Source organism: Streptomyces sp. NPDC052396 (assembly GCF_044593195.1).
Lineage (GTDB): Bacteria > Actinomycetota > Actinomycetes > Streptomycetales > Streptomycetaceae > Streptomyces.
On the sequence record NZ_JBIUAW010000002.1, the window covers coordinates 222,531 to 265,752 of the forward strand.

At 70.3% G+C, this 43,222-nt stretch carries 41 protein-coding genes and 4 pseudogenes (1 of these 45 running past the window's edge); 22 read left to right on the forward strand and 23 right to left on the reverse strand.

Annotation, left to right across the window (positions count from 1 at the left end; genetic code table 11):
- The 3 genes from ACIHFE_RS06065 to ACIHFE_RS06075 form a co-directional block, all read right to left on the reverse strand.
- Positions 1-83 carry the beginning of an RNA polymerase sigma factor SigF gene (locus tag ACIHFE_RS06065; protein ID WP_400105016.1) on the reverse strand. Its footprint begins 802 nt before the window's first position, so the window shows 83 of its 885 coding nt (coding positions 1-83); it begins with the start codon at positions 81-83; its stop codon lies off the left edge, out of view.
- A 55-nt stretch (positions 84-138) separates the two neighbouring features.
- The gene (locus tag ACIHFE_RS06070) at positions 139-555 is read right to left on the reverse strand and encodes an anti-sigma regulatory factor (RefSeq protein WP_109283595.1); all 417 of its coding nucleotides are present in this window, start codon (positions 553-555) and stop codon (positions 139-141) included.
- Between the two features lie 717 nt (positions 556-1,272).
- Entirely contained in the window at positions 1,273-1,533 is a 261-nt protein-coding gene (locus ACIHFE_RS06075; RefSeq protein WP_400104607.1) for a UBP-type zinc finger domain-containing protein, read from the reverse strand.
- A 36-nt stretch (positions 1,534-1,569) separates the two neighbouring features.
- Here ACIHFE_RS06075 and ACIHFE_RS06080 point away from each other — a divergent pair, with 36 nt between their 5' ends.
- Positions 1,570-3,165 carry a Na+/H+ antiporter gene (locus ACIHFE_RS06080; protein ID WP_400104608.1) on the forward strand — a complete coding sequence of 532 codons (1,596 nt, stop codon included), beginning with the start codon at positions 1,570-1,572 and terminating at the stop codon, positions 3,163-3,165.
- An 8-nt stretch (positions 3,166-3,173) separates the two neighbouring features.
- Here the strand turns inward: ACIHFE_RS06080 and ACIHFE_RS06085 are convergent, their stop codons facing one another.
- Both ACIHFE_RS06085 and ACIHFE_RS06090 read right to left on the reverse strand, forming a co-directional pair.
- Positions 3,174-4,085 (reverse strand): 1-aminocyclopropane-1-carboxylate deaminase/D-cysteine desulfhydrase, encoded by a 912-nt coding sequence (locus ACIHFE_RS06085; protein WP_400104609.1) that lies wholly within the window; start codon positions 4,083-4,085, stop codon positions 3,174-3,176.
- Between the two features lie 44 nt (positions 4,086-4,129).
- A complete protein-coding gene (locus ACIHFE_RS06090; protein WP_400104610.1) occupies positions 4,130-4,744 on the reverse strand; it encodes an N-acetylmuramoyl-L-alanine amidase in 615 nt (204 codons plus the stop codon).
- Between the two features lie 147 nt (positions 4,745-4,891).
- Between ACIHFE_RS06090 and ACIHFE_RS06095 the strand changes: the two genes are divergently transcribed.
- The 3 genes from ACIHFE_RS06095 (at position 4,892) to ACIHFE_RS06105 (ending at position 6,810) form a co-directional block, all read left to right on the forward strand.
- Positions 4,892-5,803 (forward strand): glutaminase, encoded by a 912-nt coding sequence (locus ACIHFE_RS06095; protein ID WP_400104611.1) that lies wholly within the window; start codon positions 4,892-4,894, stop codon positions 5,801-5,803.
- A 92-nt stretch (positions 5,804-5,895) separates the two neighbouring features.
- Positions 5,896-6,117, forward strand: coding sequence for a hypothetical protein (locus tag ACIHFE_RS06100; RefSeq protein WP_400104612.1), 222 nt, complete (start codon positions 5,896-5,898; stop codon positions 6,115-6,117).
- A complete protein-coding gene (locus tag ACIHFE_RS06105) occupies positions 6,118-6,810 on the forward strand; it encodes a helix-turn-helix domain-containing protein (RefSeq protein WP_400104613.1) in 693 nt (230 codons plus the stop codon).
- A 39-nt stretch (positions 6,811-6,849) separates the two neighbouring features.
- Here the strand turns inward: ACIHFE_RS06105 and ACIHFE_RS06110 are convergent, their stop codons facing one another.
- The 3 genes from ACIHFE_RS06110 to tatA all read right to left on the reverse strand — a co-directional run bounded on the left by ACIHFE_RS06110 (position 6,850) and on the right by tatA (position 8,629).
- Positions 6,850-7,233, reverse strand: coding sequence for a VOC family protein (locus tag ACIHFE_RS06110; protein ID WP_400104614.1), 384 nt, complete (start codon positions 7,231-7,233; stop codon positions 6,850-6,852).
- A 77-nt stretch (positions 7,234-7,310) separates the two neighbouring features.
- Positions 7,311-8,249, reverse strand: a complete 939-nt coding sequence (locus ACIHFE_RS06115; protein ID WP_400104615.1) for a beta-ketoacyl-ACP synthase III — start codon at positions 8,247-8,249, stop codon at positions 7,311-7,313.
- Between the two features lie 146 nt (positions 8,250-8,395).
- Positions 8,396-8,629 (reverse strand): Sec-independent protein translocase subunit TatA, encoded by a 234-nt coding sequence (gene tatA, locus ACIHFE_RS06120; RefSeq protein ID WP_400104616.1) that lies wholly within the window; start codon positions 8,627-8,629, stop codon positions 8,396-8,398.
- A gap of 191 nt (positions 8,630-8,820) precedes the next feature.
- On the opposite strand from tatA, the gene ACIHFE_RS06125 reads away from it, so the two are divergent.
- Both ACIHFE_RS06125 and ACIHFE_RS06130 read left to right on the forward strand, forming a co-directional pair.
- Positions 8,821-10,251 (forward strand): LCP family protein, encoded by a 1,431-nt coding sequence (locus ACIHFE_RS06125; RefSeq protein ID WP_400104617.1) that lies wholly within the window; start codon positions 8,821-8,823, stop codon positions 10,249-10,251.
- Between the two features lie 116 nt (positions 10,252-10,367).
- A complete protein-coding gene (locus tag ACIHFE_RS06130) occupies positions 10,368-11,732 on the forward strand; it encodes a hypothetical protein (protein WP_400104618.1) in 1,365 nt (454 codons plus the stop codon).
- A 64-nt stretch (positions 11,733-11,796) separates the two neighbouring features.
- Here ACIHFE_RS06130 and mgtA read toward each other — a convergent pair whose 3' ends face one another.
- Positions 11,797-14,481 carry a magnesium-translocating P-type ATPase gene (gene mgtA, locus ACIHFE_RS06135; RefSeq protein WP_400104619.1) on the reverse strand — a complete coding sequence of 895 codons (2,685 nt, stop codon included), beginning with the start codon at positions 14,479-14,481 and terminating at the stop codon, positions 11,797-11,799.
- The gene (locus tag ACIHFE_RS06140) at positions 14,432-14,821 is read right to left on the reverse strand and encodes an ArsR/SmtB family transcription factor (RefSeq protein ID WP_400104620.1); all 390 of its coding nucleotides are present in this window, start codon (positions 14,819-14,821) and stop codon (positions 14,432-14,434) included. The genes mgtA and ACIHFE_RS06140 overlap by 50 nt, the downstream gene beginning before the upstream one ends.
- A 272-nt stretch (positions 14,822-15,093) precedes the next feature.
- Between ACIHFE_RS06140 and ACIHFE_RS06145 the strand changes: the two genes are divergently transcribed.
- The gene (locus tag ACIHFE_RS06145) at positions 15,094-15,603 is read left to right on the forward strand and encodes a helix-turn-helix transcriptional regulator (protein WP_400104621.1); all 510 of its coding nucleotides are present in this window, start codon (positions 15,094-15,096) and stop codon (positions 15,601-15,603) included.
- A gap of 186 nt (positions 15,604-15,789) precedes the next feature.
- On the opposite strand, the gene ACIHFE_RS06150 is transcribed toward ACIHFE_RS06145, so the two are convergent.
- Positions 15,790-16,290, reverse strand: a complete 501-nt coding sequence (locus ACIHFE_RS06150) for an NUDIX domain-containing protein (RefSeq protein WP_400104622.1) — start codon at positions 16,288-16,290, stop codon at positions 15,790-15,792.
- Positions 16,291-16,359: 69 nt separating this feature from the next.
- Complete coding sequence (locus ACIHFE_RS06155; RefSeq protein ID WP_400104623.1) at positions 16,360-17,715, reverse strand: tetratricopeptide repeat protein; 1,356 nt, start codon at positions 17,713-17,715, stop codon at positions 16,360-16,362.
- Between the two features lie 226 nt (positions 17,716-17,941).
- Here ACIHFE_RS06155 and ACIHFE_RS06160 point away from each other — a divergent pair, with 226 nt between their 5' ends.
- The 8 genes and pseudogenes from ACIHFE_RS06160 to ACIHFE_RS06195 all read left to right on the forward strand — a co-directional run bounded on the left by ACIHFE_RS06160 (position 17,942) and on the right by ACIHFE_RS06195 (position 25,917).
- Positions 17,942-18,691, forward strand: coding sequence for a hypothetical protein (locus tag ACIHFE_RS06160; protein ID WP_400104624.1), 750 nt, complete (start codon positions 17,942-17,944; stop codon positions 18,689-18,691).
- Positions 18,692-18,768: 77 nt separating this feature from the next.
- On the forward strand, positions 18,769-19,680 hold the full coding sequence (locus tag ACIHFE_RS06165; protein WP_400104625.1) for an aminoglycoside phosphotransferase family protein: 912 nt from the start codon (positions 18,769-18,771) through the stop codon (positions 19,678-19,680).
- Positions 19,680-20,372 carry a class I SAM-dependent methyltransferase gene (locus ACIHFE_RS06170; RefSeq protein ID WP_400104626.1) on the forward strand — a complete coding sequence of 231 codons (693 nt, stop codon included), beginning with the start codon at positions 19,680-19,682 and terminating at the stop codon, positions 20,370-20,372. The genes ACIHFE_RS06165 and ACIHFE_RS06170 overlap by 1 nt, the downstream gene beginning before the upstream one ends.
- Before the next feature lie 23 nt (positions 20,373-20,395).
- Positions 20,396-20,974, forward strand: coding sequence for an HAD domain-containing protein (locus tag ACIHFE_RS06175; RefSeq protein WP_400104627.1), 579 nt, complete (start codon positions 20,396-20,398; stop codon positions 20,972-20,974).
- Between the two features lie 216 nt (positions 20,975-21,190).
- Positions 21,191-21,750 (forward strand): annotated as a pseudogene (locus ACIHFE_RS06180) (hypothetical protein); the annotation flags it as partial.
- Positions 21,751-22,316: 566 nt separating this feature from the next.
- Entirely contained in the window at positions 22,317-22,796 is a 480-nt protein-coding gene (locus tag ACIHFE_RS06185; RefSeq protein ID WP_400104628.1) for a hypothetical protein, read from the forward strand.
- 237 nt (positions 22,797-23,033) lie between these two features.
- The gene (locus ACIHFE_RS06190; RefSeq protein WP_400104629.1) at positions 23,034-25,160 is read left to right on the forward strand and encodes a hypothetical protein; all 2,127 of its coding nucleotides are present in this window, start codon (positions 23,034-23,036) and stop codon (positions 25,158-25,160) included.
- Between the two features lie 37 nt (positions 25,161-25,197).
- Positions 25,198-25,917 carry a hypothetical protein gene (locus ACIHFE_RS06195; RefSeq protein ID WP_400104630.1) on the forward strand — a complete coding sequence of 240 codons (720 nt, stop codon included), beginning with the start codon at positions 25,198-25,200 and terminating at the stop codon, positions 25,915-25,917.
- A gap of 128 nt (positions 25,918-26,045) precedes the next feature.
- Here the strand turns inward: ACIHFE_RS06195 and ACIHFE_RS06200 are convergent, their stop codons facing one another.
- The 5 genes from ACIHFE_RS06200 to ACIHFE_RS06220 form a co-directional block, all read right to left on the reverse strand.
- Complete coding sequence (locus ACIHFE_RS06200; RefSeq protein WP_400104631.1) at positions 26,046-27,080, reverse strand: protein-L-isoaspartate(D-aspartate) O-methyltransferase; 1,035 nt, start codon at positions 27,078-27,080, stop codon at positions 26,046-26,048.
- 102 nt (positions 27,081-27,182) lie between these two features.
- Complete coding sequence (locus ACIHFE_RS06205) at positions 27,183-27,593, reverse strand: lasso peptide biosynthesis B2 protein (RefSeq protein ID WP_400105017.1); 411 nt, start codon at positions 27,591-27,593, stop codon at positions 27,183-27,185.
- A gap of 5 nt (positions 27,594-27,598) precedes the next feature.
- Positions 27,599-27,886, reverse strand: a complete 288-nt coding sequence (locus ACIHFE_RS06210) for a PqqD family peptide modification chaperone (RefSeq protein WP_400104632.1) — start codon at positions 27,884-27,886, stop codon at positions 27,599-27,601.
- Positions 27,870-29,696, reverse strand: coding sequence for an albusnodin/ikarugamycin family macrolactam cyclase (locus tag ACIHFE_RS06215; protein WP_400104633.1), 1,827 nt, complete (start codon positions 29,694-29,696; stop codon positions 27,870-27,872). The genes ACIHFE_RS06210 and ACIHFE_RS06215 overlap by 17 nt, the downstream gene beginning before the upstream one ends.
- An 83-nt stretch (positions 29,697-29,779) precedes the next feature.
- Positions 29,780-29,920, reverse strand: a complete 141-nt coding sequence (locus ACIHFE_RS06220; RefSeq protein ID WP_107431004.1) for a lasso RiPP family leader peptide-containing protein — start codon at positions 29,918-29,920, stop codon at positions 29,780-29,782.
- 536 nt (positions 29,921-30,456) lie between these two features.
- Between ACIHFE_RS06220 and ACIHFE_RS06225 the strand changes: the two genes are divergently transcribed.
- Positions 30,457-31,491 carry a tetratricopeptide repeat protein gene (locus ACIHFE_RS06225; protein ID WP_400104634.1) on the forward strand — a complete coding sequence of 345 codons (1,035 nt, stop codon included), beginning with the start codon at positions 30,457-30,459 and terminating at the stop codon, positions 31,489-31,491.
- On the opposite strand, the pseudogene ACIHFE_RS06230 reads toward ACIHFE_RS06225, so the two are convergent.
- Positions 31,478-32,169: pseudogene (locus ACIHFE_RS06230) on the reverse strand (mobilization protein); the annotation flags it as partial. The gene ACIHFE_RS06225 and the pseudogene ACIHFE_RS06230 overlap by 14 nt on opposite strands.
- Here ACIHFE_RS06230 and ACIHFE_RS06235 point away from each other — a divergent pair.
- Positions 32,123-32,656 (forward strand): helix-turn-helix transcriptional regulator, encoded by a 534-nt coding sequence (locus ACIHFE_RS06235; protein WP_400105018.1) that lies wholly within the window; start codon positions 32,123-32,125, stop codon positions 32,654-32,656. The pseudogene ACIHFE_RS06230 and the gene ACIHFE_RS06235 sit on opposite strands and share 47 nt — an antisense overlap.
- A gap of 21 nt (positions 32,657-32,677) precedes the next feature.
- Positions 32,678-33,833 (forward strand): annotated as a pseudogene (locus ACIHFE_RS06240) (tyrosine-type recombinase/integrase).
- Positions 33,834-33,840: 7 nt separating this feature from the next.
- Here the strand turns inward: ACIHFE_RS06240 and sodN are convergent.
- Positions 33,841-34,236, reverse strand: coding sequence for a superoxide dismutase, Ni (sodN, locus tag ACIHFE_RS06245; RefSeq protein WP_400104635.1), 396 nt, complete (start codon positions 34,234-34,236; stop codon positions 33,841-33,843).
- Between the two features lie 149 nt (positions 34,237-34,385).
- On the opposite strand from sodN, the gene sodX reads away from it, so the two are divergent.
- Positions 34,386-34,850: a nickel-type superoxide dismutase maturation protease gene (gene sodX / locus ACIHFE_RS06250; RefSeq protein ID WP_400105019.1), complete on the forward strand. Its 465-nt coding sequence runs from the start codon at positions 34,386-34,388 to the stop codon at positions 34,848-34,850.
- Here the strand turns inward: sodX and ACIHFE_RS06255 are convergent.
- The 4 genes and pseudogenes from ACIHFE_RS06255 to ACIHFE_RS06270 form a co-directional block, all read right to left on the reverse strand.
- A pseudogene (locus tag ACIHFE_RS06255) lies at positions 34,817-35,383 on the reverse strand (CGNR zinc finger domain-containing protein); the annotation flags it as partial. The gene sodX and the pseudogene ACIHFE_RS06255 overlap by 34 nt on opposite strands.
- Positions 35,384-35,541: 158 nt before the next feature.
- Complete coding sequence (locus tag ACIHFE_RS06260; RefSeq protein ID WP_400105020.1) at positions 35,542-36,294, reverse strand: amino acid ABC transporter ATP-binding protein; 753 nt, start codon at positions 36,292-36,294, stop codon at positions 35,542-35,544.
- 5 nt (positions 36,295-36,299) lie between these two features.
- Positions 36,300-37,172 carry an amino acid ABC transporter permease gene (locus tag ACIHFE_RS06265; RefSeq protein ID WP_400105021.1) on the reverse strand — a complete coding sequence of 291 codons (873 nt, stop codon included), beginning with the start codon at positions 37,170-37,172 and terminating at the stop codon, positions 36,300-36,302.
- Positions 37,173-37,785: 613 nt separating this feature from the next.
- Complete coding sequence (locus ACIHFE_RS06270; RefSeq protein WP_400104636.1) at positions 37,786-38,742, reverse strand: ABC transporter substrate-binding protein; 957 nt, start codon at positions 38,740-38,742, stop codon at positions 37,786-37,788.
- Between the two features lie 564 nt (positions 38,743-39,306).
- Between ACIHFE_RS06270 and ACIHFE_RS06275 the strand changes: the two genes are divergently transcribed.
- The 3 genes from ACIHFE_RS06275 (at position 39,307) to ACIHFE_RS06285 (ending at position 43,014) form a co-directional block, all read left to right on the forward strand.
- Positions 39,307-40,521: an NADP-dependent malic enzyme gene (locus ACIHFE_RS06275; RefSeq protein ID WP_400104637.1), complete on the forward strand. Its 1,215-nt coding sequence runs from the start codon at positions 39,307-39,309 to the stop codon at positions 40,519-40,521.
- Between the two features lie 134 nt (positions 40,522-40,655).
- Positions 40,656-41,618, forward strand: a complete 963-nt coding sequence (locus ACIHFE_RS06280) for a zinc-binding dehydrogenase (protein WP_400104638.1) — start codon at positions 40,656-40,658, stop codon at positions 41,616-41,618.
- Between the two features lie 7 nt (positions 41,619-41,625).
- Positions 41,626-43,014 (forward strand): cellulase family glycosylhydrolase, encoded by a 1,389-nt coding sequence (locus ACIHFE_RS06285; protein WP_400104639.1) that lies wholly within the window; start codon positions 41,626-41,628, stop codon positions 43,012-43,014.
- The last annotated feature ends 208 nt before the right edge of the window (positions 43,015-43,222 follow it).

The following is a 43,222-nucleotide window of genomic DNA, read 5'->3' on the forward strand; positions in this document are numbered from 1 at the left end:
GCCCGCTCAGGTGGGTCACTGGCCTGGTCCGGTTCCAGGGCTGCGGCGCTTCCCGAACGGTTCCGGGCAGGCTGCTGCGGGATGGCCGGGGTACGCACTCCCCGCGACGATGCAGTACTCACGGAGCCCCCTCTTCCGTCACGGCTGTCCGGGGCCGGCGCCGCGCTTCTTGTGCAGGCTGATGCTGACCGTACGGTCGTCCGCGACCGTGGAGTCGACCTCGCCGGCCAGCGCGGAGAGCACCGTCCAGGCGAAGGTGTCACGCTCGGGCGCGCGGCCGTCCGTGGTGGGTGCCGAGACGGTCACCCGGAGAGCGTCACCGACGAGGCGGAAGACGCAGCTGAGTACGGACCCGGGAACGGCCTGTTGCAGGAGGATCGCGCATGCCTCGTCCACGGCGATGCGCAAGTCCTCGATCTCGTCGAGGGTGAAGTCCAGCCGGGCCGCGAGGCCGGCGGTCGCCGTCCGCAGCACCGACAGGTAGGCACCCGCAGCGGGCAGCCGGACTTCCACGAAGTCCTGGGTCGTCCCAGGCGCACCTGCGATTGGGGACACCCTCACCTCCAAGGTGGCACAAGCTTCTTGAGCTGTTATGAGCGTCGGCCCCCGCCCCCTTCCGTCGAAGGGTGACACAGGCCGCCGCGGCACATTTCCGGCTGCGACGCTATCGCGATCTGCGGATCCCTGCCGCAACCCCGCGACTGTCACTCATGGTAAGCCCATGAGCACGGAAAGTGGCTAGGGGTCTGCGGTCCCAAATCGAAAGAGAAGTCGCCCTGTTGGGATTTTCGTCACTCTGCGCGAGTGCCGCAAGAGCTTCTCCGCAGAAGAGTCAAGGTGCCCAACCCGCTGCCGCCCGGCCCTCGATGGGAGCGCCGGCCGCGATCGAGGGTTCGTTCCAGTCCAGCACTGACCATGTAAAACGCCGGGTAAAGCGCCGCCGGGCGCGATCGCCGGCCGGGACGGCGGCAAGCGCCGGGCCGGCCCCGGCGATGACTCCCCGGCCGTCCACCGGACGGGTACGGAAGGTGCCGCTGAGTAGCGAAGCCGCGGGGAATCGGGCGGCCCGGGCGGCCACTTCGGGCCCGCTGCCGTCCATCCGGCCCCCGGCATCGTCACTCTCCGCTGTCGGCGTGGGGGCCGGTGGACGCGCCCGGCACGCCGCCGTGCGCATCCCGCGCATGCCCCAGCGCCCCTTGAAGCGTGGCGAGTTCACGGATCATGCGGGCATGCTAGCGGGCGGCACCGGCCGCGTGGTGCGCACCGGGCGGCTCACACCAGGTGCTTGTCCACATAGCACCAGCGCCAGCTCTGTCCCGGTTCGAAGCTGCGCATCACCGGGTGCCCGGTCTCCTCGAAGTGGGCCGTGGCATGCCGTCCCGCCGAGGAGTCGCAGCAGCCGACAAACCCGCACGCCAGGCACATGCGCAACTGCACCGGGTGGCCGCCGCCCTCCGCGCAGCGCGGACAGGTGGCGCCCAGCGGCGCCGGTTCGGGGCGCGGCAGCTCCCCCAGATGAATGCAGTCGATCATGATTGCCAGGTTAGAGCGCACAGCCGAGGAGCCGCCATGGATGTCATGCCACTCTTGCTGCTGGTCGCGGTCAGCGCGGCCATCGCCGGAGCGGCCCGCCGCACCCCGGTACCCGCGCCGCTGCTGCTGGTCGCCGCCGGGCTGCTGGCCTCCTACCTGCCCGGGGTGCCCGACTACGCGCTCCAACCGGAGGTGGTGCTCCCGCTGTTGCTGCCCCCGCTGCTGCACACCGCCGCGCTGGAGAGCTCCTATCTCGACCTGCGCGCCAATCTGCGGCCGGTGGCGCTGCTGTCCGTCGGCTATGTGCTGTTCGCCACGCTGGCCGTGGGCTGGGCCGCCTATCTGGTGGTGCCCGGGCTGCCGCTGACCGCCGCACTGGTGCTGGGCGCGGTGGTGGCGCCGCCCGACGCGGTCGCCGCCACCGCCATCGCCCGCCGGCTGGGGCTGCCGTCCCGTATCACCACCATCCTCCAGGGCGAGTCGCTGGTGAACGACGCCACCGCGATCACCGCCTACAAGGTGGCCCTGGCCGCGGTGGTGGGCACCGGCGCCACCTGGGCCGAGGGCATCGGGGAGTTCGCGGTGGCCGCGCTGGGCGGCATCGCGGTGGGACTGGTGCTGATGGTGCCGCTGCACTGGCTGCGCAAGCGGCTGAGCGATCCGCTGCTGCAGAACACCCTGTCGCTGCTGATCCCGTTCGCCGCCTATTCCGTCGCCGAACAGCTGGGCGCCTCCGGGGTGTTGGCGGTGGTGGTGGTTGGCCTCTATCTGGGGCACCGCGCCTGGCAGGTGGACTTCGCCACCCGGCTGCAGGAGGAGGCGGTGTGGAAGATGGTCTCCTTCGTCCTGGAATCAGTGGTGTTCGCGCTGATCGGCCTGCAACTGCCGGTGGTGCTCAGGGGACTTGGCGCCTATGGCGTGGGACCGGCCCTGGGGTATGCGCTGGCCGTCTTCCTGGCGGTGGTCGTCGCGCGCTTCCTCTGGGTGTTCCCGGCGACCTTCCTGCCCCGGGCGCTGTCCGCCCGGATCCGGGAACGGGAGCCGGACACCGACGCCCGCGGCGCCCTGGTGGTGGGCTGGGCCGGGATGCGCGGAGTGGTCTCGCTGGCCATCGCCTTCGCGGTGCCGGTCACCACCCATGGCGGCGGCCCCTTCCCGGCCCGCAACCTGGTGCTCTTCCTGACCTTCAGCACGGTGATCGGGACGCTGGTGGTGCAGGGCCTGACCCTGCCGCCGCTGATCCGGGCGCTGCGCCTCCCCGGCCGGGACGAGCGGGCCGAGACCCTGGTGGAGGCCCAGGCACAGAGCGATGCGTCACTGGCCGCCGAGCGCCATCTGGAGGAACTGCTCGCGGACCGGCGGAACGCGCTGCCACAGCCGCTGGCGGACCGGCTGCGGGCGGTGCTGGAGCGGCGCCGCAACGCGGTGTGGGAGCGGCTGGGCGGGGTGCACGAGGTGACCGGCGAGTCGGCGGACGCCACCTACCGGCGGCTGACCCGGGAGGTGATCGGGGCCGAGCGCGCGGTGTTCGTAAGCCTGCGGGACGCGCGGCGGATCGACGACGAGATGCTGCGGACGCTGTTGCGGCGGCTGGACTTCGAGGAGGCGGCGGTCTACCGGGAGGAGGATTAGCCCTCGGCTCAGGGCGCGGAGAGGTCCGCCGCCCCCGTCACCACCACCGCCACCGAGGTGCCCGGGGCGAAGGCGCCCTCCGCCAGCAGGGTGGCCACCCCGTACAACGCCTTGGCGACATAGAGCCGTTCCAGGCGGATCCCGTGCCGCTCCTCGAAGTCCCCGGCGAACGCGTCCAGTTCGGGGGAGCTGCGGGCGTAACCCCCGCAGTGGAAGCGCTCGTCCAGCAGCCAGTCGCCGCGCTGCCCGCCGAAGGCCGCCCATTGCAGCCGCTCGACCTCCGCGCCCAGGAATCCGCCCTTGAGCACCGGGATGCCGATGGCTCGCTGCCCCTGGTCCAGTCCCGCGGCCAGCCCGGCGAGCGTGCCGCCGGTGCCACAGGCCACGGCCACCACCTCGGCGGCGCCGCGCAGTTCGCGCCCCAGTGAGGAACAGCCTTGGGCGGCGGCCGCGTTGCTGCCGCCCTCCGGGATGACAAAGCAGTCCCCGGGCGCCAGCGCGGCCAGCACCTCGGGCTCGGCCTTGCGGCGGTAGGTGGCCCGGTCGATGAAGCGCAGCTCCATGCCGTCCGCGGCGCAGCGTGCCAGCGAGGGGTTGAGCGGGCGCCCGGCCAGTTCCTCGCCGCGCACCACCCCGATGGTGCGAAAGCCCAGCAGCCGTCCGGCGGCGGCGGTGGCCCGCAGATGGTTGGAGTACGCACCGCCGAAGGTGAGCAGGGTGCGCCGCCCGGCCTCGGCGGCGGCCACCAGATTGGGCTCCAGCTTGCGCCACTTGTTGCCCGGCAGCTCGGGGTGTATCAGGTCGTCCCGCTTGAGCAGCAGCCGCACCCCGCGCCGGGTGAACCGCTCGTCCGCCACCGCGGTGAGCGGGGAGGGCAGGCGGGGCCGGAGGGCGGCCAGGGCGGCGGCGGGGCTGGTCACCGGTCCATTGTCACCCGCCCGGCCCGTCCTCGTCCGGCGGCCCGTCACCCGTCGTGGGCCACCGTCTGCCGGGCCAGCCGCTGGTGGACGCGGGCGCGCAGCCAGTCCATGGTGAAGCCGGTGGGGTCGGTCTTGCCCGGCCGCCACTCCCGGTGGCCGATCACCGACCGCTCGGTCCACCCATGGCGGCGGCAGAGGGCGGCCGCCGCCCGTTCGACCGCCGCCAGCTGGGCGGACGGCCAGGGGTCCTGGCCATCGCCCAGGTTGACGCACTCAAAGCCGTAGAAGAAGGTGTTGCCGTCCGCGTCGGCCTTGAGCACCGGGGGCAGCGGCCGTTCCCCGGTCACCGCCCGCAGGACGTCCGAGTCGCCCCGGCCGGCGTGGTTGGCCCGCCCATGGCCCACCAGGTGAATGGCGCCGTCCTTGGCGATCACGCCATGGCACAGCGGGCCGGGCAGCCGGTCCCGGCCGTCCCGGCAGAGCCGTACGGAGTCCGAGGTCCCGCTGGTGGCGGTGTGGTGCACCACGATGCCGTGCACCGGCCCCCAGGGGCCGTGCCCCGACCGGTTGTGGGTGCGCCAGCCGGGCTCCTCTCGCACGGCGCAGCCGGCGCCCTGGAGCGTGGCCAGGAAGTCGCTCGCGGACAAGGGTTCGGCCATGGCGGTCTCCTCTGTGGCGGGTGGGGACAATGGCCCTGTTGTACCGAAAAGTTCGCAGGTGGGCCGGGCGTTCGGATATCGTGCGAGCCGATCCGGCCGAGCGCCGGAGCAGTCAACCGGTACGAGACAGCGCGAGGACACAAGGACGTGGACTACCAGGCCGTACTCGAAGAAGTCGCCGCCTTCGCCCGCCCGCTGGTCGGACGGGGCCAGGCGGCCGACTACATCCCGGCGCTGGCCGGCGTGGACGCAGGCCAGTTCGGCCTGGCCGTCGCCGATGTGGACGGCGGGGTGTACGGGGTGGGGGACTGGGAGCGGCCGTTCTCCGTGCAGTCCATCTCCAAAGCCTTTGGACTGGCCCTGGTGCTGGCCGAGGGCGGCGACCGGATCTGGGAGCGGGTGGGCACCGAACCGTCCGGAAACGCCTTCAACTCCCTGGTACAGCTCGAATACGAGAACGGTATTCCGCGCAATCCCTTTATCAACGCGGGCGCCCTGGTGGTCACCGACCGGCTGCAGACGCTCACCGGGGACGCCAGCACCACCCTGCTGGAGTTCCTGCGCGCCGAGAGCGGCAACCCTGAGGTGTCCTTCGACCCGGTGGTGGCCAGGTCCGAGTCCGAGCACGGGGACCGCAACGCCGCGCTGGCCCACTTCATGGCCAGCTACGGAAACCTGGACAACCCGGTGCCGACCGTGCTGGAGCACTACTTCTGGCAGTGCTCCATCGAGATGAGCTGCCGGGACCTGGCGCTGGCCAGCGGCTTCCTGGCCCGGCACGGCCTGCGCGCGGACGGCAGCCGGCTGCTGCCGCGCCGCGAGGCCAAGCAGGTCAACGCGGTCATGCTGACCTGCGGAACCTATGATGCGGCCGGCGACTTCGCCTACCGGGTGGGCCTGCCGGGCAAGAGCGGGGTGGGCGGCGGCATCATCGCGGTGATACCGGGCCGCTGCACCCTGTGTGTCTGGAGCCCCGGCCTGGACGCCCGGGGCAACTCGGTGGCGGGCGTGGCGGCGCTGGACCACTTCACGACGCTGACCGGGTGGTCGGTGTTCTGAGGGCACCCGGGGCGGGGTGGCAGCCCGGGAAACGGCGGCGCATCGTGGATCTGTGGAGACTCGTGGATCCGAGGAGACCAGGAGGCAACCACATGGAACACGAGTTGCGAGCCGAGTACGCGGACGGCAGTTCCCCGGCCGACGAGGATCCGTCGGTCAAGGTCTGGCATGTGGTGCGGGAGCAGGACGCCACCGCCATGTGCGGCCGCGATCTCGACCCCGCCTCGGCGGCCCGGTCGGTCGACCTGTGGGGCACCGGCAAGGTGCCGATCTGCCACTCCTGCGGGGCGCTCTATCTGCGCGAGTCGCCGTAGATGGGGCACGGAACGAACCACCGGGAACGTCCGTCCGAGGCCGTGGCCGGGGCGGTGCTGTGGCGGCACACGGCCGGGCCCGCGCCGCTGCGCGTCCTCCCGGACGGCTGCCTGGACCTGATCTGGACCGGCGGGCGGCTGCTGGTGGCCGGGCCGGACACCGGTGCCCACCTGGTGACCGGTCCCCCCGGAGCGTCCGCCACCGGACTGCGCTTCGCTCCCGGCACCGCGCCCGCCCTGCTGAGCGTGCCCGCCGTGGAACTGCGTGACCGGCGGGTGCCGCTGGCGGACCTGTGGCCCGAGCGCCGGGTGCGCCTGCTCACCCAGCGGGTGGCCGAGGCGGCGGCCCCGGGGCGGGTGCTGGAGGAGGCGGTACGCCCGGTGGATGTGGACGCGTACGCACCCCTGATCGCCGGCATCCTGGCGGGCACCCGCCGGGGTCTGGCGGTGTCCGAGCTGGCCGGGCAACTGGGTCTGAGTGAACGCCAGTTGCACCGGCACAGTCTGCGCGCCTTCGGGTACGGGCCCAAGGTGCTCGCCCGGGTACTGCGGATGCGGCGGGCGGTGCGACTGGCCCGGACGGGCCGGCCGTTCGCGGAGCTGGCCATCGCCTGCGGCTATGCCGACCAGGCCCATCTCTCCCGGGAGATCAGGGCGTTGACCGGGGTGCCGCTGGGCGAGCTCGTGGGCTGACCGGGCCGCACCGCGCCGCAACCGGCCCTCACTCGCCCTTCACTCGGGCTTCAGCCAGGCGAAGAGACCGACGTCATTGCCGTCCGGATCCCGGACCACCGCGTACCGCTGCCCCCAGAAGGCATCCCACGGCGCCCGCTCCCCGTGATATCCGGCCGCCGTCAACTCCGCGTAGACCCGGTCCACTTCGGCCGGACCGTCACAGAGGAAGCACGGCGACATCCGCCCCGGGCCGGCCGGCGCGGCGGCGGCCCCGTCCTGCCCGGCGTCCCACATCAGCCGCAGCCCGCCCGGGAGCCGGTACTCCACATGCGGTTCGGTGTCCGCCCCGGGCGGCAGGTCCAGGCCGAGGCGGCGGTAGAAGGCGAGCGAGGCAGCCATATCGGAGACCAGCATGCCGATGGCGTCGAAGCGAGGTGTCATACCGCGACGTTAAGGACCGGGCCGCCGCCCGGTCTTGAACGTTTCGGACACCGTGCCGCTCAGGGCGGCGGCCGCCGTCAGGGGCAGCGGATGACCTGCCCCGCATAGGACAGATTGCCGCCGAAGCCGAACAGCAGCACCGGCGCGCCGGAGGCCACCTCGCCCCGTTCGACCAGCTTGGACAGGGCGAGCGGAATGCTGGCCGCCGAGGTGTTGCCGGACTCGGTGACATCGGTGGCGATCACCGCGTTGACCGCGCCCAGCTTGCGCGCCACCGGCTCGATGATGCGCAGATTGGCCTGGTGCAGCACGACCGCCGCCAGGTCGGCGGGTTCGATCCCGGCCCGCAGGCACACCTGGCGGGCGATGGGCGGCAGCTGGGTGGTGGCCCAGCGGTAGACGGACTGGCCCTCCTGGGCGAACACCGAGGGTGAGCCCTCGATGCGCACCGCGTGACCCATCTCCGGGACCGAGCCCCAGACCACGGGGCCGATGCCGGGCTCCTCGGCCGCGGTGACCACGGCGGCGCCGGCTCCGTCACCGACCAGCACACAGGTGGTGCGGTCGGTCCAGTCGGTCACCGAGGTGAACTTCTCCACCCCGATCACCAGCGCGTTCCTCGCCGCGCCGGCGCGAATGGCATGGTCCGCGCTGGCCAGGGCGTGGGTGAAGCCGGAGCAGACCACATTGATGTCCATCACCGCGGGTGACGGCAGCTCCAGCCGGGCGGCCACCCGGGCCGCGGTGTTGGGGCTGCGGTCCACGGCGGTGCAGGTGGCGACCAGCACCAGGTCGATGTCGGCGCGGGCGAGCCCTGCGTTGGCCAGCGCCTTGGCGGCGGCTTCGGCGGCCATGAAGTCGACGGTCTCCGCTTCGCCGGCCACCCGGCGAGTGCGGATGCCGACCCGGGAGCGAATCCATTCATCACTGGTGTCGACCAGGCCGGCCAGTTCGTCATTGGTGAGCACCCTGGCGGGCTGGTAGTGGCCCAGGGCCATGAGACGAGACCCGGACATCGGTGGTTCCTCCTGCGCGCGGGGCGATCCGGAACCACCAGTGTTGATGGACCACCGCCGGGATCAGGTGCGAGAACGGCCAATGTTCCGGCCGGTTTACTGGGCGCACCCCACAGGGACCCCCGGACACACGCGGGAGAGCGCGGTCAGCGGGATCCGTCCAGCACGGTGCCGGTGGTGACCTTCTCCTCGGCGGGCGCGGCGGCCGCGGGCGCGGACGGGGTGGCCTCGTCCTTCATCGCCTTGGCCTCGCTCTTGAGGATGCGCATGGACTTGCCCAGCGACCGTGCCGCGTCCGGCAGCTTCTTGGACCCGAAGACGACGACCACGATCAGCACAACCACCAGGATGTGCCAGGGTTCCAGGGCGTTGCGCAGCATGTGTCCCCACCTTTCTCGGTCTGCTTGGATGCCCGTATCAGTGCTTTCACCATACTTGCTAGATTGCGCAACCGGACAACCAAAAGCAGTGGTCATCCGTCTATACGTAGGGCAACGACGGGATGACCTGGGGAGCGGATGAGGTCGCGCACATGACGGGCAGGCGGCGGGGCAAGCGCGAGCGTAAGCGGATGCGTACGTTCACCATCGTCGGGGTCTCGTTTCTGGTGTTGCTGACCGCCGGAGCCGGCTGGATCTGGTTCGAGCTCAACGGCAACATCAACACCTTTGACGCGGGCGGCCTTTCCAAGAACCGGCCCGGAGCCTCCGCGGCCGGCAAGAACGTCCTGGTCATCGGCTCGGACTCGCGCGCCGGGGACAACAAGAAACTCGGCGGCGGACAGGGCGACATCGGCCGCTCCGACACCGCCTTCCTGCTGCATGTGTACGGCGACGACGAGCACGCGGTGGGCATCTCCATACCCAGGGACACCCTGGTGGACATTCCGCCGTGCAAACTGCCCAATGGCAACTGGACCAACGGCGCCAGCCAGCAGATGTTCAACTCGGCCTTTTCGGTGGGTGACACCGCCAAGGGAAATCCCGCCTGCACCCAGAACACCGTGGAGAAACTCACCGGGCTGCGGGTGGACCACACGATCGTGGTGGACTTCGCCGGGTTCTCCTCGATGACCTCCGCCGTGGGCGGTGTCGATGTCTGTGTGCCCAAGGACCTCTACCAGGGCGACCTCAACCCCAACCTCGGCTCGCGCGGGGACCTGGTCTTCCGCAAGGGGGAGCAGAAGGTCTCCGGGCAGAAGGCGCTGGACTATGTGCGGGTCCGGCACGGCATCGGCGACGGCTCCGACATAGGCCGGATACAACGGCAGCAGGCCTTTGTCTCCTCGATGATCAAAAAGGTGAAGTCCGAGGGTTTCGACCCCACCACGCTGCTGCCGCTGGCCAACGCCGCCACCAAGTCGATGACCGTGGACCCCGGCCTGGGCTCGGCCGACAAGCTCCTCTCCTTCGCCATGTCGATGAAGAACATCGATCTGCACAACATCAAGTTCGTCACCATGCCCTGGCGTTACCAGGGCAGCCGGGTGGCCGTGGTGCAGCCGGACGCCGACCGGCTGTGGGCCGCGCTGCGGGCGGACGAGACCGTGGACGGCAAGGACGCCGGAAAGAAGGGCGGCGAGAAGAAGAAGGACGACAAGCCCTCGCCCGCCGCCACGGTCTCCGGTGCCGGAGTGAATGTCTCGGTCGTCAACGGCACCCGGACCAATGGGCTGGCCGCCCGCGCGGCCGGGGCGCTCAAGGAACACGGCTACCGGATCACCGCCACCAGCACCGCCGCCGGGCGGGACGAGGCCACCACCGTGATCGAGTTCGGACCGGGTGAGGCGGATCACGCCCGCACCCTGTCCCGGCTCTTCCCCGGCTCCTTCGTCCGGGGCACCGCTGACCACAGCATCACGGTCACACTCGGTCGCGACTATGTCACCGCACCGGCCTCGCCGACCGCCTCCGCCTCGTCCTCCGCACCCGTACCCTCGGAGGTGGCCGACAAGGCCAGGTCGGCGGATGACAATCCGTGCTCCAACCTCACGTACGGATGACGGAGGGAAAGCGGGGAACCGGATCTCCGGGAGTTCCGTTGTCCAGGTGTACGCAGAGTCAGTTCGTGATCTTGATGAGTGACCGTTCCATCCCTCGCCCTCCGAGGAGAGTTCCCATGTCCGTCACCCCCAGGGCACTGCCCAGGCCGCTGCCGGCCCTGTTCGCGGGGCTGCTCGCCGCGCTGCTGGTGCTGGCGGGGGCGATGCTGTACGCACCCGCGGCGCATGCCGCCGGCGGGGTGAGCGAGGTGGCCGATCACCTCAAGAAGAGCCCGGTCTATGTGGACCCGCGGATGTCCGCACAGCTGTCCTCGGCGGACGCGGACGCGCTGGCGAAGAAGATCAAGGACGCCAATAAGCCGGTGTTTGTGGCGGTGCTGCCCAACACCGCGGAGTTTCCGCCGAATTCGATCCTGGCGAACCTGCGCACCGAGGTCGGCATCTCCGGCGTCTATGCCGTCCGCCTCGGTGACAAGTTCAACGCGGACGCCGACTCCAGGGTGCTCTCCCGTAACGCGGTGGCAAACCTCAAGTCCGATGCCAAGGTCAACAACAGCAGCGCCAACGCCGAGTTGACCGCCTTTGTGGACGGAGCGGTCAAGACCGCCAAGGGCCACGCCCCCGACTCCTGGGGCGGCTCCGGCGATTCGGCCGTCGGGCTGGCCGTGGGCGGCGCCGTGGTGATCGCCGGTGGCGCCGGTGCCTATGCCCTGTTCCGCCGGGCCAAGAAGAAGCGCGAGGAGCGCGAGCGCGCCGAGCTGGCGCAGCTGAGCGTGGTGGTGGACGAGGACATCACCGCCTTCGGCGAGGAGCTGGACCGGCTGGACTTCAACCCCGCCGAGCCCGGCGTCAACGACGAGATGCGCAAGGACTACGAGCGGGCGCTGGACGCCTATGAGGACGCCAAGGCGAAGATGACCGCCGCCCGGCGGCCGCAGGATGTGACGGCCGTCACCCAGGCGCTGGACGAGGGCCGTTTCGCCCTGGCCACGCTGGCCGCCCGCCGCTCCGGCTACCCGCTGCCCGAGCGCCGGGTGCCCTGCTTCTTCGACCCGCGCCATGGGCCGTCCGTCCAGGATGTGCCGTGGGCTCCGCCGGGGGGCGCGGTGCGCACCGTGCCGGCCTGCCAGGCCGACGCCACCCGGCTGGCCTCCGGGCAGGAGCCCGTGTCGCGCACCGTCCAGACCGCCCAGGGCCCGCAGCCGTACTGGAACGCCGGTCCCGCCTACGGCCCTTGGGCCGGCGGGTACTTCGGCGGCGGCCTGCTGCCGGGTCTGCTGGTGGGCACCGTGCTCGGCAGCATGATGAGCACCCCGGCCTACGCGGCCGACCACTTCGGCGGTGACGGCGGCTTCGGCGGCACGGACGGCGGCGACTTCAGCGGCGCCGACTTCAACCCCTCGGACTTCTCCGGTGGCGGCTGGGACGACGGCGGCGGTTTCGGCGGCGGCGACAGCGGCTTCGGCGGCGGCGACTGGTAGCCGGGCCCGACGGCCGAGCAGGGGTCCAACCGGATGTCCGGTTGGGCCCCTTCGTCATTCCCGCTCAGAGCCAGCGCCGCCGCGCCACCCACAGGCCCGCGCCATAGAGCACCAGCACCACCGCCAGCAGGCCGTAGTACAGCGGGGGCAGCACCGACATGGACAGCACCGGACCCAGCGGCGACACCGGCAACAACAGCCCCAACACCGCCAGTCCGGCCACCGCGGCCCGCAGCGGGCCCGGCGCGCCCGAGCCCTCCGCCACCGCCCGCCCCGAGCGCAGCAGCAGCATCACCATCGCCTGGGTCAGCAGGTTCTCGGTGAACCACCCCGAGTGGAAGGCGGTCTGCCCGCCCTGCTCGCCCAATGACCGTACGGCCAGGGCCAGTACGCCAAAGGTGGCCAGGTCGGCCGCCGCGTTCAGCAGGCCGAAGCCGGTGACGAAGCGCAGCAGCGAGCGCGGCCGCAGCACCACCGGGCGGGAGTGTGCCGCCGGGCCCGGGCGGTCGAAGGCCAGCGCCAGCTGGGCGGCGTCGAAGCAGAGGTTCTGCACCAGCACCTGGGCCGGGAGCATGGGCAGGAAGGGCACCAGCAGCCCGGCCGCCAGCATGGCGATGACATTGCCGAAGTTGGACGACAGGGTGATCCGCAGGTAGGCGGCGATGCTGCCGGTGCTGCGCCGTCCGGCGTCAATGGCCCGGGCCAGCGCGGTGAGGTCCTTGGATGCCAGCACCACATCGGCGGCCTCGCGCACCACATCCACCCCATCGCGTGGACAGATGCCCACATCCGAACCGGCCAGCGCGGCAAGATCGTTGACGCCATCGCCCAGGAAGCCGGCCGGCCGGCCGCCGGCCCGCAGCGCGGTGACGATCCGCGCCTTGTGCTCGGGGGCGCAGCGGGCGAAGACGGTGGTACGGGCGGCCAGGCGGGCCAACTCCGCCTCGTCCAGGGCGTCGATCCGTTCCGCGTTGACCACCTCGCCCGGGTCCAGGCCCAGTTCCCGGCAGACCCGGGCGGCCGTGCCCGGGTGGTCGCCGGTGAGCACCTTGACCTCGATGCCCCGGGCGGCGAGCGCCTCCAGGGCCTGGGCGGCGGTGGGGGTCACCGCGTCGCGCAGCGCCACCAGGCCCAGGAAGTCCAGGCCGTGTTCATCGGCCGGGCCGTAGGGGCGGGTACGGGCGGGCCGTTCCACGCGGGCCACGGCCAGCACCCGCAGCCCCTGGGCGGCCAGTTCCCCGGCCCGCGCCAGCTGCCGCTCGCGCTCCGGCCCGCTCAGGGCGCAGCGCTCCAGTACGTCCTCGGGGGCGCCCTTGACCACCAGCAGATGCCCGGTGAACGGGGAGGCCGGGGCGCGCTGGACGACGGCGGTGGCCAGCCGGCGGCCCGGCCCGCAGGGCAGCGCCGCGACCCCCTCGTACTCCTCCTCGGCCACCATCGCCAGGCCGTCGGCGGCGGCCAGGACCGCCTCGTCCAGGGCGTCGGGCATGGGCGGTTCGGCCAGGTGCAGCGTCCACAGGGCATTGACGGCGGCCCAGCGCAGCACCTCGGGGTCGTCCTGGCCGTCCACGCCGAGGGCGCGGTGGAAGACCGGCCGGTCCTGGGTGAGGGTGCCGGTCTTGTCCACGCACAGCACCTGGACGGCGCCCAGGTCATGCAGGGCGGGCAGCCGCCGCACTATGACCTGGCCGTCCCGGGCCAGCAGGGCGGCGCCCCGGGCCAGCACGGCGGTCACCACCACCGGCAGCATCTCGGGGGTGATCCCCACGGCCACGGCCACCGCGAACGGCAGGGTCTCCAGCCCCCGCCCGCTGAGCAGGGCGTCGACGATCAGCACCAGGGGAGCGGTGAGCAGCATAAAGCGGATCAGGGTCCAGGCGATGCCGTTGACCGACCGGTCGAAGGGGCTGGGGATGCGCCGCCGCTCCGGCCACGGGCGTCCCCGGAGCCCCCGGAGCCCCCAGAGTCCTTGGCATCCTTGGCGTCCTTCACCGAAGGCGCCGGACAGCGCGGTGTCCGCACCCGTAGCGATCACCACTCCGGTGCCGCTGCCGGCGGCCACACTGCTGCCCTGGAAACAGAGACCGGGCCGGGCGAAGCCGGTGCCTTCCGGCCCGTCCTCGGTCGGCCGCTTGGTGACCGGGGCGGACTCACCGGTGAGGGCGGCCTGGTGGACGGTCAGTCCGGTGGCCCGCAGCAGCCGCAGGTCGGCGGGGACCAGGTCGCCCGGGCCGAGCAGCACCACATCGCCGGGAACCAGCTGGTCGACGGGGACCTCCCGGGTGACCGGCGGGGAGGTGCCGCCGACCCGGCGGCGTACGGTCGCGGTGCCCGCCACCAGCCGGCGCAGTGCGGCGGTGGCCCGCTCGGCACGGTGCTCGCCGGTGGCGCGCAGCACACAGCTGACCGTGACCAGGGTGGCGATCACACAGACGGTGCCCCAGGAGGCCAGTACCGCGGAGACCAGGCCCAGGCCGATGAGCACGGCGGTGAAGGGGTCGCGCAGACCACGGGCGAAGCGGCGCGGCCAGGAGTCGGTGCGCCGGCCGGGCGGAACGTTCTCGCCGTACCGGGCCAGCCGGGTCTCGGCCTGGGCCTCGGTCAGTCCGCGCGGCCCGCTGTCCAGGGCGCGCAGCACCTGCAGCGTGGTGCGGTGGTCGGTGGTGTTCGGTTTCCTCGGCTCGGCGGCCGGGCCGGCCTCAGGCGCCCAGACCACGGAGGCGTCCGGCGCCGGCCCTCGGCTCGGCATCCGCCTGACGGTCGGAGAGCTGGCCGACCATCCGGCGCACGATGGTCACCACATCGGGATCGTCCACCAGGTACACCACTCGGCGCCCTTCGCGCCGGGAGCGCACCAGTCCGGCCAGCTTGAGCTTGGCCAGGTGCTGGCTGATGGCGGGCAGCGCGCCGCCGACCCGTTCGGCCAGCCCGCTGACATCGCTCTCGCCCTGGGCCAGGGCCCAGACCAGGTGCAGCCGGGCGGGCGAGGCGAGCAGGCCGAACGCGGCGGCGGCCTCGGCCAGGACCTCCGCCGAGGGGTCGTCGAAGCCTCCTTCGAGCGCCTCGAATCTGCCGACGCCTGCCGCCACTGTTGCTCTCCGTCCCTTGGGGGTACTTCTCATCCCGGGCGGGACCAGTTTAGGCAACCTCGTCCGAACAACTGTGGGAACAGATGAGCGAGTGTTCCTTCTTGCTGTTTTCGGCCGTTACGGGGGGCGTCCGGTTCGCGGCGAGAGCGGTGAGCAGTGCCGCCGATGCCGGCCGCCCGCCCAGCCGGAGCGCCCCGGGTTCCGACAGCGCGTCCGGCGCGGTCGCCGAACCGAGGACGCCACCGGCATCCCGCCATGGCCGGCCCCACCCGGTGCCGACGGCACCCCCACCGCCGGGCGGCCATCTGACGGCGGACGGCAGCGCGGTCGGCGCCGCCGCGACCCCTTACACCGGTGCGGTCCGTACGGCGTCCCAGAAGATCGCGGCCTCGATGACCGGCCCCGCCTCGACGGCCGCCCAGGAACTCGCCGCCCGGATCGTCGCACTGCCGACGCGGACCGCGGAGTCGGTCCGGACCGCAGTGGAGCAGGCGCTCACCGACGGCATGGTGCTGTGGCTGTCCTACGCCGACGCGGCCGGGCAGGAGACGGACCGCGTAGTAGAACCGGCCGGACTGCTCACCGCCGACGGCAAGTGGTACCTCATCGCCTGGTGCCGTACGCGGCAGGCCGGCCGGGGCTTCCGGCTGGACCGCATCACGGCGGCGACTCCGACCGGTGAGCAGGCGCCGTCCCACGACCTGTCCGCCCTGCTGCTCGGCTCGGCCGCCGCCGGTGCGGTGCAGCCCACCGCGCTGGCTTCGCTCATATCCCCGCCATGACAACCGGATCTACTCGTCCAGTGACGGGGAGGGTCGGTGACCTGCCGCGATGGTGGCTGCAGGTCGCTGACCCGGCCTTTTGCCGATTGCCGGCGATGGGGTGCGACGGTCTTGATCGGGTGTCTTGCGGACTGTGTGCGGACTGCGGGGACCAGCAAGGTCGCTGCGCCGTGCTCTCGCAATCACCTACCTCCAGCCGTCCAGAGACACCTGGGGCCCGCCGCTGAGGTAGCGGCGGAGGGCACTGGCGGTGGTCTCCACGAATCGCTCGGGGACGGCGTCGGCGTCGACCCAGCGGACCTGGGCGTGCTTGCGCGGTTCGCGGTTCTCGGGCTCGCCGGACCACTCGTGGGCGACGAACACGACCGTGAGGAAGCCGTTGGGGGCCTCCACGCCCCAGGCGCCATGGATGACGTGGGCGACCTTGAGCGCGTCCGGTTTCACGACTATGCCGGTCTCCTCGTACAGCTCCCGGACGGCCGTCTCGGTGATCGGCTCGCCTGGCTCGCTCTTGCCGACGGGGAGGTCCCACTTGCCCCTGGCGAACTTGGCCTGGTCGCTGCGCTGGAGGAGGACCACGCGGTTGGTGGCCTTGTCGTGGACGATGACGGCGGCGACCAGCAGGGTCATGGATTCCAGGGCGGGCTTGAGCGCCTTGGGCTGCTCATCGGTTGTCGGCTGAGCCACGGTGATCCCTTCGTCGGCCGGGATTGGTTCCCCTGCTCGAGCGGAGCCGAGAGCTTGGGGAAGGGCATGTTAGGCGAGTACCTCTCGGGCGCGGCGGGCGAGTTCGGCGGCGCCGGGTACTTTGCGCCGCCGGTAGACCGCCAGAGTTGATCGGAGCGAGGTGACCGCCTTGCGGGTGCGGTCCGAGGTCATGCCCTCCATCAGTGTGAGGGCCTGGCTCCAGGCGGCGACCGCCTCGTCCGCGCGGGCCTGGGCGGCGAGGCTGTCGCCGAGATCGGCGTAGGTGAGGGCGTGGACGCGCTTGTACTTTTCGGGGTCCCAGCGGACGAGTGCGTCTCGGTGCTGTTGCTCGGTGCCGACGTGATCGGCGAGGTCGGTGAGCGTGCGGGCCGTGTGGCTGGCGACGGTGCCGGCGGCGGGTCCGCTGACGAGGGAGAAGCTGGACTGTGGGCCGTCGTCGCGGAGTAGGGCGTTTTCGGCGGTGAGCAGGGCGCGGGCTGCTGCGGGCTTCTCGTCGAGTGCGGCGAAGGCGCGGGCGTGGGTGATGTGGAGCAGTGCCTCCGTCTGGCCGTCCACGTGGCCGAGGCCGCGGTTGAGGGCGCCTTCGACGAGGTCGACGCAGTGGTGGGGCTGCTTGAGGCTGAGGGCTTGGTGGGCGAGGGCGCGCATCATCCAGGCGGCGTGGCCGTGCGGGTCGGCTTCGCAGGCGAGTTGGTAGCCGACTTGGTAGTAGCGCTGGGCGGCGCCTTCTTGGCCGAGGTCGTGGTGTTTCCAGCCCGCGAGGTAGGCCAGCTCGGCGACGGCGCCAAAGGCAGCCCGACGCAAGGTTTCTGAGCCGAAGCGGGCGCGCAGCATGGGAGCGGCGGTGTCGGCGAGGTAGGCGGTGACGGTGGTCAACCCGTGGCCGCCGCCCAGGCGTTCGTCGGCCGCGCTGAACGCGGAGGTGATCTGGCGGACCACGTCGACGTCCTCGGCTCCCACCAAGGCTCGGCCCGTGCGGGCGCGGAGCATCCGGGATGCGGCTTCCTGATCGTAGGCCAGGGGCATGGCCACGCCTGCGGTGGTGAAGGTGGCGACGGCGAGGAAGCGGCGCCGTTCCATGTCAGCGCGGCCCAGGTCGGTGGCCATGACGACGGGATCAGGGTCGTCAGGGACAGCGACCTCCGGGTCGCGCAGGCCGATCTCGACGAGGGTGATGGTCCGGCCGGCCCGGCGGGAGAAGGCCTCCGCCAGGTAGTGGCCGGTCTGACCGGTCGGTTGCCGCGTGCCGTTGACCCAGTGGGAGATCGCCGACTTGTTGGTGTGGATGATCTCGCCGTTCTCCGCAGCGATCCGGCGCACGTCCTTGGCCAGCGCTTCGTACGTGCAGCCGATCGCGTCGATGACCTCGCGTAAACGGACATTGGGTCTGTTGCGTGCCGCCATGACCCCCTCCGTCCTGGGGCTGTAAACCGCGTATACCGCTTGGCCTCGCCCACACCGTACCCACTGTGCGTGACGGCCGGTTCACTTAATCGCAGCCGCCCGGAACTGCCCGACCGCAATCCTGGCCCTCCCCCACGGCTCCGGGCGGCTCCCCGAAGTTCCGTACACCCGCTCCGGGTTCGGGCATTCCTGTGCCCGAACCCGGCCGATCAGAGACGGAGACACGGTGACCACCATCGACACCACGGCCATCACGGTCGAGCTGCCGCAGGCGTTCGACAAGCGCTGGAGCCGTCTGCCGGGCATCCAGGTCGACGGCCGGCGCATCACGATCGACCCGGCCGAGCACTTCTTCCGTTTCGAGTCGAGCACTTGGCTCGTCGCCGACTGGGAGCTGGTCAGGGCCCAACTCCTGGGCGTGGAGGAGACGACCGAGAGCGCGGTCGAGCAGCTCGCGCTGGACTTCATCAAGGCTCACGGTGAGTCCACCTCGGACGCCGCTCGCGTGCTGTCCACCGCGTACGAGGTGTACGCCTACCTGTTCCGCGACAAGCACCTCGACGGGCTCGGCCTGCCGCAAGTTGCCGCCGAGCACCTGCGGATGCTGCGCGAGGCGGCCACGCTGATGGCGCTCAACAAGGTGGAGCTGGACGGGCATATCTCCAACGTCGGCCCGTGCTGGTTCTTCCCTGCTGCCACCTCAGTCGTGTTCGACTTGGACGACGATATGGGCGGGATGCTGGACGAGGTCTACCACGGCGGCTGGTTCAACGAGCACCGCCGCATCGAGTCCATCAAGGCCCATGCCGCCCTCGGCGGGCGGCTGGTGCACGGCTGCCAGTCCGTGCCGGACCAGTCCGGCGGCGTCGTCGCACCCTACGGTGCCTCGATGGCGAACTTCCGCGACGACCTGGCCGCCTTCAAGACCGGCTGGATCGAGCAGGTCTACGCCCACCGCGTGACCCCCGCCGCGTAACGCCCAGCAGCAAGGCTCCGGGGCGGGCCGGCTCGCTCGCCCGCCCCGGATGCCGCCACGACCGCAATGGAGTTCTCGTGAACGACAACCTCACCACCGATCTCCTCGCCAACCTGTGCATCGTCGCGAACCAGCCCACGGCCAAACGTGAGGAGGTGAGGGTGTGGTCCATGTCCGGCGTCGAACGCGTGACCTTCCCCGACGGCAGCACGCGGATCTTCAAGTACGCCCAGAGTCCCTTCGACAGCGAGGACCAGGCCCTGCGACTGGCGAACACGCTCGGTATCCCCGCTCCAAAGGTCTACGACTCGGTCCACATCGAGGGCTTGCTCGGTATGTTCCTGGAAGACCTCGGCAACCCCGTCCGGGAAGCGGATGACCTCGACGGTGCCGCCGCAGCAGTGGTTCTCCACCGCACTCGCACCGCTGGCGCGCTACCCGTACTGCACGAGGAAGGGTTGCGTGCCCTGCCCAGCCGTGCCCTGGACCACCTCGACCAGCTCCGCAAGGCCGACCGCTGGCAGGACACGGGCGACATCGAGCGAGCCCTCGACCAGATTGCCCTGGCCGCAGACACCCGCGCACAGGGCGCCACCCTGGCCCCGTTCGGCTGGGTGCACTCCGAGTTCCACCCCACCAGCCTCCATATCGGCCAGCGCGGCTGGCGCCTGCTGGACTTCGCCCGCGCCTTCACGGGACCGGGCCTGCTCGACCTCGCCAGCTGGCACGGCACCCTCGACGACCCCGACCCCGTACGCCTCCGCGTCTTCCTGGAGTCCTACGTCACCGAGGGCGGCACCCCTGACGCCCTCGCCGAGCGCGGCGGCCTGGCCGCCGAGAAGTGGGCTCTGGGCTGGCACCGCATGTGGGCCGTCGAGTGGTTCATGGAGCAGTCCATCCGCTGGATCAACGACCCCGCCACCGACCCCACTTACATCAAGGTCGTCCGTCGGCATCTCACCGACGTCCTCCAGCTCCTGGAGGTGTAGTGCTCACCCAAGCCTCTCCCTGGTACGCCCACGCCCTCCAACGCACGGTCGCCGGACCGGCCGAGCCACTCGCCCCGCCCGCCCGCATGGAGTGGACCACACGGCCGGGCATCGGCCCCGGTGCCGAGATCCTCGGTCCTGACCTGCGCCGCAAGCGGGTCGTGGAACTCGGCTGCGGCCCCGGACACAACGCCGCCTGCCTCGCCACCCGGTGCGCGGCCAACGTCACCGGCGTCGACCTGGTCGGCCTCCAAGTGCGCCGAGCCCGCTCGCACTACGGACGGCTGAACAACCTCACCTTCGTCGCCGGCCATGCCTTGCACTTCCTGCATGCGACCAACGAGCAGTTCGACGCGATCTGCTCCGCCTTCGGCGCGGTCGGCCTCGTTGCGCCCGAACTGCTGCTCCCGGCCATCACTCACCGTCTCAAGCCCGGTGGCATCCTTGCCTTCTCCGTTCCCCACCCCCAGCGCGGCGGGCGGACCCCCTCCGCTGACGACCGCCCTCGCCGTGACTACGTCACGCTGCCCGACCGCACCCGCCTGCCCGTCGCACGCTGGGACTTCGACGCCGGCCGCTGGGAGAAACACCTCGACCGCGCGGGCCTGTGGCTGGCCTCGGCTCAGGAGTTCCACGACCTCCGACAGGGCCGCTGGCCCACCACCTTGCTGATCACCGCGCGCAAGCTCTGACCCCCGGAACCCGTGGAGGACCGATGCGCCCGACCTACCTGCTCCTCGACATCGACGGCGTTCTCATCCCCTTCCCCGACGCGGACGGCTCGACCCCGGCCACCCACGCCCGGCACGACGTCGTCCCCACCGGCCGCAGCGCCGACGACCCGGTGACCGTCTGGCTGAACCCGGCACACGGCCCCCTGCTCATGGACGTGATCCGTACCGGCCTGGTCGCACCGGTCTGGTGCACCAGCTGGCGCCAGGACGCCACCACACTGATCGGCCCGCTCCTCGGCCTCCCGCCCTTCCCGTACATCGACCTGCCGCGCCCCCAGATCACCACCAGCCACCCCAACGGCTACCTGTGGAAGCGCGACCACGTCGACGCCTGGATGGGCGACGCCCCCGCCGTGTGGATCGACGACGACTTCACCGGCCTCGACCACATCTGGGCCGCAGAGCGCACCGCCCGTGGCGCGACGACCCTGCTGATCCAACCTGACCCCCGCTCCGGGCTCCAGGTTGAACACCTGGCCGAAGTCCGAGCGTGGGCCGGGCGGTTGCTCGCTGTGCGGACTGCTGCACTCGCTGCTCCGAGCGAAACCGAAGCGGTCTGACGCGCACCGGAAACGGGAGAGTCGCTGCCCTCGCCGTGAGGCGTGGCGAGGGCAGCGACCGGGATCAGCGGTGTCGACCGCGTTCTCCGGGCCTCATGGCCACTGATGTGGCCAGACGGTGTGGCGCGGCGATATGGACGATGCGCCGCTGGCGGTGCTCCGATTGCGCGCAGCCTGAGCTCGCTGGGCGCTGACCGTGGCCAGGAGGCGCCGGGGATGCCGCCGTGCAGCCGCGCGGCCACCGTCACGCTCGCCGGATCGGGCTTGTGCATAGGCGAGTTGCCCGGCCTCAAGGTGTCGGACGTCGATTTCAGGGCCGGCACCATCCGCGTCGAGCGGCAGCGCCTCCAGTCCGGGAAGATTGGCCGTCCAGGACCGCCAAGTCCCGGCGGACGGGTTTCGGTTGGAGCGGTCGTCACGGATGTCCTCCTGGCGCACCTGGCCGCACGGCCGTCCATGGGAGGCTGTTCACGATGGAGGAGGGCGCGCTCCTCAACTACCGCCGCTGGAAGGCGGAGTGGAACTGCGCCCGCAGGACGCTCCAAGCAGCGGCCCAGCTCGTCCTCGGCCACGCGTCCGCAGTCATCACGCTGCGGATCTACGTCCACCTGTGGCCGGGCGAAGAAGACCGCACCCGGTCCGCCATGGACGCCGTGCTCGGCGGACTGCGGACCGGGTGCGGATGGTTGCTGCTGCCGGGAGGCGTCAGGCCTTCTTGGTCTCCTAGTAACGGGGTGGGTCGGCGACCTGTGGTGATAGCTGCTGCAGGTCGCTGACCTGGCCTTTCCTCGATTGCTGGCGATGAGGTGCGACGGTCGTCATCGGGTGTCTTGCGGACTGTGTGCGGACTGCGGTCGTCCTAGGGGTGGCGGTAGCGGATGTGTCCGAGTCAGGGTTCAGGAGGGGCTTGAGCCCCGATGGGCACGGTGGGAGCGCGCTCGCTGTGGTCCGCGAAGCCTGTTCTGCCCCGCTCTAGCTGACTGAGCACGCCGACTCCATCGACCTGCACTTCTGTCCATGTGCGGCTGAGTTCGGCACCGTCAGGCCCAACTTGTCGCTGAAACTCACGGGAGCTTCCACAGCCGTCGGCGCAAACCGCACATCGCCTGAGGCCGCTTTGGTGGCCTATATGTCTGCTGCATCCCGAAATATGTCAATTTTGGGTTTCAGTCCAATAGCTGACGAGGTGTGATTTTAGGTCAAATTCAGCAAGCGAGTAGAGGACAGTGTGGTGCTGCGGTGAGAATCCCTCTGAATGGCCTGGCCGCATCCGCACCCTGGGGGAGCCGTGACGGATTTCTCTGCCTTGTCTGCTGTAATCGGCGCTGGACTGACCCCTACCATGACGTTCCTCTACCAGCGTCTTGAACGGCTCCTGGACCGCGGTGGCGTTCCGGAGCCTGATCCGGAGATTCCAGCCGAATTGATGGGTGCTCTCACCCTCCCGCTCCAGGCCGATGCTGGTCAACTCGCGGCACGCCGACAGGAACTGGAGCGACTGCGCGGCGAGTTAAGTGTGTACCACCGTGGCAGCGCGCCTATTGGTCTGACCGATACCCCGCTACTGAATGCGCTGGGACGGCTGCGCGGGATTTTGGAGGAAATCTACGGCCAACGTTTGACCTTCGTTGGCGAAGAACGCCAGGAATCAGGGCCCTTCGTGCATCAGCGCACTGAACGTGTCGCAGGTCAGCAGACCGGCATGGACGCCGATGAGGTCACCGGAGCGGCCAGCGTACTTCAGGAAATCGGCACTGTGGAGCAGGGCGGTATCAACATCGGCATGCGTGCGCGCCGGATCGGCAGCTCTCCGCCCTCATAAACGCCCCGTACCTCGTAATGCCAGCCCGTCAGCCGACTGCGAGATGTAGGAATGACCACCGAGAGCGACGCCCCAACCCCGCCCCAGCCTGGCACGCCGCCGAGCCCTCCCGCTCCGCCCAGCGCCGACGACACCTTGAACGGCACTCCATCTCCTGGCCTTGAAAGACCTTCTCCGGAGAGCGGCCCAAGGGACTCCGAGGCGGGCAAGCAGCCTTTCACGGGCCACTCTGAGTCGTTGTCTACCCAGGACGCTCCCTCTCCCGAACTTCGTGACAGTCGGTCGGGCCGCGAGGAGCTGCACGAGCTATCGCGGGGTGAGGAGAAGCGAGCGAACCAGGACGCAGAGGAGGGTCCGGTCGCCGACTACGACCCTCATATCTCGGTCGAGCAGCGATTCGGACGTAACGACGGTGTTGCCATTGGAATCCAGATCGCTCAGGAGATCCACCGGCTACGCGGTGACCTGCTTAACCCGGACTGGATCACCCAGCGTCTGGCAACATACGAACGATCCGTGGAGGAGCGGGCTGCACTGACCGGCATTCTCTCTCGGGAGAATGTGCTCGTACTGCATGGTCCGGAGGGTGCCGGCCGCTACACCGCTGCCCTGGACGCCCTTCATCAGAAGGTGGGCACGCATATTCGGCAGGTGCGACGCGAGCCCGGTGAACCCTTCAACGGCGCCGAGGGGCTGCAAGGTAAGGACACAGGCTGGATCTTGGACCTTCGCGATGAAGGTGACAGACGTCACTCCGGGATCGGCCCTGCTCTGGCTGAGGATGCCTCACATCTTCAGCGGTCTGGCTCCTACCTGGCCGTTCTCATCAGCACCGAAGCCTGGGAGCGAGCCGCCAAGGGAACCACCGACCTCGACTACGAACTCCCGTTTCCCGACTCTAAGCGGGTGCTGCGTGCCCACCTGGAGAAGGTCACGCCGCCGGTGGAAGCGGCCCGTTGGCTCAACGCCAAAAAGATCACCGATGGCATTGACGACCTGGTCCCGGCTGCAGTGGTCGAGTGGGCTCACATCATCCGGGAGGCCGAACGCCTTGAAGAGGAGACGGGACAGTCCTTCGAGGAGCTGGTCAACCATGTGGTCGAGGCGGCCGAAGATTGGCGCACTCGGCTGCTGGAGTGGCACAATAACCACTGCGACAGCGCCCACCGCAACTACCTTCTCGCTGCGTCTGTCTTGGACGGCGCCACGGCGGAGACCGTATACGCAGCCGCCGATGTCCTCGCCCGCGCTCTGGGCGAGACTCCTGCGCCTCACACCGGCCAGCAGGGCCTGGGCGTTATCGCCCTGACCGATGCCATCGAAGCAGACCTGACGGAAGAGGACACCATCGCCTTTCGGCGCCCTCGCTTTGCTGCGGCTGTCGTCGATTACTTCTGGGCCGACCGTCCCCATCTCATCAAGGACTTCACCCGCTGGACCGCCGCACAGACCAACAACAAGGACCTGCCCGATGAGATCACTGACCAGCTAGCTGACCGGGTGATTGGCTGGGCGCTGGACTACATGGACCGTAAGCGCACCACAAAGCTGCTGCGTGAGATCGCCGAGCAGTGGGCTGAGTCCCTTCCCGAGCAGGCTTCTGACCTCCTTACCGCAGCCGTCCTGGACCCCGGGACCAGCCGTCGTGCCTGTGCGGCCTACCTAACCTGGGCCCGCCGCAGCGATGAGGAAGTCCCGCCTCGCCTCAAGGTGGCGCTGGCCCAGGCGTGCGAGCGTCTCGCAGCTGCCTACCCGACCATGATGCTGTTGAGGTTGACCGAACTCGCTGCCCACACCGAGAGTGAGGAGGTCCTCGGCACGGTGGGACAAGCGTTGACTGTGCTGTGGGACTTGCCCAAACAGCGGCAGGCCATCCAGGACAGGCTCAAGGAGTGGGCTGCCGGCACGCAGGAAGGCCGTCGTACCGCCGCCCATCACGCCTTCGTCCACCTGGCAGCGCGTACTGCTGAAGGTGGCCGCCCCGTCCTGCTGACCGCGGCACATGAGGATGCCCACTGGGCCTGGCACGCTGCCCGGTGGCGAGGCCTGCTCGACAACAGCGTGCCCTTCCAAAAGCCTCTTGGGAAGGCTCTCAACGTTTGGATGGACGCGGCAGTCGCCCACTCTGACTTGCGTGAGCAGATCTTGACCATCTTTCAGCATGCCGTGTACCAACCGCAGACCGATCCCGTCTACGTGGCTGAGCGTTTTCTCGCCCTCAACCGTCTGCTCTACTCCTGGGCGCCTGTACAGTCTTCGCAGCCGCCTACCGACCAGGGGTACCTGCGGGACCAGTTGATCCTTGCTCTGCACCGCGCTGACCCGGCCGCCCCCATGTCCGAGCCGCATGCCCCAGTGGGCTAGCAGGCTGTGGCATCGGCGGCGCCACGGCATACTGGAGTTGAGCTGCACCCTGCCCAGCCGGACGCCCGGCTATCACTTCGAGGCGTATCTCACTGGTGCCTGGCAGGACCTGCCTGGACGTCACCAGCACCAGAATCCGCATGATGCGGCCGCCTCCCACGCGCTGACCGTGGCCCAAGGCATCACCGGGGAACTGCAACTCAGCCGGGAGGCGGCTGCCCAGGCTGCCATCAATAGCCGCTTGGGGCAGCCTGTCGAAGTGCCGGGTGCGCCTGTCCGACTGCTATGGGCCCGCATCCAGCTGACTGCCGACCCTCAACAAGCCGCTCACGTTAACCGTCTCCTACGCGAACAACACAATGCTGAACGGCGTGCTCGCGACGACCAACATCGTCTCCAACGAGCTCAAGACCTACGCGAGGCTCTACTGAGCGATCCATCTCTGGCTTTCGCCTACTGGTTCCTCGACCACCCCGAGGCCATCGATACCGAGACCGTGCAACGGGTCGAAAAGCTTGTCGCCTCTGCGGCTTCCTACGCTCCACGTAACACATGGGTTCAAGTGGCCGCCCTGCTCCAGGACTTCGTGCGTAACCTGCCTGACGATGCTCGTCGGCACCTGGTTACCGGCCTGGCCCATATATTTGACCGCTACGGCCAGCCCGAGCGCGCTCGAAGCCTGCGAGCCCTGAGTGATGAGATGGCGCCCCCACCGCCCCCTTCGTCGGACCCCATATTGGCAGATTCGCACGAATAGGGCGCTGGAGCCCCTGGCGCTGCGCTGCGCCGGGGGCAGAGGAGAACAGCGATCCGCGGTAGTGGCTGTGTCGGGCTTGCGGTGGTGGACAATGCGGGTCGCCGAAGGTGTTCTGGGCTGGCCGGCTGCTATCGGCTGAGGCGGAGGTCCCAGCCGGGGACGTCGGTGTCCATGTCGGGCACGAGGGTGGGGGTGTAGGCGTCGAGGCCAGGGCGTCCGGCGTCGTCCCAGGCGGCGAGCCAGCCTCGCAGGACAGTCAGGGAGCCGGAGCCGGCGGAGTCGGCGAGGATTGTGCCGTCCTCCTGGACCACGGCGACCGAGTGGCGGGTGGAGTGCCCGAGGCCGGGGACGTCTTCGGCGAGCTCGGTCATCGTCAGCCGTGTCCCGGTGGCGGCCAGCCACAGCCGCAGGCTGGACCAGTCGATGGTCTCGCCCTGGTACTGCTCGGTGTGGCCGGGGTCGAGGAGTCGGTCGAGGATGGCGTGGGCGGCGGAGTTCTTCCAGTCGTCCTGGTCGCGCCAGGCGACCGAGATCCACGAGGTGGCCGGGACGCGGTTCTCCCAGTCCACCCACCGGGGCGGGACGGCGAAGGTGCTGCGGGGTGAGCCGACGGTCTCGATATAGGCGCCGGGGAAGACCTGCTCGACGTACGGGCGGCCGTCGGTGATGCGGATCGTGGCGCCGACTACGAGGTTCGGCACGGGGGCGATCGGCAGGGTGGCGACGATCAGGCCGCCGTCGTTGACCTGTTCCACCCACGTCTTCGGTAGCCGGGGCGGGGTGCACCAGGCCCCGAGCCGGTGGAACGGCGCCTTCTCGGGGAACCCGTCGGTGCCGTTGACCGCGTGGCAGCGGATGTTGCCGATCCCGCGGGCGTCGTGGATGTGGTTCGCCCAGCGGGTCAGGAACGGGTCGATGTCCAGGGACACGACGTGCCCGGTCCGGCCGACCAGTTCGGCGAGCAGGCCGCCGGTCAGCCCGGAGCCGGTGCCGATCTCCAGGACGCGCATGCCCGCTTCAACGTCGAGGAAGGACAAGTCCCGGCGGACGAAGGTCGGGTTGGTGCGGTGGATGGTCGCGCCCCTCGCCTCGTTGTGGGTGTAGTGCCGCTCGGGGACTTTTGCGGCAGCCTGGGCGACGGCGGGGGCGACGGTGGTGGTCATGGGAGTTGGCTCCTTGAGAGTGGGGACAGGACGCGTTCCTCAACGGGCGCTTGCGTTTGGGGGACACGTGAATCGCCACGTTGACGTGGAGAGTTGACGGGTTTAGATCGTCAAGGCCACGTGGTGCCATCCGGCCTCGGTGTACTCACCGACCGGGCCGTCGTCGGGGAGGGAGGCCCAGGCGTGGTACTCGGTGGGCGGCGGGGAGAACCGCACTCCCAGGCACCAGTCGAGGCGGCGGCCGAGGAGGGCTGCGGCGAGCATGGCGCCGAGGCTGGTCTCCATGCAGGCGGCTCGGACGGGCCACAGGCGACCGGTGTGCCGCACGGCGGCGACCAGGTCCTCGGCCCGTTCCCGGCCGAGAGGGCGTCGGCCGGCGCGTCGGGCCCACCGGGCGGCCCGGACGGTGTGCCGGAACGGCAGAGCCAACAGGACCAGGGCCAGGGCGAGCCCGATGGCGGCGGCGAGGCGGTCACGGAACCGGCCGGTGCGGGAGGTGGAGAACGACTCCATGGTGGTCACCGCCGCCACCCCCGTCGGCGGCGGGCCACAGCCGTCCCCGCGATGCCCTGGGTGGCGAGTTCGTCGGACACCGCGCGGACGTCGGCGGCGGCCTGGTGCCGGGGCAGGCCGTAGGCGGCGGCGTACTGCCCGGCGGCCTGGTCCTCGTCGTTGCCGGCCAGCAGGAAGAGCACCGCCGCGGACGCAGTGGGCGTCAGGTAGGTCCACCTGCCGGTGCGTTCGCTGAGGATGGCCCCGCCCTCGTTGGTCAGTACCGGGTGGGCTCCGTCAAGCAACTGCCACATGCCGCCTCTCCTCCCACCAGGTCACGGGCTGTTCGAGCTGTCGCAGCCACACCTCGGCGGCCACAGCCAGGTGCAGGGCGCCCTTGGCCAGCGGGAGCCCGGACGCCGCCCGCGTGAGCATCGCTGCCACCGGTTCCTCGGTGATCAGCCCCATGGCGCCGAGCCTGGAGGAGGGCCCGAGCAGGCGGCGGAGGACCGGGGCGTGCTCGACGAGCCCGGCATAGGAGACGCCGCTGAAGCCGCCTTTGGTCCGCCGGTTCAGCACGAAGCCGGGCACGATGCCGCTGCCGGTGAAGGCTTCGGCGAGCAGGGCCTTGAACCGGCCGGGTGCCCCACGTTGCTCGGCCGGCACGGCGAGGCAGGCCCTGCGGACCTCGTTGTCGAGGTAGGGGGCAGCCAGCTCGATGCCGTACTCGGAAGAGGCCAGCTCCCGCCAGCCGTTGACGTCGGTCCCGACGTGGGCGAGATCCTGCTCTTCCGACCAGGCCGCGAGACTGGCGTGCGCCTCGGTGAGCTGGTCGGCCGCGTTGGTGAGGGCGGCGGCGAGCTGATGGCGGGCGTTGCCGGTCATCCAGTCGGCCGTGGCCAGCAGCGGCGACCAGGCTGCCGGCCGCCGATCCTGCGGCATCCACGGCCTCGGCCCGGCCTGGAGCTCGGCGGCCGTGCGCCGCCATTCGTCGGGGAGCGTGCTGCGGGCGGCCGGACGGTACTGGGCGAGTACGGCCCACACGGAGGTGTTCCGCAGCCGCGCGTGCCCCTGGGCGTGCTGCCAGGCCCGGCGGTGCTGGCGGCGCCGCAGCAGATCGGCGATGTAGACCGGCGGCGCGGACAGCAGAGCGTCTCCGGCCGAGCCGGTGAAGTGCACCCCCGGCGCCTGGTGGTCCACGACGGCGCCGAGGACGGCCCGCTTGATGGTGGCGGTGACCGTGTAAGCGTTCGGGACGTCCGTCACCGGCAGGCCGGTGATGTCGTCCACGGCTGCGTAGTAGACCGTCTCCTTCCCACCCGGGACTGCGTGGTGGTCGATGCCCGGGACGGCGGCGGCCGTGCGGGCCGCGTAGGCGAGGTCGTCGTCCTTCAGGCGGGCGTCGGCGAACGTCACGGCCGTTACGCTCTGGCGGCGGGCGGCCAGGCAGGCGAGCGTGGTGGAGTCCAGGCCCGCCAGATCACAGCTGACCGGGCGGCTGTCGAAGCGGGCTTCGACGGCCTCGGCGAGCGCCGCCCGCACCACCGGGGCCGCCTCCCGCAGGTCCGCCGGTTCGGCCTGGGAGGGCTCGTAGCGCGCGACGCGGGCCCCGTCGGGGGTGATCTCCAGCAGGTATCCGAAGGGGACGCGGCGCACGCTGCGGAACAGGCTCTTCTCCGCGAGCACGTCGGGCTGGCCGAGGGCCAGATGGGCGGCAAGCGCGACGGGATCGACCGGCGCCCCGTCCAGCCGGGCCAGGGCCGTGGCTGACGTCGCCCACCGCGTTCCCGCCGGCTCGCGCCGGTAGAACACCGGGTGCTGCCCGGACAGGTCACCGATCACCGCGAATACCGGGCCGCTGCGGGCGGCCACCAGGTACGAGCCCGGCCACCGCGTCAGCTCCCGCCACCGCTGATGCCGCACCAACTCCAGGGCGCCTTCCAGCTGATTCCCACTGGCCCCGCACACCCCGACGACGGCCAGGGCGACCACACCGTCCCCGGCAGAACGGACCTGGGCCTGGGGCCACCCGGCCGTCCAGACCTCGCCCAGCCCCGGCACCCGCCTTCCCGCCCGGGGCCGCCACACCGCCGGGCCGCCCTCCCAACCCGCACTCCACCGCATCACACACCCCTTCTCGAAGTTCGGCTGCGCAAAGGGGAAAGCCGGGCGCGGCGTGGGGGCCGCACCCGGCTTCGCGGACCGGGTCAGCTGCCGCTGCCGGTGCCCGTCTTGTACTGGGTGTCGTCGTCGGTGTCGAAGTTCTTGGTGCCGAGCGTCACCTTGGCGACGGAACCGGCGTCCAGAACCACCGGCGCGACGTAGGCCGGGGCCTTGGTCGTCTCCATGGTGTCCACCTCCTCTTCCTCTGCATCGCCGTCCCGTGCACTCCTGTTGTGGGCGCACGTCAACGGGCCTTGCTACACCCGTACTTGGCTGGCCCCTCAAGGGCCGCCCCTTGCGGGTGCAACATCAGTGAACGGCTAGTCACCCCCCGTTGGGAGGGGGCAGGATGTGGGTCAGCGTGGGCCCTGTGTGGGCCCGTGTGGGCCCGGCCCGGGGCAGGAGGGGCACGGTGAGGACGCTGACGCTCAGTGACAAGGAACTGGCCGCACGCATCCGCATGGCGTGCGAGGAACGTGGCTGGGGACCGTCCCAGTTGGCCCGCAGGTTGGGCATTCTCGAAGGACGCGGCCCCAAGGGGCTCGACCGCAAGTCCGCATGGCGCTGGATGGAAGCCCAGCGGCGGCCGGAGTACTGGCTGCCGTACATCGATCGTCTTCTCGAACTGGGGTTAGACCGGGCCGGAGTGACGGAATCAGATCACCCTGGCCCACAACCCGCAGATACCGTGGGATCACTCATCCAGTTGGGGGTGCGAGACGTGCAACGCCGGAGGTTCCTGGCCGCGACCAGCGGATACGCTCTCAGCGCGCTCGCGCTGCCCGACCTCGATGCCATCACCCGGCGCGTCCGCTCGGCCCCGGCCGGAGCCGTACGGGTCGGCAAGGGCGAAGTAGCCGCCGTCAAGCAGATGGTCCAGGCCCTCGGCGACGCCGCCGCCGAACTCGGTGGCGGACATGCCCGTCACCTGGCCGTCCGGTACCTCACCGACGACGTGGCCCCGTGGCTGAACGGGAAGTACACCGAGGCCACCGGCCGCGAGCTGTTCGCCGCCACCTCCCAGCTCGTCCACCTCGCCGGCTGGATGGCCCAGGACGAGGGCAACGACCCCGAGCACCAGGGCCGGGCCCAGCAGTACTACGCGCACGCCTACCGCCTCGCCGCCGAGGCCAAGGACCCCGAGCTGGCTGCTACCGCCTTGCGCGGCCTGGCCGTTCAGACCATGGACCTCGGTCCCAAGCACCGCGCGGTCGCCCTACGGCTGTCCGAGAAGTGCGTGGAGTACGCCAAGGACATCAGCGACCCGCGGGTGGTTGCCTACTACGAGATCACGCTCGCCGACGCCGCCGCCCTCGACGGCGACCGCCGGCTGGCCACCCGCTCCCTCACTACGTCCCAGACCGCCATCGAACGCGCGACGAGTGGGCCCGGCGAGTCGTGGGCCTCGCACTTCAGCCACGGCCGGTGGGCCTACACGGCTGGGATGATCCACGCCAAGATGGGCGACCTCGACGGCGCCGAGGAACACCTCCGCCAGGCCCTGGAGATCCACGGCCTTGACCGCCGTCGGTCCCGCGCCAGCGTCCTCGGCCACCTCGGTGAGATCCACCTCCGCCAAGGCGACCTCGACGGCGCCCTGGCCACCTGGACCGAATTCCTCGACTGCGCGGAAGGCGTCCGCTCCGTGAAGGTCCTCGACGCCGCCCAGAACATGCACGTTCGGCTGGAGTGGTACAAGGGCGTCGCCGAGGCGGAGCAGCTACGACAGCGGGCCGCACACCTCACCGGCGGGTGACCGCTCGCCCACGGCCGTCGGGCCTTGTGTCCACCGTTGCAGCCGTAGATCGCGGCGGCACGGTGAACATGGGCGGTATACCGCCGACCGTGCTTCGCCTACGTGCTGCCCGACGGCGTCTGCTCGGCTGAGTGGTGATGCGCCAGTTGAGCACTTCGGCAGGACGCTCGGCGGTGCGAGCTCTCGGTCGGCGCCGACTTCGGTCAGGAGACGGCGGGGGTTGTGGCCGGCTGTCTCGGCGCGGGCCAGGGTGGTGGTGAGGGCGACCCACGCCGGGTCGGCGAGGACGCGGTCGGCGTGATGGGGGAGGGCGGCGCGAAGTTCCTGTTCGAAGCGGCGGGTGGTTGTGGTGCGTGGGGCGCGTCGGGCGAGATCCGCAAGGATGGGCTCGGCGGCCTGCTGGTGGCCGGCCTGGAGGTGGCGGAAGGCTTCCTCGGCCGCTGCGGTCTGCTGCTCGTGGCCTCGTTGCTCGTGCCACTTGGCGGCGGCGCGGGCCAGGTGGAGGGCGGCGAAGAGCAGGGCGACGGCGAGTCCGCCGGGCTCGTGGGAGGAGTAAGCGAGTTCCTTGGCGGCCTCGCGCAGGGCGTTGGCAGTCTGGTGGTCGGCGCGAATCGTCGAGCGGCGGGCGCGGTTGAACGCGGCTGCTGCCGCATGGAGTTCCGCTCGATGGTGGCCGGAGGCGGCGCCGGAGGTGCCGCTGCTCTACAGCGAGGGGAACGTCGCCGCACGCGTGGCGCTGGAGCGCGAAGTGCGGGGGTGGAGCACGACCGAGCTGGCGGAGCGGGTGACCAAGGCTGGCGTGGAGATGAACCAGACCGTGGTCTGGCGCATCGAGAACGGCGAGCCGCGTCGCCGCATCAACCTCGACGAGGCCCTCGCCTTCGCCAGAGTCTTCGAGCTGCCCCTGGAAGAGCTCATGTCCCCGCCGCTTGAAGGCATCGACATGGACGGGCGGCGCCTCGTGCAGGAAGCCGTCGAGGCGTTCTGCGAGTCCCGCGACGCCCAGGACCGTCTCCACCAAGCCGTCGTCGCGACGGCCGAGCACATCCAGGCCCACCCCGACAGCTCACGCGCCATCCACGAGCAGTGCCTTCGCCTCATGGGCGACGAGCGCGACGCCCGCGCCCTCACCGAGTACATCGAGAGCGGCGGCTACCACCGATAACCAACCCAAGGGAGAACCGACTTGGCCAACATCCAGAAACGCCCCAACGGCAAGTGGCGGGCCCGCTACCGCGACCTCGACGGCAAGGAGCATGCCCGCCACTTCGACCGCAAGCTCGACGCCCAGCGCTGGCTCGACGAGGTCACAGCCAGCATCGTCACGGGCCGGTACGTCGACCCGCGCGCCGGACAGATCTCGTTCGAGAAGTACGCGAACAAGTGGGAGGAGTCGCTCATCGCGGGCGAGGCGGCCGAGCGCATCACCGACAACGCGCTGCGGCTGCACCTGGTCCCGGCGCTCGGCTCCCGCGCCATGGCGGCGATACGTCGCAACGACATACAAGTGCTGTTCAAGAGTCTGTCCGAACAGCTCGGTCCCGGCAGCGTGCGCAACGTGTACGACGTCCTCGTGCGTGTCATGACCGCAGCCGTCGAGGACAAGGTCATCGCGTCCAGCCCGTGCCGGCGGATCATCCTCCCGCCGATGCCGGACGAGGAGGTCACCCCGCCCACGGTCGCCCAAGTCGCTGCCATTGCACGGGTGATGCCGCCGTACATCTGTGCGGCCATAGTCACGCTCGCCGGATCAGGCTTGCGCATAGGCGAGTTGATCGGCCTCAAGGTATCGGACGTCGACTTCAAGACCGGCACCATCCGCGTCGAACGGCAGCGCCTTCAGTCCGGAAAGATCGGTCCGCCGAAGACAGTCAAGTCCCGGCGTACGGTGCCGGTCGGCGAGGTGGTCACCGACGCCCTCCTCGCGCATCTCGCCGCGCGGCCCTCCAAGGAGTGGCTGTTCACGATGGAGGAGGGTGAGCCCCTCAACTACCGTCGTTGGAAGACGGAGTGGAACTGCGGCCCGCAGGGCGCTCCAAGCGGAGGAGAACGAGGCGGCCGAACGCGAGGGGCGTAAGTCTGTCGAGCTGCCGCACATGCTGACCCACGACCTGCGCCACTTCTTCGCCTCCGCGCTGATCGCCGGCGGGGCGAGCGTCAAGCAGGTTCAGCTCGTCCTCGGGCATGCGTCCGCAGTCATCACGCTGCGGATCTATGCCCACCTGTGGCCGGGCGAGGAAGACCGCACCCGGTCCGTCATGGACGCCGTGCTCGGCGGACTGCGGACCGGGTGCGGACTGCAAGACCAGGGGATCAAGGAAACCGCAGGTCAGCAGGCGTGATCCAAGATCAGGCCTTCTTGGTCTCCCAGAAGATCTTGTCGATCTCGGCGATCAGCTCCAGCGCCTTCTCGCCCGTCTTCGGGTCCGTGGACGCCTTGGCGGCGCTCAGCGCCTTCAGGGTGTCGTTGACCAGCTGGTGCAGCTGGGGGTACTTCTCGAAGTGCGGGGGCTTGAAGTAGTCGCTCCACAGCACCGAGATGTGGTGCTTGGCCAGCTCGGCGCGCTGCTCCTTGATAACCGTGGCCCGGGCACGGAAGTGCGGGTCCTCGTTGGCCTGGTACTTCTCCTGGACTGCCTTGACCGACTCGGCCTCGATGCGGGCCTGGGCCGGGTCGTACACGCCGCAGGGGAGGTCGCAGTGGGCGCTGACCTTCACCTTCGGAGCGAACAGGCGGGAAAGCATAAGGTGCTGTCCTTCCTCGTGATCGTCTTCTCAGGTGCGAGATTACTCGGTGTGGGAAGGCTTTTCTCGGGTGCCCCGGCAGGCTTAGGACAAAAGTCCGGTGCCCGTCCGGGACCGGATGGTGATTGGACCGGGAGTGAGGTGCCGTGGTGCAGGAGCAACTGGACGAGCGCGGGCAGGAGCTGGACCGCGAGCGTCGCGGACTGCTGCGGATCGGGCTGGCCGAGGTCTACAACCCGTCGATGGTCCCGACCCTGAACCCGGGGGACCAGCTGGTCGTCCAGTACGGAGCGGCGGTACGGCCCGGGGATGTGGTGGTGGTGCGCCACCCGTTCCGGCAGGACCTGCTGATCGTCAAGCGCGCGGTGGAGCGGCGCGAGGGCGGCTGGTGGGTGATGGGGGACAACCCCCTGGTGGAGAACGACAGCCGGGAGTTCGGCACGGTGCCGGACGAACTGGTGGTGGCCCGGGCCTGGATCCGGCTGCGCCGGCCACCGGAGGCGGGTGGCCGGTCGGTGGCCGCCTGGTTGAGGTGGGTGTGCTCGGCGGTGCGGCCGATGCGGGCGGTGGGCTACCCGGGACGCTCGCTCTCCCGGCGCTTGCGGGCCCGGTAGGCGGCCACATTGGCGCGGGTGGCGCAGCGGTCGGAGCAGTAGCGGCGCGAGCGGTTGGTGGAGGTGTCCAGGTAGGCGTTGCGGCAGGGGGCGGCCTGGCAGATGCCCAGCCGGTCCACGCCCAGCTCGGTGAGGTGCACGGCCAGGCCCATGGCGGCGGTGGCGGTGTAGCCGGCGGCGGCGTTGCTGGCGTGGTCGGCGATATGCATATGCCACAGGGGGCGGCCGTCGGCGTCCCGGTGCTCATGGCCGGAGACCTGGGGGCTGACCGGGAACTCCATCAGCAGGGCGTTGAGCAGGTCCACGGCCCGTACCTCATCGCCCTCGTCCGCCGCCTCGAAGACGGCGCGCAGCCGGGTGCGCACGCCGCGCAGCCGGGTCACATCGCTGTCGTTGAGCCGGCGGGCCATCTGCGAGCTGGCGCCGAACAGGGACCGGGCGGCCTCGATGGAGGTGAGGGTGTCGGTGCCGCGCGCCGGCTCTTCGGTGTTGACCAGCCGGACGGCGAAATCCGAATAGAGGGCCAGTTCCACGGGGATCCTTTGCGGCGGCCCGGACGGAGCGAGCTGGGCCGGTAGGTAACGGATGTCGTTACCACGAGGGTATTACATGCAAGTGCCGGGTGGCGGTGTGCCGGCCATCAGGGCCGGACACCGCCACCCGGGCGAGTGCCGGAGGATCCTGGACCGGGTCAGAGCACCTTGGACAGGAACGACTTGGTCCGCTCGTGCTGCGGATTGGTCAGCACCTCACGGGGGTGGCCGGACTCCACGACCACGCCGTTGTCCATGAAGACGATGGAGTCGCCCACCTCGCGGGCGAAGCCCATCTCATGGGTGACCACCACCATGGTCATGCCGTCCTCGGCGAGGCCCCGCATCACATCCAGGACGTCGCCGACCAGCTCCGGGTCCAGGGCGGAGGTCGGCTCGTCGAAGAGCATCAGCTTGGGCTCCATGGCCAGGGCACGGGCGATGGCCACCCGCTGCTGCTGGCCGCCGGAGAGCTGGGAGGGGTAGTTGCCCGCCTTGTCGGCCAGACCCACCCGGTCCAGCAGCTTCAGCGCCCGCTCCCGGGCCACCGCCTTGCTCTCCCGCTTGACCTGGACCGGCGCCTCCATCACGTTCTCCACCGCCGTCATATGCGGGAAGAGGTTGAAGCGCTGGAAGACCATGCCGATGTCCCGCCGCTGGGCGGCCACCTCGCGGTCCTTGAGCTCATAGAGCTTGTTGCCGTCCTGGCGGTAGCCGACCAGTTGGCCGTCCACATACAGCCGCCCGGCGTTGATCTTCTCCAGGTGGTTGATACAGCGCAGGAAGGTGGACTTGCCGGAGCCGGACGGGCCGATCAGGCAGAACACCTCGCGGGGCGCGACCTCCAGGTCGATGCCCTTGAGGACCTGGGTGGCGCCGAAGGACTTGTGTACGCCCTCGGCCTTGACCATGGCTGTCATCGGGCCTCCTGGGGGCGGCGCAGGGAGAGAACGTTGGCCCTGAGCTTCTGCCAGGGCGTGGGCGGGAGTTGGCGCTGCGCGCCACGGGCGAAGCGGCGTTCCAGGTAGTACTGGCCGACGCTGAGCAGGCTGGTGAGCACCAGGTACCAGGCGGCGGCGACAAAGAGCATCTCCACCGTCGCGCCGGAGGTCTGACCGATGTTGGTGGCCGCCTGGAGCAGGTCGTAGTACTGCACGGCGATCACCAGCGAGGTGGTCTTGAGCATATTGATGAACTCATTGCCGGTCGGCGGCACGATGACCCGCATCGCCTGCGGCAGGACGACCCGGCGGAGTGTCTTGGCGTGGCTCATGCCGAGCGCGTGCGCGGTCTCGGTCTGGCCCTCGTCGACGGACTGGATGCCCGCCCGGCAGATCTCCGCCATATACGCCGCCTCGTTCAGGCCGAGCCCCAGCAGGGCGGCCAGGAACGGCGTCATAAAGGACGACCAGTAGTCCTTGTAGAACGGCATCAGGTTGATGTACTTGAAGACCAGGCCCAGGTCGAACCAGACCAGCAGCTGCACATACACCGGGGTGCCGCGGAAGAACCAGATATAGCCCCAGGCGATGGAGGATGTGACCGGGTTCTTGGACAGACGCATCACGGCCAGGACGATGCCGAGGACAACACCCACGACCATCGAGAGAATGGTGATGATGATGGTGTTGCGGACGCCCTTGAGGACGTTGGAGTCGAAGAAGTAGTCCGGAACAGCGTTCCAGTTGATGTTGCCCTGGGCGAAGGCGTTGATCAGCGCCGCCAGGATGGCGAGTGCGACGGCCGCGGCGATCCAGCGGCCGTAGTGGCGCACCGGGATGGCCTTGATGGCCTCGGGGGCGGTGGTGGTGGCAGAGGCGGGGGCGGTGCCCTTGCCGTCCGGGCCGGCTTTGTCCGTACGGGCGGAGGGGGTCTTGTCCGTACGGCCCGAGGCGGTCTTCTCGGTAACGGCCGGGGCGGGCGGGTCGGTTGGGGCCGATGCGTTCTTGTCCGTGTCCTTGTCCGCCTTGTCCGCGTCCTTGTCCGCTTTCTTGTCCGCGTCCTGCCCGGCGGCCTCGGTGCGGTCTTCGCCGTCACCGGCTTCGGCGGGGGCGTTGCCGTCCGCGGCGGGTTCGGCGCCTGCCTCGGCAGGGGCGTTGCCGTCCTCGGCGGGTTCGGCGCCTGCCTCGGCAGGGACGTCGCCGTCCGCGGCGGGTTCGGCAGCTGCCTCCGCAGGGGCGTCGCCGTCCGCCGCAGGGGCGTCGCCGTCCCCGGTGGTGGCCGGAGCGTCGTCGGTCTTGGCGGCGGACTTCTCGTCCGCACCGGTGCCGTCCGGCCCGTCCGGGCCGTCGGGCGTGGTCTCATCCGGACGCGGGGCGTCCGTCGGTTCCTTGGAACCCTTGTCCTTCTCTATCGACACAACTGTGGCCTTTCAGCGAGCGGTTGAGCGCGGAGTTCTGCTGTCAGGAGCCACCGTTGATCTTGGATTCCTTGATCGCGCCCGCCTTGACGCCCCACTTGTCGAGGACCTGGTCGTACTCATGGCTGGCGATGATCTTGTCCATGGCCGCCTTGATCGCATCCCGCAGCTGGGTCTGCGACTTGCTCATCGCCATGCCGTACGGCGCCGCCTCCACCTGGTCGCCGACCAGCTCGAAGTCATTGCCGCCACCTGAGGTCTTCACCGCGAAGGCGGCCACCGGGAAGTCACTGAGGCCCACGTCCGCGCCGCCGCTGCGCAGCCGGGTCTGGGCCAGGATGTCGGTGTCGAAGGCCTCGATGGAGAGCTTCTTGTCACCGCACTTGTCGGCCTGCTTCTTGGCCATGTCCTCGGAGGTCGTGCCGCGTTGGACCACGATCTTCTTGCCGCACAGGTCGTCCAGCGACTTGATGCCCTGGTCCTTGCCCTTGGGGACGTACATCGAGACGCCGGCCTGGAAGTAGTCCACGAAGTCGACACCCTCGCCGACCTTGGTCTTCTTCTCCGGGTCCACGCCGTTCTGGCGGTCCTTGGTGTCGGTCATCGCCGACATGGCGATGTCATAGCGGTTGGAGCGCAGACCGGCCATCAGGGCATCGAACTTGGAGTTGTTGAACTGGAACTTCACGCCCAGCTGCTTGCCGAGCGCATCGGCGATGTCCGGGTCCATGCCGACGGTCTTGCCGTCCTTGACGAACTCCACCGGCGGGTAGGCGATATCCGAACCGACCCTGATGACCTTGGAATCCTTGATCGACTGCGGCAGTTTGTCGAAGAGTGGGGCCGAACTGCTGTTGGCCGAGGAGTTGTCACTGTCCGAGTGGCTCTTGGTCTGGTCGCCACAGCCGGTCAGCAGCAGGGCGCCGGCGACCGCGATCGCGCCGGCGGCGGCCAAACGACTCCTGGCGGCAGCCGGGCGGAGGGTGGTGCTTGCGGTCATTGCTGGGTCCTCCTGCGGGTGAGGGGATGGCCAAAATCTGAACACTGCGTTGCACGCGCGATTTGCTTCCCCGAGCCACAGGCGCCGTTCCGGCCCGCCACGACCTCGGGTGATTCGGCATCTTGCCATCTGGAGCACACCGTTCGGGGGGCCAGCAATGTCAAAATCGCATAACAAGGCGTACCCCGTTCGGAACCGGGTGCTGTGCGTCGGCTGCCCAAGGTTGACCGATTGCGTTCGTTTGGCGACGAGAGGCATCTCACGTACCAGCTGTCTCAGTCCATGGACTTCGCAGACCAGTTGACACCTTTCTGACCGAACCCGGTGCCTGGCCTGACGGCCCCGGCCCTATCTCACTCGTCGGCCGTAGCGCTCTTCCGGTAGAAAGACCAGTTACACCCCGCACCCGGGGCCCAGGACGCGCAGGTGCGAGCGCGTCCGCTGTCCGTACTGCCGCTCGCGCGGTGGCCCGCGCACCGCCGGGCCGAGGACATGTGCCCGACCCTCCCCGCAAACCAGGGGCGGTTACCCTCGATAAGCAATCACGACAAAGGGGTCAAGATAGTGGCAGCGGAGATCGTCAACCCTCGCAGCGAGAGCGATGCGGGCCGGCCGGGGCCGGAGGAGCCCTTCGATCCGGCCTTCGCGCTGCACCGGGGTGGCAAGATGGCCGTGACGGCGACCGTCCCAGTGCGCGACCGGGACGACCTGTCCCTCGCCTACACGCCGGGTGTCGCCAAGGTGTGCAGCGCCATCGCCGAACAGCCGGAGCTGGTGCATGACTACACCTGGAAGTCACAGGTGGTGGCGGTGGTCACGGACGGCAGCGCGGTGCTGGGCCTGGGAGACATCGGGCCCGAGGCGTCCCTGCCGGTGATGGAGGGCAAGGCCATCCTCTTCAAGCAGTTCGGCGGTGTGGACGCGGTGCCCATCGCGCTGGACTGCCGGGGTGTGGACGAGATCGTGGAGACGGTGGCCCGGCTGGCCCCGTCCTTCGGCGGCGTCAACCTGGAGGACATCTCCGCACCGCGCTGCTTCGAGATCGAGCGCAAGCTCCAGGAGCGGGTGGACATTCCGGTCTTCCACGACGACCAGCACGGCACCGCCGTGGTCACCCTGGCCGCGCTGCGCAACGCCGCCAAGCTGACCGGCCGCGGCCTGGGCGACCTGCGCGCGGTGATCTCCGGTGCGGGTGCGGCCGGGGTGGCCATCGCCCGGATCCTGGTGGAGGCGGGCATCGGTGATGTCGCGGTGTGCGACCGCAAGGGCGTGGTCTCCGCGGACCGCGAGGACCTCACCGACGTCAAGCGGGAGCTGGCCGGCTTCACCAACAAGGCCGGCAAGTCGGGCAGCCTCCAGGCGGCGCTGGACGGCGCGGATGTGTTCATCGGCGTCTCCGGCGGCACGGTGCCGGAGGCCGCGGTGGCCACCATGGCCAAGGACGCGCTGATCTTCGCCATGGCCAACCCCAACCCGGAGATCCACCCGGAGGTCGCCCACAAGTACGCCGCGGTGGTCGCCACCGGGCGCAGCGACTTCCCCAACCAGATCAACAATGTGCTGGCCTTCCCCGGCATCTTCGCCGGTGCCCTTCAGGTGCGTGCCTCGCGCATCACCGAGGGCATGAAGCTGGCCGCCGCCGAGGCGCTGGCCGCGGTGGTGGCGGATGAGCTGAGCGCGGACTGTGTGATCCCCTCGCCCTTCGACGAGCGGGTGGCCCCGGCCGTCACCGCCGCGGTGGCGGCCGCCGCCCGGGCGGACGGAGTGGCGCGCCGCTGAGCGCGCGGGGCGGGTCCTCGGGGTTCCACCCCGGACCCGCCCTTTCTCGATTCGCTGCGGGGGCCGCCCAATACGGCGCGTGTCACACCCCCACCCCGTTCCGTCGGGCGCGGCGCCTTCGCTAGGTTCGGATCATGTTCGCTGCCTACGCCGCCCGCATCGACCGTGACCAGCCGCTGAACGGACTCGAGTTGGGGGAGCGCCCCGAACCCGAGGCACGGCCCGGCTGGACGACCGTCCAGGTCAAGGCCGCCTCGCTCAACCACCACGACCTGTGGTCGCTGCGCGGTGTGGGCCTCGACGAGAAGGTCCTGCCGATGATCCTCGGCTGTGATGCCGCCGGGATCGACGCGGACGGCAATGAGGTCGTGATCCACTCGGTCATCGGCCAGAGCGGCCATGGCGTGGGGCCCGATGAGCCGCGCTCCATCCTCACCGAGCGCTACCAGGGCACCTTTGCCGAGCGGGTCACCGTGCCCGCCTGGAATGTGCTGCCCAAGCCCAGGGAACTCTCCTTCGCCGAGGCCGCCTGTCTGCCCACGGCCTGGCTGACCGCCTACCGGATGCTGTTCACCAACGCCGGTGTGCGGCCCGGCCAGTCGGTGCTGGTGCAGGGCGCCGGCGGCGGCGTGGCCACGGCCGCCATTGTGCTGGGCGCGGCCGCCGGGCTGCGGGTCTTCGCCACCAGCCGGGACGAGGCCAAGCGGGCTCGCGCGGTGGAACTGGGTGCCGAGGCCGCCTTTGAGCCGGGGGCCAGACTGCCGCACCGGGTGGACGCGGTCATCGAGACGGTGGGCGCCGCCACCTGGTCGCACTCGGTCAAGTCGCTGAAGCCGGGCGGTACTTTGGTGATCTCCGGGGCCACCAGCGGCCCCAACCCGCCGTCCGCCGAACTCACCCGCATCTTCTTCCTGGAACTCAAGGTGGTCGGTTCCACCATGGGCACCAAGGACGAGCTGGCGGACCTGCTGAGCTTCTGCGCCGCGACCGGGGTACGGCCGGTCATCGACTCCACCCTGCCGCTGGACCGGGCCCGCGAGGGTTTCGAAAAGATGGCCGGTGGCGACCTGTTCGGGAAAATCGTGCTCACGGTATGAACGGCGGATGCGGACCAGACGTCTGATCGCATCAGCGCTGGCGGCGGCGGTGGCCTGGCTGCTGCCGTCCCCGGCCGCCGCCGCGGACCACTCCGGCATCCCGCCCCTCACCGACGAGCGGGGACGGGCCCTCACCCTCCATGGCTGGAACCTCGCCGACAAGGACCACCGTGGTGCGTCGGCCCTCTCCGGCATCACCGAACGCCATCTGCGCGACCTGGCCGCGCATGGCTTCAACTTCGCCCGGCTGGCCGTCTTCTGGGACGACCTGGAACCCCGCCGGGGCCACTACAGCGAGCGCTATCTGCGCAAGGTGGAGAACGTCCTGGACTGGGCGGCCCGATATCGGGTCCGGGTGGTGATCGACGCCCACCAGGATGTCTACGGACCCAAGTTCGGCGGCCACCGCGGCATCCCGGAGTGGGCCACCCGCGATGACGGCCTGCCCTATGAGCACCACCCCGGGGACTGGTTCTCCGAGTACTACGAACCCTCCGTGCAGGCCGCCTTCCAACATCTCTACGAGGACGCGGACTTACGGGCCGCGCAGGCCCGGATGTGGCGGGTGCTGGCGGATCGCCTCAAGGGCCATCCCGCCCTGCTCGGCTACGACCTGATCAACGAGCCGATGGGCAAGAGCCGGCCCGGTGAGGACCTGCCGGCGGCCGCCCGGCGGGTGGAGGCCACCCAGATCACCCCCATGTACCGGCGGCTGGCGGCCGCGATCCGCGCGGTGGACCGCCGCCACTGGCTGTTTGTGGAGCCCACGCCGGTGGTGGGGGAGGGGGTGCCGACCTCGCTGGGCGAGATCCGTGACCCCAGGGTCGTCTATGCCCCGCACCTCTACAGCGGCGCCATGGAACTGGGCCGGGACTACGATCCCGGGGCCGGCTGGATCGAGGCCTATGAGGCGGCCGTGGTCCGCTACCCCAGGGAGCACCGGATCCCGGTGGTGGTGGCCGAATGGGGCCCGCCCGACAGCTCGCTGCCCCATATGCCGCGCTACTACGCCGACGCGCTGGCCTCGCTGGACCGGTACGCCGCCGGCTGGGCGGGCTGGACCTGGTGCTACGGGGGTTCCTACTGCGCCCTGGACGCGGACGGGCGCTTCCAGCCCAACAAGGAGCGGACGGCCCGTCCGTATGCGGTCGCGGTGGCGGGGTCGGTGCGGAGTCAGTCCTACGATCCGGGTGCGGGGCGGTATCGGCTGGTGTACCAGCCCCGGCGCGGGGTGAGCGAGTTGTCGCTGCCGGGCCGGGGGCCGGGGTGGCGGGTGACGGTCACCGGGCCGGTGGCGGTGGCGGTGCGGGATGGGCGGGTGCGGGTGTGGTTGACGGGGCGGGCCGGTCCGGTGACGGTCACGGTGAGCGCCGTGGGTGGCCATGGTGCGTCCTAGGCGCGGGCCGGTTGTGGTTGTTCGCGCCCGCGCGGCGGAGCCGCATATGGAGTGGTGCCCCGCGCCCCTGGTGGGGTGCCCCCGGCGACGGTTGCCGCCGTGGGTGGCCACGGTGCGTCCTAGGCGCGGGCCGGTTGTGGTTGTTCGCGCCCGCGCGGCGGAGCCGCATATGGAGTGGTGCCCCGCGCCCCTGGTGGGGTGCCCCCGG

Excerpts from the sequence above, each read along its gene's own strand:
- ACIHFE_RS06075 (WP_400104607.1), bottom strand. The coding sequence starts at position 1,533 with ATGATCGACTGCATTCATCTGGGGGAGCTGCCGCGCCCCGAACCGGCG.
- ACIHFE_RS06080 (WP_400104608.1), top strand. The coding sequence starts at position 1,570 with ATGGATGTCATGCCACTCTTGCTGCTGGTCGCGGTCAGCGCGGCCATC.
- ACIHFE_RS06090 (WP_400104610.1), bottom strand. The coding sequence starts at position 4,744 with ATGGCCGAACCCTTGTCCGCGAGCGACTTCCTGGCCACGCTCCAGGGC.
- ACIHFE_RS06100 (WP_400104612.1), top strand. The coding sequence starts at position 5,896 with ATGGAACACGAGTTGCGAGCCGAGTACGCGGACGGCAGTTCCCCGGCC.
- ACIHFE_RS06105 (WP_400104613.1), top strand. The coding sequence starts at position 6,118 with ATGGGGCACGGAACGAACCACCGGGAACGTCCGTCCGAGGCCGTGGCC.
- ACIHFE_RS06110 (WP_400104614.1), bottom strand. The coding sequence starts at position 7,233 with ATGACACCTCGCTTCGACGCCATCGGCATGCTGGTCTCCGATATGGCT.
- ACIHFE_RS06115 (WP_400104615.1), bottom strand. The coding sequence starts at position 8,249 with ATGTCCGGGTCTCGTCTCATGGCCCTGGGCCACTACCAGCCCGCCAGG.
- tatA (WP_400104616.1), bottom strand. The coding sequence starts at position 8,629 with ATGCTGCGCAACGCCCTGGAACCCTGGCACATCCTGGTGGTTGTGCTG.
- ACIHFE_RS06125 (WP_400104617.1), top strand. The coding sequence starts at position 8,821 with ATGCGTACGTTCACCATCGTCGGGGTCTCGTTTCTGGTGTTGCTGACC.
- ACIHFE_RS06130 (WP_400104618.1), top strand. The coding sequence starts at position 10,368 with ATGTCCGTCACCCCCAGGGCACTGCCCAGGCCGCTGCCGGCCCTGTTC.
- mgtA (WP_400104619.1), bottom strand. The coding sequence starts at position 14,481 with ATGCCGAGCCGAGGGCCGGCGCCGGACGCCTCCGTGGTCTGGGCGCCT.
- ACIHFE_RS06155 (WP_400104623.1), bottom strand. The coding sequence starts at position 17,715 with ATGGCGGCACGCAACAGACCCAATGTCCGTTTACGCGAGGTCATCGAC.
- ACIHFE_RS06175 (WP_400104627.1), top strand. The coding sequence starts at position 20,396 with ATGCGCCCGACCTACCTGCTCCTCGACATCGACGGCGTTCTCATCCCC.
- ACIHFE_RS06185 (WP_400104628.1), top strand. The coding sequence starts at position 22,317 with ATGACGTTCCTCTACCAGCGTCTTGAACGGCTCCTGGACCGCGGTGGC.
- ACIHFE_RS06200 (WP_400104631.1), bottom strand. The coding sequence starts at position 27,080 with ATGACCACCACCGTCGCCCCCGCCGTCGCCCAGGCTGCCGCAAAAGTC.
- ACIHFE_RS06205 (WP_400105017.1), bottom strand. The coding sequence starts at position 27,593 with ATGGAGTCGTTCTCCACCTCCCGCACCGGCCGGTTCCGTGACCGCCTC.
- ACIHFE_RS06210 (WP_400104632.1), bottom strand. The coding sequence starts at position 27,886 with ATGTGGCAGTTGCTTGACGGAGCCCACCCGGTACTGACCAACGAGGGC.
- ACIHFE_RS06215 (WP_400104633.1), bottom strand. The coding sequence starts at position 29,696 with ATGCGGTGGAGTGCGGGTTGGGAGGGCGGCCCGGCGGTGTGGCGGCCC.
- ACIHFE_RS06220 (WP_107431004.1), bottom strand. The coding sequence starts at position 29,920 with ATGGAGACGACCAAGGCCCCGGCCTACGTCGCGCCGGTGGTTCTGGAC.
- sodN (WP_400104635.1), bottom strand. The coding sequence starts at position 34,236 with ATGCTTTCCCGCCTGTTCGCTCCGAAGGTGAAGGTCAGCGCCCACTGC.
- ACIHFE_RS06260 (WP_400105020.1), bottom strand. The coding sequence starts at position 36,294 with ATGGTCAAGGCCGAGGGCGTACACAAGTCCTTCGGCGCCACCCAGGTC.
- ACIHFE_RS06270 (WP_400104636.1), bottom strand. The coding sequence starts at position 38,742 with ATGACCGCAAGCACCACCCTCCGCCCGGCTGCCGCCAGGAGTCGTTTG.
- ACIHFE_RS06280 (WP_400104638.1), top strand. The coding sequence starts at position 40,656 with ATGTTCGCTGCCTACGCCGCCCGCATCGACCGTGACCAGCCGCTGAAC.
- ACIHFE_RS06285 (WP_400104639.1), top strand. The coding sequence starts at position 41,626 with ATGCGGACCAGACGTCTGATCGCATCAGCGCTGGCGGCGGCGGTGGCC.